This window comes from Streptomyces populi (genome assembly GCF_002911015.1).
In the GTDB taxonomy this organism is placed as follows: Bacteria; Actinomycetota; Actinomycetes; order Streptomycetales; family Streptomycetaceae; genus Streptomyces; species Streptomyces populi.
The window spans coordinates 1-43,472 of the sequence record NZ_KZ626912.1 but is presented as its reverse complement, the minus strand read 5'-3'; the positions used below and the strand labels follow the sequence as shown (position 1 = coordinate 43,472).

Below are 43,472 nucleotides of genomic sequence, written 5' to 3'. Positions count from 1 at the left end.
GTCCGGACCGGCTGACCGCGACGACCTGGTGTCCGCGCGCCGACGCCTCCGTGGCGATACGGCTGCCGACCATGCCGGTGGCACCGAAGAGTACGAGCTTCATGCACCTCAGCGAAGCACGCGACCATGATCACCGCATCCCGGAGAAGCGGCGCGAAGGGTGCCGTGAGGGGTGCCGCGGAGCGTGCCGTGAGGGGGTGCCGTCCCGACTTGCCAGGGGCCCCGGCGGGGTGTGACCTGGAAGGCGGGGGTGAGCAGAGAGGAGTCCTTCCATGGCTCAAGCCGCACCCGTGTCAGGGACACCACGTACATCCGGATCGACCGACGTCTTCGGGGAACAGACCCACACGATCGCGAAGTGGGCCGTGCCCGTCGCCGGCGGGCTCGTCTACGGCTACTGGGCCGCCGCCATCAACCGGGACGCGGGGGCCATCACGGGCTGGAACGTGCTGTTCGGCTTCGTGTGCGCCATCGCGTTCGCCGCGGCCTACGTGGGTGCCCGGACGGTGGCGCCGCTGATGCGGCGCGAGACGCACGCGCTGGTGTGGGCCGTGTTCGCGGGCTGCGCGTTCGGTTTCCTGTACAGCCAGACCGACGCGACGATCCTGCGGTCCGTGTTCATGTCGCTGCCGGTGGCGGCGGGCGTGTACGCGGTGGCCTTCTACCGCTACTACACGCACGAGGACGCGGAGGGAAAGTCGAGCTGATCCCGTGAGGCGCCGTTCCGCCGTGACCGGCGGAACGGCGCACACGGCACACGAGGCCCCGGCGCGATGCCAGGGCCTCATGCGTCTCCCTCACTCACCTACTCACCTGCCACCTGGGACCCAGTCCCAGGAGTTCGAGGAGGAGCCGGACACGGTCCAGCTCCACGCGCTGGAGACGGTGAAGGTCCAGGAGCCGGAGGCGGTCACGCTCCAGCCGGGGTCGTTCGCCGGGTTGCGCTCGTGGTCCCAGTGCGCGTTGTGCCACGTCCCGTCCTTCTGGTCGGGACACGGGTCCGAACAGCCCGGCACCGACCGGCCGCCGGTGTCGACGAAGGCGGCGCTGGCCCAGGCGTGGGCGCCGACGAGCCAGTACCAGACGCTGGTGCCGAGCACGCTCTGCCCGTTCACCGCGCACTGGACGCGGTCCTGACTGCCTGACGGAAGCGCTCCGACGACGGGCGAGTCCGTGCTGGGCTGCAGCCGCAGGTTCATCTCCCCACGGGAGATGACGGTGCCCCAGACGGGGCTGCCGGAGCCACCGTCACCGGTGTGCGCCGACTCGGTCGCCGCCACGGAGGGACCGGCGGCCACGGCGGTCAGTACACCGCCGCTGAGCAGGGCCGCGGCAAGAGTCCGCAGTGCTGGGGTGGTGCGCATATCGGCCTCCTTCTCCCCAGATCCAGGAAACACCCGTTCGGGTGAGGGCTCCACCCGAGCGGTCAGAACCCTTGGGGTTGTTGGGATGCGCGGGGCCGGCGGCCGGGCCGGGAGGCCCCCGGCGGGCGTGGACGGGAATCTGACGGGGTGGTGACGGGGCCGGACGGCTGCCGACGAGGTCCGGGCGGGGCCGGGACCGGCTTCACGGGACGGGTGGCCGGGGCCGGCTTCACGGGACGGGTGCGGCGGGGCCGGCTTCACGGGACGGGTGCGGCGGCTCCCCGTACGGCTTGTCGTATGCGCCCATTTGCAGTCGGTCCGCTCGCCCGCGGGGGCCGGAAGGTCTTGCCTGGAGTCGTGCCCCCTCGTGTCCGGAGCGCCCTGTCGGCCGTGCTGATCGCGCTCGCCTGCCTCCTCGCGCCGCTCGGCGCGCTGTCGGCGTGGGCGACGTACGGCCTCGGCGACTCCGAACGCTACGAGGCCACCATGGCGCCGCTCGCCGCCGACGACGACGTCCGGGACGCCATCGCGGCCGGCGTCACCGACGACATCCTGCGCGAAGTCCACGTCCGGCCAAGGCTCCAGGGGCCGGTGAACCACTTCGTGCGGGACGCCGTGCGCTCGTTCACCGAGACCGAGGCGTACCGCACGGCGTGGGAGGCCGCCAACCTGGCGGCGCACGAGGCCGTGATGCGGGCGCTGCGCGAGGACCGCGAGGGCGCGGTGACCGTCGATCTCGCGCCGGTCACCGAACAGGTGAAACGCCGTCTCGCCGACGACCACATGCCGTTGGCCGACCGGATCCCGGTCGAGCACACCGAGATCACCGTGCTCGAGGCCGAGGACCTGGCCCGGCTCCGGAAGGGGTTCCACGTGCTCGAAGTCGCCGGATTCTGGCTCCCGTCGGCGTCGGTCGTCTTCGCGGCGACCGGCATCGTCATCGCCGTGCGCCGCCGCCGGGCGGTCCTCGCGACGGGCCTCGGCACCGCGTTGGGCGCCGCGCTGCTCGGTGCCGCGATCACCGTCGGCCGCAGGCTCACCCTCGACGACCTGCCGCCCGACGTGTCCCGCACGGCCGCGGGCGCGGTGTACGACGCCCTCACCGAGACCCTGCGGTTCGTCAGCTGGCTGCTGCTGGCCATGGGTCTGACGGTGTCTCTGGCCGCGGCGCTCGCCCGCGCGTACGCGCGCCGGCGGCGGCCGGCCGAGGCACCCCTACAGGCTCCCTCGGAGCGGTCGACCCACGTGGGCGCCTGACCCCTCCCCGCCGAGCGGGCCTCCCGCCGGCCGGCGGCCGCGGCCACCGCGCCCCCGCCCACCCGCGGTCCCACCCTCCGTCAGCGGGGCCGGCCAGGCCCCTCGTCAGCGGGACCGAGCCGGGACCACCCCCGGGAAAACCGCCATACTCGGTACATGTCCCGCGAGTTCCCCATCGGCCTCACTCCTCCCGACTGGCTGGTCAGGAACCTCCGGCCCCAACGGGCCCCCGTCAACCGGGCCGCGGCCGCCCGCGCCGCCGTCGCCCTGTCGCTCCCCCTCGCCGTGGGCCTCGCCCGCGGACAGCCCGCGTACGGCGCCCTGGCCTCCATGGGCGCGCTGTTCGCGGTCATCAGCGACACCGCGGACGCGTACCGCATGCGGATCCTCAACATCGCCGTCCCGCAGCTCTTCGGCGCGATCGGCATCATGATCGGCGCCGCGGTCTTCGGGCACGGCTGGACCGCCGTCGTGACGGTGACCGTGGTCGCCCTGGTCTCCGGGATGATCTCCTCGATCGGCGCCGTCGCCTCCGTCACCGGACTGCTGCTGCTCATCAACTGCGTGATCGGCGCCGGGCTCCCGCTGCCCGGCGCCTGGTGGCTCGCCCCGCTGCTGATGTCCGGCGGCGGACTCCTCGTCCTCGCGCTGACCCTGCTCGCCTGGCCGCTGCGCTCGGGGGTGCCGGAGCGGTCCTCCGTCGCGGACACCTACCGCACGGTCGCGGACCTGCTCGCCGCCGGCGGCACCGACGACTACGAGCGGCTGCGCCTGACCGTCACGCAGTCCCTGAACGAGTCGTACGACCTCGTCCTCGCCCGGCGCGCGTTCCACCACGGCCGCAGCCCCGACCTCGTCCGGCTGCTCGCCCAGCTGAACGCCGTCACCCCCGTCGTCGAGGCCGCCCCCGCCGCCCACCAGCGGGGCGACCCGCTGCCCGCCGAGATCCCCGCCGCCGTACGCCTGCTCGCCGACACCGTCGAGACCGGCGGCACCGGGCCCCTCGAACTGCGGCTCCCGGACCCGGCCGACGAGACCGGGCGCGCCGTCGACCACGCCCTGCGGCACGCCGCCGCCGTCGTGACGGACCGGTCCCCCGACCCGGGCACCCTCGACGACCGCCTCGGCCGGCCCGCCGCGCTGCGCGTCCGCGCCGCCCGCGCCACCCACGACGTCCTGCTGTCGGCGGCCTCCTGGCGCTACGGCACCCGTCTCGCCCTGTGCATCGGCCTCGGCCAGGTGCTCGTCTCGACCGTCGAGGTGCCGCGCTCGTACTGGGTCGCGCTCACCATCACCTTCGTCATGAAGCCGGACTACGGTTCCGTCTTCTCCCGGGCCCTGCTGCGCGCCCTCGGCACGGTCGCGGGCCTCGTGGTCGCGGCGGCCGTCCTGACCGTGGTCCCGCGCGGCTGGTGGGACGTGCCCGTGCTGATGGTGCTCGGCGCGCTCGTCCCGGCCCTGACCCCGCGCGGCTACGGCTACCAGACCGCCGCCATCACCCCGGTGATCCTGCTGCTGTCCGACATCCTCAACCACCAGGGCACCGGGCTCGTCGTCCCCCGTCTCGTCGACTCCCTCATCGGCTGCGCCATCGCCCTGGTGGCCGGCTACCTCCTGTGGCCGGAGAGCTGGCACGCCAGGGTCGGGGACCGGCTCGCGGACGCGGTCGCCGACACCGCCGACCATGTCGAGCTGGCCTTCGGGGAGGCCGTCGAGCCGGGGGCCCGTGCCCGCAGCAGGCGGCGCCTGTACCGCGACCTCTCCTCCATCCGTACGGAGTTCCAGCGCGCCCTGACCGAGCCGCCGCCGAACGGGCGCCGCGCCGCGGCCTGGATGCCGCTCGTCGTCGCCGTCGAGCGGATCGTGGACGCGACGACCGCCGCCCGGGTCCGGGTCCGGCAGGGGGCGGCCGCGCCCTCCGCCGCGGAGATCTCCACCGTCGCGCGCCAGCTGCGGGAGCTGTCCGAGGGGCTGCGCCGGACGGACGTGCTCTTCGCCGTCCGCACCGACCTCACCGGACCCGCGGACAGCGTCCTCGAACCGGTGCGGCAGGAGGTCGCGGCGGCCAGGGCGATCGCCTCACCTCATTGACACGGGCGGCGTCGGCACCGACGATTCGGCCACGGCCCCGCTCCCCGCTCCCGCGCGGAACGGACGCGCTTTACTCTCCCCTGACAATCTCTTGACACAAGTGTGATGCCGGGGGAAGGTGCGTGGCGGAACTCCTAATTCCGACAAATCCCCGTGATAGGAAAGTGAATCCGTGGGCGCCGTAAGGGGGTTGACCTGACCTTTGTCCGGTCTGCCGCCCCTGCCGAAGATCACCGTCTATGGCCGCTAACCTTACGTGTCCGTCCTGGCCAGGGATTGACGGGATCAACTCACGCGAAGGGTTGCGCACATGGGCATTCTCACTCTCCTGCGGAATGCGTTCGGCCGCTCACGCAAGGGTCGTGACGCGGACGCGGAGACCTCGCGAGAGGCCGCGTCGACCGCGACGGTCCCGGCTCCTGCCGCGGAGCCGACGCTCTCCCCGGAGGCCGAGCCGGCCTCCGCCTCCGCTCCGGAGGCCGAGCCGAAGGTTCCGGCTCCCACCTCCGAGCCCGGGCCCTCCGTGGTCGACGAGCTGGTGTCGGCCGCCTTCGACAACGTGACGGTCCCGAAGCAGGCGCCTCCGGCTGAGCCCACCAGCGAAGAACCCCCGACCACCCCCGAGCCCGCGCCCACCGCCGAGCCGGAGCCCGTTGCCACCGAGGCGGAGGCTGCCGCCGAGGTCGAGGCGGAGCCCGTTGCTGCCGCGGAGCCCGAGCCGGCTGCCGAGGCCGAGCCCGCCGCCGAGCCGGAGCCCGCCGCCGTTGAGGCCGAGCCCGTCACCGCTGCCGCGGCCGAGGCCGAGGCCGAGGCCGAGGCCGAGGCTGTCGCCGAGGTCGAAGCCGCTTCTGAGGTCGAGGCGGAGCCCGAGGCGACCGCCGAGGTCGAGGCCGAGACCGTCGTCGAGGCAGAGCCCGTTGCCGAGGCCGCTCAGGTGGACGAGCCCGCGGTCGCCGACGGCGGCGAGGCCCCCCAGGCGGCACCCGCAGCCGACGACGAAAGCCGCACGGGTGGTGCGGGTGGGAACGACCACGCCGAAGGCGAAGCCGAGGCGGAAGCCGCAGCCGAGGTCGAGGCCGAGCCCGTCGCCGAGGCGGAGCCGGTTGCCGAGGCGGAAGCCGCCACGGAGCCCGAGGCTGAAGCCGCGGTCGAGGCCGAGGCGGAGCCTGAGGCCGAGGCCGAGGTCGAGGCCGAGCCGGTCACCGTGGCCGAGCCGGTCGTGGCCGAGCCGGCCGTGGCGGAGCCGGTCGTGGCGGAGCCGGTCGTGGCGGAGCCGGTCGCCGAGACCCCGGTCACGGGCGACTCCGCCGTACCGCTGAGCCGCGTCAAGGACGAGGCCCCGGCCCTGGTCACGGCGTACCAGGAGGCGGGTACCGCGCTCCAGAAGCGGGACCTCGCCGGCAAGCGCGCCAAGGTCTACCTCGTCCTCGACCGCTCGTCGTCCATGCGCGCCTACTACAAGGACGGCTCCGCCCAGGCCCTGGGCGAGCAGGCCCTCGCCCTCGCCGCCCACCTGGACCCGGAGGCGACCGTCCACGTCGTCTTCTTCTCCACCGAGCTGGACGGCACCGGCGCCCTCACCCTCGCCGAGCACGACAACAAGGTCGACGACCTGCACGCCGGCCTCGGCCGCATGGGCCGTACGAGCTACCACGTCGCCGTGGAGGAGGTCGTCACCCACCACCAGCGGTCGGGCGCGGGCGACCCCGCCCTGGTGATCTTCCAGACGGACGGCGCGCCGGACGCCAAGACCCCCGCCACCCAGTCCCTCACGGACGCGGCGAAGAACCACCCGGGCGTCTTCTTCTCGTTCGTCGCCTTCGGCGAGCACGACAACAAGGCCTTCGACTACCTGCGCAAGCTGAAGACCGGCAACACGGCCTTCTTCCACGCGGGCCCGGCCCCGCGCGAGCTGACGGACGTCGAGGTCTACGACGGCGTGCTGGAGAACTGGCGCCCGTAATCACCCGTCCGGGCAGTACCCAGGGCCGCCCCCTTCCCACGCCTCAAAACGGGAAGCGGGCGGCCCACCCGTGTCGGCTACGATTTCAAGGTTCACCGGCGACGAGACGCCCACCGGAAATCCGACGCGATCGTCGCCCCACGCAGCGACCTGGGAGCAGCCCGCGATGGCTCGACACCTCATCACCAGCGCCCTTCCGTACATCAACGGGATCAAGCACCTGGGCAACATGGTGGGGTCCATGCTCCCGGCGGACGTGTACTCCCGGTACCTCCGCCAGCGCGGCCACGACGTCCTGTACATCTGCGCGACGGACGAGCACGGCACCCCCGCCGAGCTCGCGGCCAAGGAGCGCGGCCTGCCGGTCGACGAGTTCTGCGCCCAGGCGCACGACGCCCAGAAGGCCGTGTACGACGGCTTCGAGCTGGCCTTCGACTACTTCGGCCGCAGCTCCAGCCCGGAGAACCGCGAGATCACGCAGCACTTCGCGCGCCGCCTGAACGAGAACGGCTTCATCGAGGAGCGCGCGATCCGGCAGGTGTACTCGCCCGCCGACGGCCGCTTCCTCCCGGACCGCTACGTCGAGGGCACCTGCCCGCACTGCGGTTACGACAAGGCCCGCGGCGACCAGTGCGAGAACTGCACGCGCGTCCTCGACCCCACGGACCTGATCGACCCGCGTTCGGCGATCTCCGGCTCGACGGACCTGGAGGTCCGCGAGACGAAGCACCTGTTCCTCCTCCAGTCGAGGCTCCAGCACGAGGTCGAGGAGTGGGTGGCCCGGCACGAGTCCGAGTGGCCGCAGCTCGCCTCCTCCATCGCCCGCAAGTGGCTGACCGAGGGCCTGCACGACCGCGCGATCACCCGTGACCTGGACTGGGGCGTCCCCGTCCCGGCCGACACCTGGCCGGAGCTGGCCGCCGAGGGCAAGGTCTTCTACGTCTGGTTCGACGCCCCGATCGAGTACATCGGCGCGACGAAGGAGTGGTCCGACCAGGACACGGACAACCGCGACTGGAAGTCCTGGTGGTACGACGCGGACTCCGGCGAGAACCCGGTCCGCTACACGCAGTTCATGGCGAAGGACAACGTGCCCTTCCACACCGTGATGTTCCCGGCCACCGAGCTGGGCGTGCGCGAGCCGTGGAAGAAGGTCGACTACGTCAAGGCCTTCAACTGGCTGACGTACTACGGCGGGAAGTTCTCCACGTCCCAGAAGCGCGGTGTCTTCACGGACCACGCCCTGGAGATCCTGCCCGCCGACTACTGGCGCTACTTCCTCATCGCCAACGCCCCCGAGTCGGACGACTCGTCGTTCACCTGGGAGCACTTCACGGCCACGGTCAACAAGGACCTGGCCGACACCCTCGGCAACTTCGTCAACCGCGTCCTGTCCTTCTCCAAGAAGCGCTTCGGCGAGGAGGTCCCGGCGGGTTCGGAGGCCGGCGAGGCCGAGGCGAAGCTGGGTGCCGAGATCGCGGGCCTGCTCGCGGAGTACGAGTCCCAGATGGAGGCCCTCCAGTTCCGCAAGGCGGCCGCCGCGCTGCGCGCCCTGTGGTCCGCGGGCAACTCCTACCTGGAGGAGAAGGCCCCCTGGCTGGAGATCAAGACCGACCCCGAGGGCGCGGCGCTGACCCTCCGTACGGCGATGAACCTGATCCACCTGTACTCGGTGGTCTCCGAGCCCTTCATCCCGGCGTCCGCCCGCGCGATGCGCTCGGCCTTCGCCCTCGCGGACGACACGGCGACCTGGGTGAGCGCGGACGAGGCCCGTGCCCTGGCCTTCCTCCCGGCCGGCACCCCCTTCACCGTTCCCCCGGTCCTCTTCGCCAAGATCACGGACGAGGACCTGGAGTCCTACAAGGAGCGCTTCGGCGGCGCGCCGGAGTAACGGCGACCGCTCGACAGGGCCCGGGAACGAACGGTTCCCGGGCCCTTCGCATGCCCCGATCACCCGACCGGCCGGGAAACGAGCCGCTCCACCAGCGGCTTTACCCGACCCTGACCATCGGACTGGTCGTCACCTCCTGTTAGCATCCGCGCACTTGTGCGAGGGCGGGGGCCCTCGCGGGGAGGGACACTTCACGTGGGCAGAAACGCCCCGAGACGACGCGGCACGTCCGCCGTCGTCTCCACGCTCGCGGTCGCCCTGGCGGCCGCGGCCATCGCCGTTCTGCCGCAGAACGGCGCCTCGGCGGACCCGGCCGGGTCCGCCTCCGAGATCACCCTGGCCGATCCCGCCGACACGCAGCCGCGCACGGACCGCCCGCTGGTGGCCGGTACGAGCGGCTTCCTGCACCGGCAGACCGGGATCACCGGTCTGCTGTGGACGGACTACGCCGACGGCACCAGCACGGTCGTCAAGAACGCCGCCGGGGTGTACACGCCCGAGGGTTCCTGCGCCAGTCTCGGCGGGCCGAACTGCGCGGTCGCCTGGTACGGCAGCGACAGCGACCTGGTCGCGCTGCCGTCGGCCGGATCCGTCGCCCTGTGGGACCCGGCGACCCGGACCACCACCTCCATCACCACGAAGGAGGCGTACCGGGGGCTCGCCGGACGGACGGTCCTCACCGAGTACGCGGTGCACGACCGCGTCGACGGCACCTGGCGCTCCCGCGCGATCAAGCCCGCCTCCGTGCGGATCACCTCGCTCGCCGTCAGGGCCGCCGACGCGCACGGCGTGCTGATCGACCGCGGTAGCACCGTGGACTACCTCGACCTGGCGACGGCCACCGCGACCCCGGCCTTCCCCAGCCCGGGTTCGCGGCAGTACGCCCTCCTCGACGACGACCGGATCGGCTGGTACGACTCGGCAAGCAGCGACCTGCACCTCAAGCCCCGCACGGACCCCGGAGCCGACGAGCAGGTGATCGACCTGCCCTCGCCCGGCACCCAGCTCGACGGCGCCCCCGTGCTCTCCGGCGACTGGCTGCTGCTCCCGCTGTACACCGGCACCGGCACCAGCGAGCTGCGGGCCGTCTCCCTGAAGGACGGCTCCTCGCACACCCTCGCGGCCGAAGCGGGCTCGTACCTGCTCGGCGCCTCCGGCGGCACCGCCCTCGTCACCGGCGGCACCGGCGCGGACGACTGGTGGGTGCGGCGCTTCACCGAGGCCGCGGACGGCACGCCCGGCCTGGAGCAGCTCGCGCGGATCCCGGCGAAGGAGAACGCCAAGACCGGCCTGGCCCTCAGCCGCGGCAGTCTGCGCGTCGCCGAGGACGACCCGAGCGGCACCGCGGACACCACCTCGCTGCGCACGCTCGCCGTGACCGGCGGGCAGCTCACCGCCTCCGCTCCCGAGGCCGGGGACGAGGTGCTCTCGCGCTGCCCGTACCCGGGCGTGACCTGCTCGGTGCTCTGGGGCAACCGCGGCGACGACCCGCGGGACGCCTTCCTCGGCACCACCGGCAGCGGTCTGACCGGCAAGGACCGGCTGTCCGCCATGACGGACGGCTCCTCGGACTGGACCCTGGAGTTCGGCACCACGGGCGGCCACATCGTCGACGTCTCGGACGACTACGCGGTCTACGAATCCGGGGGCACCGCCCCGGAGCAGTACATCGGTGAGTTCGGACAGGGCCAGAAGCTGAAGCGGTCGGTGCGCGCCGCCGCCCTCAACGGCTCCACCCTGTGGAGCGCCTCCACCACCGGCAAACTCACCCCGTACAGCCTGGCCGAGGACAAGACCCTCGCGACGGTGACCGTTCCGGGCATGTCCTGCGTGCCGAGCGAACTCCAGGCGGCGGGCCGCTGGGTCTACTGGGCCTGCGGTACGGACTCGGCCGGCGTGTACGACACCAAGGCCGCCACGTCCCGCGCGGTGAGCGGCGGCGACGTGCTCCTCGGCGACGGCTTCACCGTCCGCCACGACCACGCCGCGGGCACCCTGGTCCTGACCGAGGCGGCCACCGGCGCCACCCGTGTCCTCGCCTCCGACCTCCCCGAGAAGGGCACGGCCACCGACCGGCGCTACCGCTGGACCGTGGACGAGTACACGGGCCTGGTCGCCTGGTTCGACCTGTTCGAGCAGACGCACGTCGCCACGACCGGCGTCACCCCGTCCACCGTGACGGCCTTCAGGTCCGAAACCACGAGCTTCGTCGGCTCCGGCACGCCCTTCCAGGGCTCCTGGCTGCTGTCCCGCCCGGTCTCCTCCTGGTCGGTGACCTTCGCGTCCGTCCAGAGCGGCGCGCGGGGCAAGGCGACCCGCACGGTCACCGGGGGCGCGTCCACCGCCTGGGTGGCCACGGACTGGTCCGGCACGACGGTCGACAACGCCCGCTTCCCGAACGGGGGGTTCACCTGGACCCTGAAGGCCACCGGCACCGGCACCGCCTCGGCGGTCACCGTGGCGACCGGGGAGGGCTTCCTGCAGGGAGGCGCGCCGGTGCGGCACGACTTCGGCAGCGTGGACGGTGTGGACGGCCGCGGCGACCTCCTCACCCTGAACTCGTCCGGCGGCCTGACCTTCCAGTCGGGCACCGGCACCGGAAAGTTCGGCGAGAAGATCAGCGGCTCCGGCTGGGCCACCAGCATCAAGGCGGTCCCGTTCGGCGACCTCAACGGGGACCGCTGCAACGACGTCCTCGTCCGGCTGAGCAGTGGCGCCCTGCGCGCGTACAAGCCGCGCTGCGGCGCCGCGGTCACCCCGACGACGTCGTACACCACCCTCGCGAGCAGCGGCTGGACGCAGTACGACGTCCTGACCTCGCCCGGCGACGTGAGCGGCGACGGCCGGCCCGACCTGATCGCGCGCGTCGCGTCCACCGGGACCGTCTACCTCTACAAGGGGACGAGCACGGGAACGCTGTCCGCCCGCGTGAAGCTCTACGACAACTGGAAGAGCTACAAGAAGATCGTCGGGGCCGGTGACCTCAACGGCGACGGCATCGGCGACCTGCTCGCCCAGGACACGTCCAACACCCTTTACCGCTACACCGGCAAGGGCGACGGGACCTTCGCCGCCCGCGTGAAGGTGTTCGGCGACTGGGGCGGCTCCTACGACACCGTCGTCGTGGTCGGTGACATCACCGACGACGGCCGGGCCGACCTGGTCTCCCGGGACACCGGCGGCAACCTGTACCGCAACAACGGGGACGGCAAGGGATCGTTCGGCTCCCGCACGAAAATAGCCACCGGCTGGGGCGGATACCGGTCCGTCTCCTGACGGCTCCCCGACCGGGAAAGGGGGCACGGACGAACCGTCCTGTGCCCCCTTTCCCGTCGCCGAGGACCAGGCGGGAGCCCGGTGAAGGACCGGCGGAGGACCCGCGAAGAGCCGGGAGAACCACCCTCGCTCCAATGCCACCGATCCGTAATCGACCCCGGCACCACAAGGGGCCCGGCCACCCGTATGGTTTCCGCCATGGCAGTCCCCCAGGTCATCCCGATCGCCTACGAACCGAAGCACCGCACCGAGACCATAGGCCGGTACGCGGACGGTCAGTTCCTGGCGTCGATCACGTACGCCTTCCCCGAAGGGTTCCGTCCCGACGACGGCTGGGAAGAGCACAAACGTCTGTACGTGGTTCTCCACACCTTCGACGACGAGGGCCACTACAACGACTCGGAGATCTGGTGCGCCGGCACCTGGGCCGAACAGCAGGGGGCCCCGCACGGCGAGTTCTCGGTGCTCTCCCGCGCCCGCATCCACCTGGCGAAGCTGCTCCGCAGTCTGCCCCGGCGCTCGTACACGGACATCGCGATCCGGCCGTTCCGGCTCACCGTCGACGGTGTGCTGTTCGGGCTGGTGCCCCGCGAGGACGAGGGCGAGGCCTGGGCCGAGCTGTACCCCGACCGCCTCGGTTTCTCCGAGCCGTGGGACGGCACGTACGACACCTGAGCACGTCCCCCGTGACGGGCTGCCCTGCCGGGCACCCGTGTTCCGGGCCCTCCGCCTGTCAGGGGGCGGAGGGCCCGGAACCCGTTGCGCTCCGGGCCGCCGTGTGCCGGGAGATCAGGACGACGTGGCCGACGGGCTCGGACCGGTGTCGGTGCTGTCGTGGGTCTCGTCCGGGGCGACGCCCATCGTCAGACGGCCGTGGACGCCCCGGGCGATGTGCCTCTTGTCGTACGCGAGGTACAGCAGCCCGCCCTCGTGCCCGTTGCCCGGGTAGATCGTGTCCTCGTCCAGCGTCGTGCGGGTGACCGTGCTCGTGGAGTACGGCGCGACCTCGGCGGACGCCAGGACCGACTTCTCCGAGAAGAAGAGCTGGCCCGTGTGGCAGGTGTGCCCGCCCTCGTAACCCGCGTCGGTCCAGGTGCCGTCCACGTGGACCTTCACGTGGATGTGGACGCAGCGGCCCTGGTACCAGCCGGGGAAGACCGTCCTGAAGGTGACGTGGCCGTGCCGGTCGGTCTTCCAGGTGCCGCGCAGGTACCGCTTGTCGTCGGTGGGCTCGGCGTGCCCGCCACCGCCCCCGGGGGGAGGACCGGACGGGGGCTCACCGGTCGGGGTGCCGGTCGGGACGTCCGTGGGCCCGCCCGACGGACCGCCGCCGCCACCGCCGTTGCTCATGGCCTCGTAGCCGGAGTACACGCCCAGCGCCGAGCAGTGCCAGACGTCCACCGCGGCGTTCCTGACCGGCTTGCAGGTCTCGGCGTCGATCACCTTGAGCGTGAGGGTCAGGGGGATGCCCTCCTGGTCCTCGGTGATGTCCTGCCGGATCTTGTCCGCGTCGATGTAGTAGGGGCCCTCGGTGGTCTCCGAGGTCAGCGTGTAACAGGTCTCCGCACCGGACGCGGTCGTCGTGGTGCCGGCCGTGGCCTCCCCGGCGAACGCGTTCACGGCGGCCGCGCCGCCCACGCCCACGGCCGCCACGGCCACTCCGCCCGCCACGACGACCTTGCGCCGGGTCATGTTCCCTTGCTGCGCGGGTCCTTGGGTCTCAGTCATGCGCGGGACGGTAGGGAGCCGACCTGTCAGCAGCATGGGTGCGGGCTGTGGTTTCGGTCGCCACACGAGAATGGCTCGGAACCATCGCTGGTTCCGAGCCACTTCCGTGTGCGTCGCCCGTCCGCGCCGCGGTGCCGGCCTACTTCGGCTGCGGCTTGCGGACCGAGAGGTGCAGCTCGCGCAGCCGGCTCTCGTCCAGCTCCGTGGGCGCGCCCATCATCAGGTCCTGCGCGTTGCCGTTGAGCGGGAACGCGATCGTCTCGCGGATGTTCGGCTCGTCCGCGAGCAGCATGACGATGCGGTCGACGCCCGGGGCGATCCCGCCGTGCGGCGGGGCGCCGAAGCGGAAGGCGCGCAGCATGCCGGCGAACTGCTCCTCGACGGTCTCCCGGTCGTAGCCCGCGATCTCGAAGGCCTTGAGCATGATCTCGGGCTCGTGGTTGCGGATCGCGCCGGAGGACAGCTCGACGCCGTTGCAGACGATGTCGTACTGCCAGCCGAGGATGTCCAGCGGGTCCTGGGTCTCCAGGGCCTCCAGACCGCCCTGCGGCATCGAGAACGGGTTGTGCGAGAAGTCGATCTTCCCGGTGTCCTCGTCCTTCTCGTACATCGGGAAGTCGACGATCCAGCAGAAGCGGAAGACGTTCTCCTCGAAGTTGCCGGAGCGCTTGGCGGCCTCGACCCGCACCGCGCCCATGATCTTCGAGACCTCGTCGAACTCGCCCGCGCCGAAGAACACCGCGTGTCCGGCGGCCAGGGAGAGGCGCTTGGTCAGCTCGGCGACGTTCTCCTCGGTGAGGAACTTGGCGATCGGGCCGGTCAGCGAGCCGTCCTCGCCCACGCGCACCCAGGCCAGGCCCTTCGCGCCCTGCTCGACCGCGTAGTCACCGAGTCCGTCGAAGAACTTCCGCGTCTGGCCGGCCACGTCCGGCACCGGCAGCGCGCGCACGTGCTTGCCGGCGAAGGCCTTGAACTCGGAGCCCTCGAAGATGTCGGTGATGTCGACGAGCTCCAGCTGGGCCCGCAGGTCCGGCTTGTCGGAGCCGTACTTCAGCATCGACTCGCGGAACGGGATGCGCGGGAACGGCGAGGTGACGTGACGGCCACCGCCGAACTCCTCGAACAGCTCCGTCATGAGCTTCTCGATCGGCTGGAAGACGTCCTCCTGCTCGACGAAGGACATCTCCACGTCGAGCTGGTAGAACTCGCCCGGCGAACGGTCCGCGCGGGCGTCCTCGTCGCGGAAGCAGGGCGCGATCTGGAAGTAGCGGTCGAAGCCGGAGATCATCAGCAGCTGCTTGAACTGCTGCGGAGCCTGCGGCAGCGCGTAGAACTTGCCGGGGTTCAGCCGGGAGGGGACCACGAAGTCGCGCGCGCCCTCGGGGGAGGTGGCGCTGAGGATCGGGGTGGCCATCTCGTTGAAGCCCAGCGCCGTCATCTTGTGACGGATCGCGGAGATCACGGCCGTGCGCAGCAGGATGTTGCGGTGCATGCGCTCGCGGCGCAGGTCGAGGAAGCGGTACTCCAGGCGGCGCTCCTCGTTGACACCGTCCTCGGCGTTGATCGTGAACGGCAGCGGCTGGGCGGCGCCGAGCAGCTCGACCTCGCTCACCTCGACCTCGACCTCACCGGTCGGCAGCTCGGGGTTCACGTTCTCCGTGCCGCGCGAGACGACCTTGCCGTCGACGCGGACGGTCGACTCCTTGGAGACCTTGTCCAGGGCCTCGTAGGCGGGGGTGCCGGGGCGGGCGACGAGCTGCGTGATGCCGTAGTGGTCGCGCAGATCGATGAAGAGGATGCCGCCCAGGTCTCGGCGATTGTGCAGCCAGCCGCTCAGCCGGACGTCGGTGCCGACGTCAGAGGCGCGGAGCTCGCCGCAGGTGTGGGACCTGTACCGATGCATCGAGGTTCATCCAGTCTTCGCGGATTGGGGGGCTGTTTCACGTGAAACACCCCCAGGGTACCGGGCAGCCCAGGATCACCTCCCCATCATTAACCGCCCGGCCGCGGCTCGCCGCCCCGCACGGCATCGGTGGCAGGCACCGATCATCTGTTCCTACAGTGGGCGCATGCGCACTGGTGAGTCCCTGCCCGCCGTGGGGGACGTCCTGGCCATGCTCGCCACCGGCGTGTGGCGCTGGGACAACGCCTCGGGACTCGTCACCTTCGACGCGGAGGCCGCTCGGCTGATCGGCATGCCCGCGGAGCGGACGACCCTCTCCGCGGCGGGCGCGCGCTCCCACGTCCACCCCGTCGACTGGAACGAGATGGACGGGGTGGTGCAGCTCGCGGTGGCCGAGGGCACGCTCGCCGAGGCGCGGATGCGGATCATGGACGAACACGGCCGGGTGCTCCGCACGGTCCGCAGCCGCTCCAAGCCGCTCATCGACCCCGGGACCGGACGGTTCGAGCTGATCGGCACCCTCCAGGAGGTCAGCGAGCAGCCTCCGGACGCCGCCGCGCGCACCCCGGTCACCGGGGACTGGCGCCGCTCACGGGAGGCGTTCCTGCTGGACGCGGGACGGGCGCTGGCCGAGGCGCGGTCCACGACGGAGGTCCTGCGGGTGGCGGCGGGGCTGTCGATGCCCGGCTTCTCGCCGGACGGTCTCGCCGTCTTCGGCGCGGAGGGCGACCGGCTGACGGTCATCGGCCATCACGGGCACCAGCCGGGTGACGAGGGCCCCTTCTCGCACATGTCGCTGGCCACGGACTATCCGGCCGCCGAGGTCGTCCGTACGGGCCGGGCGGTCTACCTCTCCTCCCCCGAGGAGTACAAGGACCGCTACCCGGCGTCCTGGCCGCTCGCACGGCACTTCGGGCGGCAGTCGTGGGCGTTCCTGCCGCTCACGGTCTCCGGCAGCACCATGGGCGCGTGGATGGCGGCCTTCACCTATCCCGTCACCTTCACTCCCGACGAGCGCTCGGTTCTCACGACCGTCGCCCGCATGCTCGCGCAGGCGCTCTCCCGCGCCGGAGCCGCAGAGACCGCGCGGGAGCTGACCGACGGCCTCCAGCGCTCGATGATGCCGACGCTCGGCCCGCGGATGCCGGGCATGAGCGTCGCCGCACGCTATGTCCCGACCGGCGGCGGGCTCCAGGTCGGCGGCGACTGGTACGACGTGATCCCGCTGCCGGCCGGCCGCTACGCCCTGGTCATCGGTGACGTGCAGGGTCACGACGTCCGCGCGGCAGGCCTGATGGGCCAGCTCCGGATAGCCCTGCGCGCCTACGCCTCCGAGGGCCACCGCCCCGACGCGGTGCTGTCCCGGGCGGCGCGTTTCCTCTACGGGGTCACCGACTCGGTGACCTACGGATCGAGCGGTGGCGCCGACGAGAGCGAGGAACCGGCGGACCCCGCCGATGTGCGCTTCGCGACCTGTCTCTACGTCGAGGTCGACCCGGCGACCGGGACGCTGGACATCGCCCGCGCCGGGCATCCCGACCCCGCGATCCGCATGGCGGACGGGACCGTGCTGATGCGGCCCACGGCGGGCGGGCTGCCGCTCGGCATCGACCCGGACGCCGACTACCCCACCACCCGGCTCGTCCTGGAGCCGGGCGAGACCATGTTGATCTGCACCGACGGGCTCATCGAGACCGGCGGACACGACCTCGACACCGGCTGGCGCCGCATCCGCCGGACTCTCGAATCCCACGACGGCGACATGGAGACCCTCGCCGACGCGCTCGTCCAAGCGGTGCACGGGCCCTCCTCCCACCACACCACCGGTCCGCTGGCCGACCGGCGCGAGGACGACATAGCGGTGCTGCTGCTGTACCGGCTGCCCCTGGTGGGCGTCCGCGACGACACGGCCCGGCCCCCGCGGCCGCCGACGCGCCGCACGATGCTGACGGTGGCGCAGGACGAGCCCGAGCGGATCGCGGACGCCCGTCAGCAGCTGCGGGAGCTCCTGCACGACTGGGCCTCCGCCGACCAGCTCGACTCCGCGGTCCTCCTCGTCTCCGAGATGGTCACCAACGTCCTCGTGCACACCGACGCCGACGCCCTGCTCGTCGCCGAGGTGGCGGGCGAGCCGGGCGAGCGGTTCATGCGGGTCGAGGTCGCCGACGGCAGCGACGACCTGCCGCACCGGCGCCATCCCGGGGAGCTGGCGTCGTCCGGACGCGGACTGGTGCTCGTCGAGATGCTCGCGGACGCGTGGGGGGTGGACCCGCGGGGCGAGGGCAAGAGCATCTGGTTCGAGTTCTCCGAGGAACCGGACAAGGATTCCGACGGGCCCGGGACCCCGGACGGCCCCGCGCCGTCGGACGCGTGGGACGTGCTCGCCGAGGCGACGGACCTCGGCGGACCGGCCTCCGTGGGCCCCGCGGAGGCCACCGATACCGCGGAGACCGCGGAGGGCAAGGGGTCCTCCGGCGGCTACGCGTCCTCGGACGGCGCCGGTGCTCCCGGCCCCCCGGGGAATCCCGACGTCCCCGGTCCTGTCGGCCCCTCCGGTCCTTCCGGCGCGTAGAGCACGCGGAGTTCGTGCACGACGCCGAAGACCGCCGCCGTCAGGGGGACGGCGAGCAGCATGCCGAGGACGCCCGCCACGGACGCGCCCGCCGTGATGGCGAGCAGCACCACCGCCGGGTGCATCTGCACCTGCCGGCTCTGGATCATCGGCTGGAGTCCGTATCCCTCCAGCATCTGGATGGCGAGCACGACACCGAGCGTCCACAGGGCGATGACGAACCCCCGGTCCGCGAGGGCGACCAGGACGGCCACCGTTCCGGAGATGAACGCGCCGAGGTACGGGATGTACGCCCCCACGAAGACCAGCGCGCCGAGTCCGACCGCGCCCGGGACGCGCAGGACCAGGAGTCCGACGGTGATGCAGAGGGCGTCGATGAGCGCGATGATCGTCGTCCCGCGCATGAAGCCCTCGACGGCCCCGTAGGCGCGCCGGGCCATGGCCTCGACGACGTCGGCGGTCCCCCGGGGCGCGAGCGACCGCAGCGATCCGGCCACCCGGTGCGAGTCGCGCAGGAAGAAGAACACGAGCAGCAGCGCGAGGAAGGCTTCGGCGAGCGTCTCGGCCACGACACTGACACCGCTGACCACGTTGGACGCGGCCGTGCCGCCGAACTTGGCCAGCAGGTCCTGGGAGTTGGCCGCGATGTCGTCGAGCGAGGTGCCCGCCGCGCCGAAGTGCTCGGCGACGCTGCGCGAGGCCTCCCGGAGCGAGGACACGATCTGGGAGCCGGTGTGGATGAGCGCGGCGACGACGACGTAGACGGCACCGCCGACCACGACGGCCACCGCGACGCAGGTCAGGGCGGCGGCCAGCGAGCGGTTGATCCGCGCCTTGATCATCCGCCGGTGCAGCGGTCCGAGCAGGGCGGTCCCGAGGAGTGCGAGCAGTACCGGCACCACCGCCGTACGGAACTCCGCGCACAGCTGGATCCCCACCCATCCCACCCCGGCGGCCAGGAGGATCACGACACACCAGGCCGCCAGCCGCCGGGCGCCCTCGGGGAGTAGCTGCACCCTGCCAGCTGACCATGCGTCAGCCGCACCGGCTCCCGGGGAAGTCCGAACGGGGGAAGGTGCCCGCGAAGGTCCCGGCGGCCGCGCGGGCCGCCGCCGGCCCGGAGCACGGGAAGGCCCCGTCCGTGAGCCGGACGGGGCCTTCCCGGAGCGCTGCCGCCCGCGAGGTCCTAGGACCGCGGTCCGCCCTCCGACGACATCCCGTGCACCGCCGGGATCGTCCCCAGGCGGCCCTTCTGGAAGTCCTCGAAGGCCTGCTGGAGCTCGTCGCGGGTGTTCATCACGAACGGGCCGTAGTGGGCCATCGGCTCACGGATCGGCCGGCCGCCGAGCAGCACGACCTCCAGGTCGGGCGTGTTGGAGTCCTGCTTCTCGTCCGCCCGGACGGTCAGCGAGGAGCCCGCGCCGAAGACGGCGGTCTGGCCGGTGCGGACCGGTCGGCGGTCCGCACCCACGCCGCCGCGTCCGGCCAGCACGTAGGCGAGGCCGTTGAAGTCCTCGCGCCACGGCAGGGTGATCTCGGCGCCCGGCCGCAGCGTGGCGTGGACCATGGTGATCGGGGTGTGCGTGATGCCCGGTCCCTGGTGGCCGTCGAGCTCACCGGCGATGACGCGCAGGAGCGCGCCGCCGTCCGGGGTGCTGAGCAGCTGCACGGTGCCGCCCCGGATGTCCTGGTACCTGGGGGCCATCATCTTGTCCTTGGCCGGCAGGTTCACCCACAGCTGGAGCCCGTGGAAGAGCCCGCCCGACGTCACGAGGTGCTCCGGCGGCGCCTCGATGTGGAGCAGACCGGACCCCGCCGTCATCCACTGGGTGTCGCCGTTGGTGATGGTGCCGCCGCCACCGTTGGAGTCCTGGTGGTCGAATATCCCGTCGATGATGTAGGTCACGGTCTCGAAGCCGCGGTGCGGGTGCCAGGGGGTGCCCTTGGGCTCGCCCGGCGCGTACTCCACCTCACCCATCTGGTCCATCATGATGAACGGGTCGAGGTGACGGTAGTTGATCCCGGCGAACGCGCGGCGGACCGGAAAACCCTCGCCCTCGAAGCCCTGGGGCGCGGTCGTCACGGTCAGCACGGGACGCTCCACCGCACCGGCCGGCACGGCCACACGGGGCAGGGCCAGCGGGTTCTCGACAGTCACTGCGGGCATGTCGGTACCTCCTTGCGCTTCGAGTTTAGTTGAGAGTTGAACTTTCTGCTACCCGTAACGAACGACGCCCGGAGGGCATTCCCTCCGGGCGTCACAGGTTCGAGAAGCATCCGGCCGAGCGGACACCGGGGCGCCGGCAGCACCCGCGGCGGACCGTCAGCCGTACATACGGCGCATCGCGAAGTCCACCATCTGCTCCACGGCCTTCGCGTCGAAGACCATCCGGTGCTTGCCCTCCATGTCGATCACGAAGCCGTAGCCCGTGGGCAGCAGGTCGATCACCTCGGCCCCGGTAATCACGAAGTACTTGGACTCCTTGCCCGCGTACCGGCGCAGCTCCTTGAGCGAGCTGAACATCGGGATGACGGGCTGCTGCGTGTTGTGCAGCGCCAGGAATCCGGGGTTGTCGCCGCGCGGACAGTAGACCTTCGAGGTGGCGAAGACCTGCTGGAAGTCCTCGGCCGCCATGGCGCCCGTGGTGAAGGCGCGGACCGCGTCCGGCAGGGACGGCGGGGACGGCTCGGGATACAGGGGCGGCTGCTGGCCGTATCCACCGGGCATCTGCTGCCCGTCCGGCATCTGGCCGGGCATCTGCTGCTGCGGCGGGACGTACCCCTGCTGGGCGCCCGCGTTCTGCTCGTAGCCGTACATGCGTCAAAGAGTAGTGGGCCACATATGGCCCACCCGGGGTTGCTTCTTATTACTGGCGGGTAGCATCATCTTAGCTACTTGCTGGTACGTGTACATAGATGCGAGGAGTCAGTGCCTCGCCGATCTCTTACGGAGCCGTCGCCATGGGGCACTACAAGTCGAATCTCCGCGACATCGAGTTCAACCTCTTCGAGGTGCTCGGGCGCGACAAGCTGTACGGCACCGGCCCGTTCGCGGAGATGGACACGGACACCGCCAAGAGCATCCTGGAGGAGCTGACCCGCCTCTCGGAGAACGAGCTGGCCGAGTCCTTCACGGACGCCGACCGCAACCCGCCGGTCTTCGACCCCGAGACCAACACCGCGCCGGTCCCGGCCTCCTTCAAGAAGTCGTACAAGGCGTTCATGGACTCCGAGTACTGGCGCCTCGGCGTGCCCGAGGAGATCGGCGGCTCCACCTCGCCGCGCTCCCTGATCTGGGCCTACGCGGAGCTGATCCTCGGCGCGAACCCGGCCGTCTGGATGTACTCCTCCGGCCCCGCGTTCGCGGGCATCCTCTTCGAGGAGGGCAACGAGGTCCAGAAGCACATCGCCAAGGTCGCCGTGGAGAAGCAGTGGGGCTCCACCATGGTGCTCACCGAGCCGGACGCCGGCTCCGACGTGGGCGCCGGCCGCACCAAGGCGATCCAGCAGGAGGACGGCTCCTGGCACATCGAGGGCGTGAAGCGCTTCATCACCTCCGGTGAGCACGACATGGAGGAGAACATCCTCCACTACGTCCTCGCCCGCCCCGAGGGCCACGGCCCCGGCACCAAGGGCCTGTCCCTCTTCCTCGTCCCGAAGTACGAGTTCGACTTCGAGACCGGCGAGCTGGGCGAGCGCAACGGCGTGTACGCGACGAACGTCGAGCACAAGATGGGCCTCAAGGCCTCCAACACCTGCGAGATGACCTTCGGCGACCGCCACCCCGCCAAGGGCTGGCTGATCGGCGACAAGCACGACGGCATCCGCCAGATGTTCCGCATCATCGAGTTCGCCCGCATGATGGTCGGCACGAAGGCCATCTCCACGCTGTCGACGGGCTACCTGAACGCGCTGGAGTACGCCAAGGAGCGCGTCCAGGGCACCGACCTGGCGAACTTCATGGACAAGACCGCGCCCAAGGTCACCATCACGCACCACCCGGACGTGCGCCGCTCGCTCATGACGCAGAAGGCGTACGCCGAGGGCATGCGCGCCCTGGTCCTGCACACGGCCGCGGTCCAGGACGAGATCCAGCTCAAGGAGGCCGCCGGCGAGGACACCTCCGCCGCCGAGGCCCTGAACGACCTCCTCCTGCCGATCGTGAAGGGCTACGGCTCCGAGAAGGGCTACGAGCTGCTCGCCCAGTCGCTCCAGATCTTCGGCGGCTCCGGCTTCCTCCAGGAGTACCCGATCGAGCAGTACATCCGCGACGCCAAGATCGACACGCTGTACGAGGGCACCACCGCGATCCAGGGCCAGGACTTCTTCTTCCGGAAGATCGTCCGCAACCAGGGCGCGGCGCTGAACTCCCTGGCCGAGGACATCAAGAAGTTCCTGGCCATCGGCACGGGCGGCGAGGAGCTGTCCGCCGCCCGCGAGCAGCTCGCCAAGGCCGCCGTGGAGCTGGAGGCCATCGTCGGCCTGATGCTGACCGACCTCGCCGCCACCGAGCAGGACGTCAAGAACATCTACAAGGTGGGTCTCAACACCACCCGCCTCCTGATGGCCTCCGGTGACGTGGTCGTCGGCTACCTGCTGCTGCGCGGTGCCGCCGTCGCCGCGGAGAAGCTGGAGACCGCCTCCGCCAAGGACAAGGCGTTCTACACCGGCAAGATCGCGGCCGCGAAGTTCTTCGCCGCCAACGTGCTGCCGGGCGTCACCGGCGCCCGCAAGCTCGCCGAGGGCGTCGACCTGGACCTGATGGAGCTGGACGAGGCCGCCTTCTAAGACCTCTTCCGGTCCCGTCGGGCCGGTCGGGCACCGAACCGGAACCCGACGATCCGATCGGGTGTCCCGAGGTGTCCACCCTTCACATCCCCCTTACGAGGGCCCGTTCCCAACGCCGGGAGCGGGCTCTCGTGCGTCGTTAAGGTGAACCCATGAGTGCACCCACCCGCTTCGACCGCGGCCACACCGACGACCTCATGTCCTTCCTCGCCGCGAGCCCGACGCCGTACCACGCCGTGGCGACCGCCGCCGAGCGGCTGGAGAAGGCCGGGTTCCGTCAGGTCGCCGAGACCGACGCGTGGGAAGGGACCAGCGGCGGGAAGTACGTACTGCGCGGAGGGGCGATCATCGCCTGGTACGTGCCCGAGGGCGCCGAACCGCACACACCGTTCCGGATCATCGGCGCTCACACCGACTCCCCGAACCTGCGGGTCAAGCCGCTGCCGGACACCGGGGCGCACGGCTGGCGGCAGATCGCCGTGGAGATCTACGGCGGGCCGCTGCTGAACTCCTGGCTCGACCGGGACCTCGGCCTGGCCGGACGGCTGTCCCTGCGGGACGGCTCGACCCGCCTGGTCGACGTGGGCCGGCCGCTGCTGCGCGTGCCGCAGCTCGCCATCCACCTCGACCGTTCCGTCAACGACGGGCTCAAGCTCGACAAGCAGCGCCACCTCCAGCCCGTCTGGGGACTCGGCGACGCCCGCGAGGGCGACCTGATCTCCTTCCTGGAGGAGGAGTCCGGACTTCCCGCGGGCCAGGTCACCGGCTGGGACCTGATGACCCACTCCGTCGAGGCTCCCGCCTACCTGGGCCGCGACAACGAACTGCTCGCGGGGCCGCGCATGGACAACCTGCTGTCCGTGCACGCGGCCACGGCCGCGCTGGCGGCGGTCGCGGCGGCCGACTCCCACCTCTCGTACATCCCGGTCCTCGCCGCCTTCGACCACGAGGAGAACGGCTCGCAGAGCGACACCGGCGCCGACGGACCGCTGCTCGGCAGCGTGCTGGAACGTTCTGTCTTCGCCCGCGGCGGTTCCTACGAGGACCGGGCACGCGCCTTCGCCGGCACCGTCTGCCTCTCCTGCGACACCGGCCACGCCGTGCACCCCAACTACGCCGAGCGCCACGACCCGACGCACCACCCGCGCGTCAACGGCGGCCCCATCCTCAAGGTGAACGTCAACAACCGCTACGCCACCGACGGTTCGGGCCGGTCCGTGTTCGCCGCCGCCTGCGAGAAGGCCGGTGTGCCCTTCCAGTCCTTCGTCTCCAACAACTCCATGCCCTGCGGCACCACCATCGGCCCCATCACCGCGGCACGGCACGGCATCAGGACGGTCGACATCGGCGTGGCCATCCTGTCCATGCACAGCGCCCGTGAACTCTGCGGCTCCGACGACCCGTTCCTCCTGACGAACGCGCTGGTGGCGTTCCTGGAGGGACAGCCCTCCGCCGCGTGACGTGAACCGCCCTCCGCCACGGGGCGGAACGTGCGCCGCCTTCCGGAGAAGGCGGCGCACGGCGGTGCGAGGGATCGCCTCCGCATGGCCCGCGAGGTCCCGGGTACCCGGAACGGGTCCGGAACTACTCGGAGTTGCTATTCCAAGGAGACGACACCCATGGGCCTGGGCGGATGCATCATCCTGATCGGCGCGGGGGCGATCCTCACGTTCGCGACCGACTGGCACATGCAGGGGGTCAACCTTCACCTGGTCGGTGTGATCCTCATGATCGTCGGACTGATCGGCGTGACCACCTTCAGCAGCATCGCGCGGCGCAGGCGCGTCGTCGTACCGCCGGCGGCGACCGTCGTGGACGACGACCGGCACCGCCGGGACGGCTACTCCGACGGCTACGGCGTGTGAGCCCGGTCAGGCGTCCATGCCCGCGAGGACCAGGGGCAGCCGGTCCGCACCGCTCTTCGTGAGGCGGACCGGCACACCCCAGTCCTGCTGGTGGACATGGCAGGCGGGGTGCTGACCGGCCGGATCGTCGTCGCAGGACGCCGCCGTCGCCGACACGTGCAGCACGCCCCGCCCGACGGCGGGGTTCAGCTCCAGCGCCCGCGAGAGACCGGTTCCGGCGCCCTCCCCGGCGAGCAGCAGCTCGGGCGGCGTCGCGGAGACGAGCAGCCGGGTGGACGGGCCGTACCGCGTGTCCAGCTTCTGCCCGGCCGGCGCCTGGAAGATCACGTCCAGCCGGACCGTCCCGGGGGTCACGTCGGTGGCCGCGCGCTGCGTGCGACGGGCGACCGGCTCCACCCGCACGGCCTCCTCGGGCAGCCGCAGCCGGGTCAGCCGGTGCCGGGCGGACTCCACCACCACGATGTCGTCCCCGACGAGCACGGCGTCGCTCGGCTCCCTGAGATCCGTGGCCAGCGTGGTCACCTCGCCCGTCGCGGGGTCGTACCGGCGCAGCGCGTGGTTGTAGGTGTCGCCGACCGCGACCGAACCGTCCGGCAGCGCCGTGACGCCCAACGGGTGCTGGAGCAGGGCCTGTCCGGCGGCCCCGTCGCGGTGACCGAAGTCGAACAGCCCCGTGCCGACGGCCGTGTGCACCGACCCGTCCGGGTCGACCCAGCGCAGCGCCGAGGTCTCGGAGTCGGCCAGCCAGAGCCGGTCCGCGGTGGCGGCGAGACCCGACGGCTGCGCGAACCACGCCTCGGGCCCCGGTCCGTCGACCAGCCCCTCGTTCCTGGTGCCCGCGGTGACCTCGACGGTCCCGGTCGCCGGGTCGTACGCCCACAGCTGGTGCACCCCGGCCATGGCGATCCAGACCCTCCCGTCGAACAGGGCCACGTCCCACGGCGAGGACAGATCGACCTCGCGCGCCGGTCCCGACGTCGGCGACCCCTGCCACCACTGGCGGCCGGTGCCCGCGAGCGTGGTGACCGCGCCGGTCGCGAGATCGACCCGGCGCAGCGCGTGGTTCACCGTGTCCGCCACGACGACCGCCCCCTCGTCGAGCAGCGCGAGACCCTGCGGCTCGCTGAACCCCGCCTCCCCGGCGCCGCCGTCCACGAAGCCCCGGTCGCCGGACCCGATGCGCCGGACGACCGTCTCGCCGTCCTCCTCCAGCTCCACCAGCTGATGCCGGGTCGTGTCGCTGACCAGCAGGTTGCCGTTCGACAGGAGGAGCGCCTTGCCCGGGAAGCGCAGCGCGGTCGGCTCGGGTTCGGGCGCCACGTACGGTCCGTCGCCGCGGCGCAGGGTGCCCTTCGCCGCGTGCTCGGCCTCCAGCTCCTCCACCAGCCGCTCGATGGCGTGGACGTGCCCCTCACCGGCGTGCTGGGCGACGACGTACCCCTCGGGGTCGATCACCACGAGCGTCGGCCAGGCCCGCACGGCGTACTGCTTCCAGGTCGCGAGCTCCGGATCGTCGAGCACCGGGTGCTCCACCCCGTACCGCTCCACGGCGTCGACGACCGCCCGGTGCTCCGCCTCGTGCGCGAACTTCGGCGAGTGCACCCCGACGATGACGACGGTGTCCCGGTGCTTCTCCTCCAGCTCGCGCAACTCGTCGAGGACGTGCAGGCAGTTGATGCAGCAGAAGGTCCAGAAATCCACGACGACGCACTTGCCCCGCAGTTCCGCGAGGGTGAGTTCCTTCCCGCCGGTGTTCAGCCACCCGCCCTTGCCGACGAGCCGGGGAGCACGGACACGGACACGGCGCGGGGCGGGGGAGGCGGCGTTCATGCGGTCAAGGGTGTCACCACGGCGCTCGGACCCGGCACTCCCGGACCGGCGCGCGGCCGGGAGTCAGTCCAGGGCGTGGCCCGTCGTCGCGTCCACGTGGGCGGGGATCTCCTCGTGGCGGTCGCCGACCGTGAGGGTGCCGGTGGGTTCGAACATGAGGATCGACGCGCCGGCGGGGGCGGACGGCTTGTGCTCGGTTCCGCGCGGGACGGTGCAGACGGAACCCTTGGGAAGGACGACGGTCCGCTCCCCGGCCGGTTCGCGGAGCGCGATGGTCAGTTCGCCCTCCAGGACCAGGAAGAACTCGTCCGTGTGGTCGTGCACGTGCCAGACGTGTTCGCCCTCGACCTTCGCGACGCGCACGTCGTAGTCGTTGACGGCGGTCACGATGCGGGGGCTCCACAGCTCGTCGAAGGAGGCGAGGGCGGCGGAGAGGGAGACGGGTTCGCCGCGGCGGGCGGGTGTGCTGGTCATGCGTTCATCGTCCGCGGCCCCCGGCACCCCCGCGAGTGCTAGAAATCGCGTATGCCGCAAGGATCCTCGCACCGTCCCGTGGCCCCGGAGCCCGTCGGCGCACGCGAGCCCGCACGGCCCGCGCCGCACCGTCCCGTGGTCCCGGAGTCCTCCGGCGCGCGCGAGCCGGCACCGCCCGCGCCGCGTCGGCCCCACCGCGTCGCCGTGATCGTCGACGAGGGGACGAACCCCTTCGAAGTCGGCGTCGCCACGGAGCTGTTCGGACTTCCCCGGCCCGAACTGGGGCGGCCCGAGCCCCTCTACGAGCTGACCCTGTGCACCCCCACGCCCGGGGTCCGCATGAACCACGGGTTCTTCACGCTGAGCGGGGTCCCCGGCCTCGACGCGGTGGACGACGCCGACACCCTCGTCGTCCCCGGGCGTCCCGACAACGTCGTACCGCGCCGGCCCGCCGTCCTGGACGCCGTCCGGCACTGCCACGCGCGCGGGGCCCGGGTGGTGAGCTTCTGCACCGGATCCTTCGCGCTCGCCGAGGCGGGGCTGCTCGACGGGCGGCGCGCCACCACCCACTGGCGCTGGACGGACCTCTTCCGGGAGCTGCACCCGCGCGTGCTGCTCGACCCGGACGTGCTCTTCGTGGACGAGGGGGACGTGCTGACCGCGGCGGGCAGTGCGGCCGCGCTCGATCTCGGGCTGCACCTCGTGCGGCACGATCACGGCGCGGAGATCGCGAACGCGGTGTCGCGCCGGCTGGTCTTCGCCGCGCACCGCGACGGGGACCGGCGCCAGTTCGTGCAACGGCCGCTGCCCGACGTACGGGGCGAGTCGCTGGCGCCCCTGCTGGCCTGGGCGCAGGAGCGGCTCGGCGAACCGCTGACGGTCGGGGACCTCGCCGCGTACGCCGCCGTCAGCCCGGCGACGCTGCACCGCCGCTTCCGCGCCCAGCTCGGCACGACCCCGCTGGCCTGGCTGACGGCGGAGCGGGTCGCCCTCGCCTGCCGGCTCATCGAGCGCGGTGAGGTCCGGCTCGACGTGGTGGCCGACCGCAGCGGGCTCGGGACCGCCGCGAACCTGCGGGAGCGGGTGCGGCGGGCCACCGGACTCAGCCCGTCGGCCTACCGGCGGCGTTTCGGAGCGCCCGCCGGGGAACCGGTGACGGCATGAGATACCTCGTACGTGACCGGCTGCTCGGCCTCGGTGACGACTACTGGATCGAGGACGACCACGGCGACAAGGCCTTCCTCGTCGACGGCAAGGCCATGCGGCTGCGGGACACCTTCCAGCTGAAGGACACCGACGGACGCGTCCTGATCGACATCCACCAGAAGATGTTCGCGCTGCGCGACACGATGATCATCGAACGGGACGGCGACCCGCTCGCGACCATCAAGCGCAAGCGCTGGTCCCTGCTCCGCAACCACTATCGCGTGGCGCTGGTCGACGGCACCGAACTCGACGTCAGCGGCAAGATCCTCGACCGCGAGTTCGCCGTCGAATACGACGGCGAACTCCTCGCCCAGATCTCCCGGCGCTGGCTCCACCTCCGCGACACCTACGGCGTGGACGTCGTCCGGGAGGACGCCGATCCGGCGCTGCTGATCGCGGTCGCGGTGTGCGTGATCCATCTGGCGGAGAAGGAACGGGGGATCGACTGAGCCGACCGAGGGGTGCGGGGCGACCGCTCCGGGGACGTGCGGCGGCAGGTCCCCGGGCGGGCGCAGCCGGTCAGCGGGCGGGGGTGTCCAGGCCCAGCAGACGGTCCTTGAGGGCCGGGAACTGTTCCCGGGTCACCGCGACCTTCGCCGGGTCGAGGTCCACCGTGAGGACCTCCTCACCAGGGCCCGCCTCGGCGAGGACCTCTCCCCAGGGGTCGACCACGATCGAGTGACCGGCCTGGGGAACCCCCGCGTGCGTACCGGCCGTTCCGCAGGCGAGGACGTACGCCTGGTTCTCGACGGCGCGCGCCCGGGCGAGCAGGGTCCAGTGGGCGCGGCGCCGCTCGGGCCAGCCCGCCGGGAGGACGAAGGTCTGCGCCCCCGCGTCGACGAGTCCGCGGAACAGTTCGGGGAAGCGCAGGTCGTAGCAGGTGGCGACGCCGACGACGGTCTCCGGCAGCTCCACCGTCACCAGTTCCGTGCCCGCGCCCATCAGGACGGCCTCGCCCTGGTCGAAACCGAAGCGGTGGATCTTGCGGTAGGAGGCGACGAGCTCGCCGGCGGGGGAGTAGACGAGGGAGGTGTTGTAGAGCGCGCCCTCGGCCGCGGAGCCGGTCCCGCCCTCGGCCCCCTCGGGGATCGAGCCGGCGTGCAGCCACACGCCCGCGTCGCTCGCCGCCTTGCTCATCGCCTCGTGGGTCGGCCCCCGGAGCGGTTCGGCCTGCGCCGCGAACTCCTCGTAGGCGAAAGCGCCGGTGGTCCACAGCTCGGGGAGGACGACGAGATCGACTCCGGCTTGATCACGCACCAGGTCGGCCACGCGCCGTCTGCGGGACGCGACCGATTCGTCGTCGTTTACGTCGATCTGGAGGAGCGAGGCGCGCACACTACCACCGTCCTGGCATTCGAGCCGTCGATACGGGCCTACGATCGTCACACGAAAGCACTGCCGGGGTGCCTCACAGCAGCGTAACTTAGCGTCCCAAGACACCCGCTGCCTGTGAAATGCCCGCGTCCGACCGCCCGAGGGGTCCCGTTCCGTGAGTCTGCATCCGAGCCTTCAGTCCTACGCCGACGCCTGGACCCACTCGATCGAAGCGATATCCGAGCTGGTGCAGCCGCTTGTGGAGGGCGAGTGGAACCGGCGGACCCCGTGTCCCGCCTGGTCGGTCCGTGACGTCGTCTCGCACGTCATCGGGCTGGACTGCGAGATGCTCGGCGACCCCCGGCCGATCCACACCCTTCCCCGCGACCTCTACCACGTCACGACCGAACACCAGCGGTACATGGAGATGCAGGTCGACGTGCGCCGCCACCACACGGCGCCGGAGATGACCTCCGAGCTGGAGTACACGATCATCCGCCGCAACCGGCAGCTGCGGAACGAGTCGCGGCAGCCCGACGCCAAGGTGCGCGGTCCGCTCGGCACCGAGATCACCCTCGAACAGGCGATGCGCAACCGCGCCTTCGACGTGTGGGTGCACGAGCAGGACCTGCGGTGGACGCTGGGCCGGCCGGGGAACCTCGACTCCCCCGGTTCGGTGATCGTGCGGGACCAGCTCCTGGCCGCGCTGCCGAAGGTCGTCGCCAAGGACGCGGGGGCGCCGGCGAACTCCGCGGTCGTCTTCGACGTGCACGGCCCCGTCGAGTTCCTGCGCACCGTCCGTGTCGACGCCGACGGGCGCGGAACCATAGACGGTGCCCCGTCCCTCGGTCCCGCGGTGAGCCTCGGCCTCGACTGGGAGACCTTCGTCCGGCTCGCCTGCGGCCGCGTCCACCCCGACGCCGTGTCCGACCGCGTCAAGGCCGAGGGCGACCCCGAACTGGCCGCGGCGATCCTGCGCCGCCTCGCCGTCACGCCGTAGCGGACGGGCGGTCGCCCCCGTCGTGCCGGGCGGGGCGGTTCGCCGCGTCATGACCGGGCGGGACGGTTCCTCCCCGCCGTGACGTGCGGGCGGTCGCGCCCGTGACCTCGCGGGCGGACCCGGCCCCTCCGGCACCCGGGGACCCGGCGCCGCCGGGCGGGGCACCGGGCCGAACGGCAGGGGGACGGCGCGGCCCCCGCCGGCGGTCACGCCGGTACGTGCACCGTCTCCACCCGGCTGGCCACCAGCCGCTCCCGCTCCCGGCGGGCCGCCTGCTCCCGCAGCCGGAGGATCTGGCTCAGCCCGGCCGCCTGGAGCACGAACACGGCGGCGAAGGCGACCCGGTAGTCGTCGCCGGTGGCGTCGAGCAGGACGCCGATGGCCAGCAGCGTCGTCATCGAGGCGACGAAACCGCCCATGTTGGTTATCCCGGACGCGGTCCCCTGGCGCTCCGGCGGGTTCGCCGGCCGCGCGAAGTCGAAGCCCAGCATCGAGGCCGGCCCGCAGAACCCGAGCACCGCGCACAGCACGACCAGCAGCCACATCGGCGCGTGCTCGCCGGGGTACACCAGCACCCCCGCCCACACGACGGCCGTCGCCGCGACCGTGCCCAGCGCCAGCGGCAGCCGCGCGGTGTGGTGCCGGGCGACGATCTGTCCGTACACCAGTCCGGCGCCCATGTTGGACAGGACGACGAGCGTGAGCAGCTCACCGGCCGTGGCCCGGGTGAGGCCCTGCGCCTGGACGAGGAACGGCATCCCCCACAGCAGCAGGAACACCATCGCCGGGAACTGCGTGGTGAAGTGCACCCACAGACCGAGCCGGGTGCCGGGTTCCCGCCAGGCCGCGGCGATCTGGCGCCGGACGTAGGCGGCGCCCCGGTGCGGGAACGGCTCCGGCCGGTGGCCCTCGGGGTGGTCCTCCAGGAACAACAGCAGGAGGACGAGGACGAGCACGCCGGCGGCGGCGCTGCCGGCGAACGCGGCCGTCCAGCCCACCCCGTGCAGCAGCCGGGCGATCACGAGCGTCGACACGAGGTTGCCGGCCATACCGGCCAGGCCCGCGAGCTGGGCGACGAGCGGTCCGCGCCGGGCGGGGAACCAACGGGTACCGAGCCGCAGCACGCTGATGAACGTCATCGCGTCACCGCAGCCCAGCAGGGCGCGCGAGGCGAGCGCCGTGCCGTACGACGGGGAGAACGCGAAGCCGAGCTGCCCCGCGGTGAACAGCAGGACGCCGATGGTCAGCACCTTCTTGGTGCCGAGCCGGTCGACCAGCAGCCCGACCGGTATCTGCATGCCCGCGTACACGAGGAGCTGGAGGATGGAGAAGGTGGACAGGGCGGAGGCGCCCACGTGGAAGCGCTCCGCCGCGTCGAGCCCGGCCACCCCCAGGGACGTACGGAAGATGACCGCGACGAAGTAGACCGAGACGCCGATGGTCCAGACGGCGACCGCGCGCCGGCCTCCGGGCGGGTCGCCGGGCAGGGTGGCCGAGGAGCTCATCGGACCTCGCCCCGGGCCAGGTTGGAGAACCAGCTGACGTGTCCGTGGATGAGGCCGACGACCGCGTCGGCGTCGCCGGAGCGCAGTGCCCGGAGGATCTGTTCGTGCTCGACGAGCGTCTTGGTGATCCGGTCGGGGTGGGCGTGCATCACGGCGACCCCCATCCGCAACTGCCGGTCGCGGAGCTGGTCGTAGAGCCGGGACAGGATCTCGTTGCCGCCGCTGCGGACGATCTCGGCGTGGAAGCAGCGGTCGGTGACGGCCGCGCCGGCCAGGTCCCCGGCGGCGGCCTGCTCCTTCTGCCGCTCCAGCAGTTCCTCCAGCCGGGCCAGGAGCTGCGGCGACGCCGGTACGGCCTTGCGCGCGGCGTGCTCCTCCACGAGCTGGCGGGTCTCGACCACGTCCGCGATCTCCTGGGCGGAGACCGGCAGGACGAGCGCGCCCTTCTTCGGGTAGAGCTTGATCAGGCCCTCGGCCTCCAGGCGGAGCAGCGCCTCACGGACCGGGGTGCGCGAGACGCCCACCGCGTCGGCGAGCTCGCCCTCGGTGAGCAGGGCCCCGCCCTCGTAACGGCGCTCCAGGACCCCCTCTTTGACGTGCGCGTAGACACGGTCGGCTGCCGGCGGCTGCTTGACGGGAGGGCGCATCGGCGCGGGCGGTGCTGAAGCCATGAGCACATCATAGATACAACACGTACGCATGCCCGGCGGCGTTTCGGCATGTGGACCTCAACAGCCCCCGCGTGTAACCCAGGTCACGTGAATTTCATCCGTTTGCCGCACATCCCTTTGCGTCCTCCGCGAGTCTGAACGTGGGACGGCACTGCCATGTGCCTGTCTCTCAGGGGCATTTCGCGCATTCGGAGCGTTCATTTTGATTACCGGCATTAAGGGCACGCGTTTCCGCAGGGCCGCCGCTGTGACCCTCACCACCGGCGCCGTGCTGGCAGCCGGAGCCTTCGGCGCCGCGCCGGCGGGCGCCGTGGCCACGCCCACGATCTCCGCCAAGGGCGGATACACCATGAACAACGGGACCGGTGCGACCCTCTACAAGAAGGCCGCGGACACCAAGCTGTCCACCGGTTCCACCACGAAGATCATGACGGCCAAGGTGGTGCTGTCCCAGCCGAACCTGAACCTGGACGCCAAGGTCACGGTCTCGAGCGCGTACAGCAACTACATCGTCGACAGCGGTTACGTCTCCTCGGCCCACCTGATCGTCGGTGACAAGGTCACCGTCAAACAGCTCCTCTACGGTCTGATGCTGCCGTCCGGCTGTGACGCCGCCTACGCGCTCGCCGACAAGTTCGGCTCGGGCTCGACCCGCGCCGCCCGCGTGAAGTCGTTCATCGGCAAGATGAACACCACCGCGCGGAGCCTCGGCATGACGAACACCCACTTCGACTCGTTCGACGGCGTCGGCCACGGTGCCAACTACTCGACGCCTCGTGACCTGACGAAGCTCGCCAGCAGCGCCATGAAGAACTCGACGTTCAAGTCGGTCGTCAAGACCGTGACCACCAAGCAGAAGGTGACGACCTCGAGTGGCGGCTACCGCTACTACACGTGGGAGAACACCAACAAGCCGCTGCTGACCGGCTACTCCGGCACGATCGGCGTCAAGACCGGTTCGGGCCCCGAGGCGAAGTACTGCCTCGTCTTCGCCGCCACCCGCAACGGCAAGACGATCATCGGCACGGTGCTCGCCTCCAGCTCGGCCACGGTCCGTACGGACGACGCCAAGAAGCTGCTGAACTACAGCTTCGCCCGCTAAAGCCCGCGGACACAGCACCACAGACAGAAAGAGGGGCCCGCCGCGCGATGCGCGGCGGGCCCCTCCGGTGTTCCGGACGGCCGGCGGGGGTCAGGCCCGCGCGGCCGGTCGGCTCACGCCCAGGTGATCAGACGCTTCGGCTGCTCCAGGACGGCCGCGGTGTCGGCCAGGACCTTGGAGCCGAGCTCGCCGTCGACCAGGCGGTGGTCGAAGGACAGCGCCAGCGTGGTGACCTGACGGGGCTTCACCTTGCCCTTGTGGACCCAGGGCTGGAGCTTGATCGCGCCCACCGCGAGGATCGCGGACTCACCGGGGTTGAGGATCGGCGTGCCCGTGTCGACGCCGAAGACGCCGACGTTGGTGATCGTCACCGTGCCGCCCTGCATCGCGGCCGGCGAGGTCTTGCCCTCACGGGCCGTGGCCACCAGTTCGCCCAGCGACTCGGCCAGCTGCGGCAGGGTCTTGGAATGGGCGTCCTTGATGTTCGGCACGATCAGACCGCGGGGAGTGGCGGCGGCGATGCCCAGATTCACGTAGTGCTTCTGGACGATCTCCTGGTTGGCCTCGTCCCAGGACGCGTTGACGTCCGGGTTGCGCTTGATCGCGACGAGCAGGGCCTTGGCGACCAGCAGCAGCGGGTTGACCCGCAGCCCCTGCATGTCCTTGTCCTGCTTGAGCTCCTCGACCAGGCGCATGGTGCGCGTCACGTCGACCGTCACGAACTCGGTGACGTGCGGCGCGGTGAACGCCGAGCCCACCATCGCGTTGGCCGTCGCCTTGCGGACACCCTTGACCGGGATCCGGGTCTCGCGCGCGCCGTCGTACGACGCGACCGGGGCCGGAGCCTGCGGCTGGACGCGGGCCGGGGCCTGCGGAGCCGGAACCGCGGCCGGGACCGCGACCGGAGCGGGCGCCTGTGCCGGGGCGGCCGCGGCGTGCACGTCCTCACGCGTGATGATGCCGTCCGGGCCCGACGGGGTGACCGTCGCCAGGTCGACCCCGAGGTCCTTGGCGAGCTTGCGGACCGGGGGCTTGGCCAGGGGCCGCTGCTGCGGGGCGGACCCGTGGCCGTTGAGCTCGCCCTGGATGGCGGTGGCCGCGTACATCGTCCCGCCCTGCTGGGCCGGGGTCTCGACGCCCTTGCGGGGGCGCCGCTTGGTGGAGGACTCCGCCACGCCGTACCCGACGAGGACCGGCTTGCGGCCCTCGGGCTTGGCCTCCTCGGCGGGGACCTCCGCGGTGACGGCCGGGGCGGCGGGGGCCTGTTCGGCGGCCGGGGCCGCCTGAGCGGGCGCCGCGCCACCGGAGACGTCCACCGCGATGATCACCTGGCCGACGTCCACCGTCGTGCCCTCGGGGAAGCGGAGCTCGCTCACCACGCCGTCGTACGGGATCGGCAGTTCGACCGCGGCCTTGGCGGTCTCGACCTCGCACACGACCTGGCCGTCGGTGACCGTGTCACCGACCTGGACGTACCACTTGAGGATCTCCGCCTCGGTGAGCCCCTCGCCCACGTCGGGCATCTTGAACTCGCGGAGTCCCGACGCGTTCTCAGTCATCGTCGTCACGACTCTCTCCTAGTACGCCAGCGAGCGGTCGACGGCGTCGAGCACCCGGTCCAGGCCCGGAAGGTACTCCTCCTCCAGGCGGGCCGGCGGGTACGGGGCGTGATAGCCGCCGACCCGCAGGACGGGCGCCTCCAGGTGGTAGAAGCACCGCTCGGTGATGCGGGCCGCGATCTCCGCGCCCGTGCCGAGGAACACCGGCGCCTCGTGCACCACGACCAGGCGGCGGGTCTTCTCGACCGAGGCCTGGATCGAGTCGAAGTCGATCGGCGACATCGAGCGCAGGTCCAGGACCTCGATCGACTTGCCCTCCTCCTGGGCGGCCGCGGCGGCCTCCAGGCAGACCTTCACCATCGGGCCGTACGCGGCCAGGGTCAGGTCGGCGCCCTCGCGGGCCACCCGCGCCTTGTGCAGCGGACCGGGGATGGCGTCCTTGTCGACCTCGCCCTTGTCCCAGTAGCGCCGCTTGGGCTCGAAGAAGATCACCGGGTCGTCGCTCTGGATGGCCTGCTGCATCATCCAGTAGGCGTCGCCGGCGTTCGAGGGAGAGACCACCTTCAGGCCCGCCACGTGCGCGAAGAGCGCCTCGGGGGACTCCGAGTGGTGCTCGACCGCGCCGATGCCGCCGCCATAGGGGATGCGGATGACGACGGGGAGCTTGATCTTGCCGAGCGCCCGCGCGTGCATCTTCGCGAGCTGGGTGACGATCTGGTCGTACGCCGGGAAGACGAACCCGTCGAACTGGATCTCCACGACCGGGCGGTAGCCGCGCAGGGCCAGGCCGATCGCGGTGCCCACGATGCCCGACTCGGCGAGCGGGGTGTCGATGACCCGCTCCTCGCCGAAGTCCTTCTGGAGCCCGTCGGTGACCCGGAAGACACCGCCGAGCTTGCCGACGTCCTCGCCCATGACGAGGACCTTGGGGTCGGCGTCGAGGGCCGTGCGCAGCGATTCGTTGATCGCCTTGGCCAGCGCCATCTTTTCCGTCGTCATGGCTACTTGCCCTCCACCGCGTCCGCGAACGACGCCTGGTAGGCGGCGAACTGGGCGCGCTCCTCGTCGACGAGCGCGTGCCCGTCCGCGTACACGTTCTCGAAGATGGCGAAGTGGTCCGGGTCAGGCATGGCCCGCACCACGTCGCGCACCCGCTTGCCCAACGCCTCGCTCTCGGCCTCGAGTTCCGCGAAGAACGACTCGTCCGCGTGGTTCGCGGCCTCCAGGTGGGCGCGCAGGCGCAGGATCGGGTCCTTCGCCTCCCAGGCCGCACGCTCGTCGTCGCCCCGGTAGCGGGTGGGGTCGTCGGAGGTGGTGTGCGCGCCCATGCGGTAGGTGTACGCCTCGACCAGGGTGGGGCCCTCGCCGTTGCGGGCCCGCTCCAGCGCCCACTTGGTGACCGCCAGGCAGGCGAGGACGTCGTTGCCGTCGACGCGGATGCCGGGGAAGCCGAAGCCCTGCGCGCGCTGGTAGAGCGGCACGCGCATCTGGCGCTCGGTCGGCTCGGAGATCGCCCACTGGTTGTTCTGGCAGAAGAACACGACGGGCGCGTTGTAGACCGCGCCGAAGTTGAAGGCCTCCATGACGTCGCCCTGGCTGGAGGCGCCGTCACCGAAGTACGCGATCACGGCCGAGTCGGCGCCGTCCTTGGTGACGCCCATGGCGTAACCGGTGGCGTGCAGCGCCTGCGAGCCGATGACGATCGTGTACAGGTGGAAGTTGTTGCCGTTGGGGTCCCAGCCGCCGTTGTTCACACCCCGGAACATGCCGAGCAGGTTGGTCGGGTCGACCCCGCGGCACCAGGCGACGCCGTGCTCGCGGTAGGTCGGGAAGACGTAGTCGTCGGCGCGGGTGGCGCGGCCGGAACCGATCTGGGCGGCCTCCTGGCCGAGCATCGAGGCCCACAGGCCCAGCTCGCCCTGGCGCTGCAGGGAGGTGGCCTCCGCGTCGAAGCGGCGGCTCAGGACCATGTCCCGGTACAGCCCGCGCAGCTCGTCGGGGGTGATGTCGGCGACGTACGGGTCGTACGTGGCGTCCTTGACCCGCTTGCCTTCCGGGGTCAGCAGCTGAACGAGCTGCGGCTCACCGCCCGTCGCCCCGGGCGACTTACCGGCGGCCGCGCCGGCGCGCCTGCTCGCGGCGCTCTTGGTCCCGGTCGTACTGGCGCTCGCGGCGCTCTTCGTACCGGCGCTGCGTCGCGGCTTGCGCGCGGCAGTGCTCTCCACGGTCACGTGTGCTCCTCCGTCGGTCCGGCCCCCGGGGTTGCCGGAAGGCTGGGGTCCCCCTCGCTCGCGGTTCGAGCTCGGGAGAGCGGCTCGCCTGTTCCGGCACCCGTGCACGGGGTGGGTGCCACTCGGCCGGGAACAGACGTGACAGGTGCCCCGGCGAGCGCCCTGCAACTGCCACGTTACCCAGTGCTCCACATTTCTGTGAAACCCCTTCTGACCTGCGATTTTGATAGGAAATCCAAGTACTTGGAAACGTGAATTTCCTACTAGATCGAACGGGTCGGAACAGGCGCTGGTCACAGCACTGGTCACAGCCTTGCAGGGGGCCGGAACACCGGCACGTTATCCCGGCCACCCCGCGCTCGGGAAGAGTTCACCTGGGGCAATGCCCATGATCGTGTGTGACACTGACAGGGTGCGTGAAATCGGGAAAATCACCGTATTCCTCCTCGATGACCACGAAGTCGTCCGCCGCGGTGTCCACGAGTTGCTCTCGGTCGAGGACGACATCGAAGTGGTGGGAGAGGCGGGTACGGCGGCCGACGCGCTGGTACGGATCCCGGCCACCCGTCCGGACGTGGCCGTCCTGGACGTGCGCCTCCCGGACGGCAGCGGCGTGGAGGTCTGCCGGGAGATCCGCTCCGCGGACGAGAACGTCAAATGCCTGATGCTGACCTCGTACGCCGACGACGAGGCCCTGTTCGACGCGATCATGGCGGGCGCCTCGGGCTACGTCCTCAAGGCCATCCGCGGCCGTGAGCTGCTCGCGGCCGTACGGGACGTCGCGGCCGGGAAGTCCCTGCTCGACCCGGTGGCCACCGCGCGCGTCCTGGAGCGGCTGCGGGACGGCGGCACCGCCAAGGACGACGACCGGCTCGCCCGCCTCAGCGACCAGGAACGCAGAATTCTCGACCTGATCGGCGAAGGGCTCACCAACCGCCAGATCGGGGAGCGACTGCACCTCGCCGAGAAAACGATCAAGAATTACGTGTCGAGCCTGCTGTCCAAACTGGGAATGCAGCGCAGGTCGCAGGCGGCGGCCTACGTGGCGCGCAGACAGGCGGAACAGCAGCACCACTGAATGATCCGGAAGGGCCGGATGATTCGGGGCGGCCGAATGATTTCAGGACGACCGGACGATCCGCCAGGACGACCGGATGGCCCGGATACGACGCACGCGCGCGTGAAGCCCCTCGTGGGCTCCCCGCGCGCGTGGGACGTGCGCTCTCACGGGTCCGCGCGGACCCGTCCGGACCGGGTCAGCCCAGGTCCCCCGCGGCGGGGGACTCGGTGCCGCCGTCGCCCGGATCCTCGGTCGTCGGCTCCGTCGTCGGCGTGGTCGGCTCGCTCGTCGGGGTCGTGGCGCTCGGCGTCGGCTTCGTCGGCTCGCTGGTCGGCTGGTACGTCGGCTGCTGGGTGTCGACGTTCCGGGTCGGCTCGTACGACGGGGGGTAGTCCGTGTCGTCGCCGGTGTCGGTCGAGCCGTCCGAGGTGTCGTCGCCCGTGGAGTCGTCCGTGGTGTCGTCGCTGGGCTGCTCGCTGGAGTCGTCGGTCTTGCTGGAGTGCGAGACGGTCGGCGACGGCGAGGTGCCGGTCTTCCCGTGGCCGCCGTTGCCGGCGTGATTGATCGCGAACGCGACGCCCGCGGCGATGGCGATCAGCGCGAAGACCGCGAGGAGCAGCAGCTTGCCGCGGCCGCTGCCCCGGTTGCCGTGACCCTCGAAGCCGCCGTCGTCGCCGTTCCCGTAGGACGGGATGAGCGGGGCCGGGATCTGCGTGGTGCCGTAGTCACCGGGGTGCGGCAGCGTGGCCGTGCCGGCGAAACCGGCCGCCTGGCCGTGCGAGGCCTCGGGCATGGCGACCGGGCCGGTGTTCCAGGTGCCGGTGTGGCTGCCCTGGTCGTACAGCATCTGCAACGCGTACTGGACGAGTCCGCGCATCTCCTCGGCGGTCTGGAACCGGTCGTCCGGGTCCTTCGCGAGGGCGCGCATGACGAGCCCGTCGAGCTCCGGCGGCACATCGCGGTCGACCTCCGAGGGAGGCAGCGGGATGTCCTGGACGTGCTGGTAGACCACCGACAGCGGCGTCTCCCCGGTGAACGGGGGCCGCAGCGCGAGGAGTTCGTAGAGCAGACAGCCGGTCGCGTACAGGTCGGAGCGGTGGTCGACGGCCTTGCCGAGCGCCTGCTCGGGGGAGAGGTACTGCGGGGTGCCCATGACCATGCCGGTCTGGGTCATCGTGGCCTGGCCGCCGTGCAGGGCGCGCGCGATGCCGAAGTCCATCACCTTGACCGCGCCGGTCTCCGTGATGATCACGTTCGCCGGCTTGATGTCGCGGTGCACGATGCCGTGCTGGTGCGAGTAGGCCAGCGCCTCCAGGACGCCGGAGACGATGATCAGCGCCTGCTCGGGCCCGGGGGCCTCGGCGTTGATCAGCAGGTCGCGGATCGTGTGGCCCTCGACGATCTCCATGACGATGTACGGGACGACCCCGTGCCCGACGACGTCCTCGCCGGAGTCGTACACGGCGACGACCGCGTGGTGGTTGAGCCCCGCGACCGACTGCGCCTCACGCGTGAAGCGCGCCTTGGACACGGGGTCCTCGGCCAGATCGGCGCGCAGCAGCTTGACCGCCACGGTCCGCCCCAGGCGCACGTCCTCGGCGGCGAACACCTCGGCCATGCCGCCCCGGCCGAGCCTGTGTGTCAATCGATATCGGCCATCGCCGACCAGCCCGCCGTTACCCCACATCTCGGGCGCATCTGACATACCGCCGCCAGTCGCCTCGGGGTCGGACGGGCCCTGAGCGCGCTGCTGCTGTGCCATCAGTCCTCGCCGTCGTTTCTGCCCGCGGTCCGCGCGGTGGTTGTTACGGTCTCCGTCGGGCCACGCTACAGGTTCCGCGCGTGACGCCGGTCCGGGATGAGCGTGAGTGGACCGGACGTCCAGCCCGTCCGAAGGCCGTGGGTGCAATTTCCGTGTACCGGCCGTACGTCACCTGTAACGCTTCCGCGACGCTTCTTTCTCAGACGGTCACGGAACGGGCATCGAGCTTGACGTGTCCGTGCCCTGGGGCAGACTTGGCCGGGAATAAGCCAATCGATCACCGATGCCTCGGGGGACGCAGAAGATGAGCCAGGACGGCGCACAGGGCCGGTACGCGGGGCGTGCGGTCGCCGGCGGCCGCTATCAGCTGCGCGATCTGCTCGGCGAGGGCGGCATGGCCTCGGTGCACCTCGCCTACGACTCGGTGCTCGACCGCCAGGTCGCCATCAAGACGCTGCACACCGAACTCGGCCGCGAGCAGGCCTTCCGCGAGCGCTTCCGCCGCGAGGCCCAGTCGGTGGCCAAACTCACGCACACGAACATCGTCTCGGTCTTCGACACCGGCGAGGACGAGCTCGACGGCATGACGACGCCGTACATCGTCATGGAGTACATCGAGGGCAAGCCGCTCGGCTCGGTCCTCGACGCGGACATCCAGCAGTACGGCGCCATGCCCGCCGACAAGGCCCTGAAGATCACCGCGGACGTGCTGGCGGCCCTGGAGATCAGCCACGAGATGGGCCTGGTCCACCGGGACATCAAGCCGGGCAACGTGATGATGACCAAGCGCAACGTCGTCAAGGTCATGGACTTCGGCATCGCCCGCGCCATGCAGTCCGGCGTCACCTCCATGACCCAGACCGGCATGGTCGTCGGCACCCCGCAGTACCTCTCCCCCGAGCAGGCCCTCGGCCGGGGCGTCGACGCCCGGTCCGACCTGTACTCGGTCGGCATCATGCTGTTCCAACTGGTCACCGGACGGCTGCCGTTCGAGGCGGACTCCCCGCTGGCCATCGCCTACGCGCACGTCCAGGAGGAGCCGGTCGCGGCCTCCTCGGTCAACCGCTCGCTGCCCCCGGCCGTGGACGCGCTGATCGCCCGCGCGCTGAAGAAGAACCCGAACGAACGTTTCCCGAGCGCCGAGACGATGCGGGACGAGTGCCTCCGGGTCGCCCAGTCGTTCCAGGCCGTGGCGCCGAACATCGTGCCGGGCGCCCAGACGCCGAGCGGTTCCGGCGTCGGCTCCGCCGTGTTCCCGCCGGTCGACCAGGGCACCCCGGCCCCCGGCCCCGTGCAGATGCCGTACCAGCCGGGCCCGTACGGCACGCCGACGCCCGCCCCGGCGTACGGCTACCCGCAGCAGGGCGGCTACCAGACCCCGCCGCAGACCGCCGCGTACGCCGGGCAGCACGGCCCCTCCACGCCTCCCCCGTACAACCTGTCCCCCCAGCCCGCCGCCGGCGGCCCGGGCGGCGCCAGGAGCAACAAGCCGGTCGTGATCGGCTCGGTCCTCGTCGCGCTCATCGCGGTCGGCGGCCTGATCACGGCACTCGTCATGAACGGCGGGAGCGGCGACGACGACAAGGGCGGCCACAGCACCACCAGTCCGTCGTCCAGCGCGGTCGCGGGGCACAAGGGCCCGGACACGTCGAAGACGATCGACACCGAGAAGTGCACGGACCCGACGGAGTCGTACAACGACCCGGACAAGATCGAGGTCCCGGACTTCCAGTTCAAGAACCTCAGCTCGGTGAAGTCCTGCTTCCAGGCCGCCGGTTGGCAGATGAAGGTCACGCGCGTGGACGAGAACACGTACGGCGAGGACACGATCATGGGCCAGTTCCCCTCCGCCGGTGACGACGTCGACCCCAAGAAGATGCCCGAGATCGAGCTCAAGGTCTCCACGGGCGACCCCTCCTAGCCTCCCGGGGCACTCCCCGGACGGCCGGGGTGCCGCAGACGCTCCGGCGACGGACACGGGAACGGGCCCGGCACCTGGGTGCCGGGCCCGTCACGGTCGGGGTGACCCGGGATCACCGGGACGGCGGCGGCTCGGCCGCCCGCGTGGTCACAGGTACGGTCCGCCCGAGCGGCCTCCCGTACGAGGGTCCTCGTCGCCCTCCAGACCGCCGACGCCCGGAGGAAGGGCACGGCGCATCTGTTCCAACTGCGCCCTGGCCGCCATCTGCTGGGCGAACAGGGTCGTCTGGATCCCGTGGAAGAGCCCTTCCAGCCAGCCCACCAACTGGGCCTGCGCGATCCGCAGTTCGGCGTCGCTGGGGGTCCCCTCGTCCGTGAAGGGCAGGGAGAGCCGCTCCAGTTCCTCCACGAGCTCCGGGGCGAGACCGTCCTCCAGCTCCTTGACGGAGCTCGCGTGGATCTCCTTGAGCCTGACCCGGCTGGCCTCGTCCAGGGGCGCGGCGCGCACTTCCTCCAGCAGCTGCTTGATCATGCTGCCGATGCGCATCACCTTGGCGGGCTGCTCCACCATCTCCGTCACCGGGATCTCTCGGGAGTCCTCGTCCCCGGTGCCGCCGAGAGCCATTCCGTCCTGGCCGACGACCAGGATCTGAGGGTTCTCCGGCGACCGTTCGTTCCTCGGCATCTCCATGCCGCCATTCTCTCGCACCCGTGTACTCCATCACGGTGGTGCCCCCCGTACACGGTGATCCACCGTGCAGGAGGGCCCAGTTGGTGAAAAGACGGGGTTCCACGGCCTCTGAAGTGCACGAATGACGTCACTTTCTGTCGAGATGCCGGGATCACGACGTCATGTGACGCTGGTTGCGTCGATCACGGCACCCGTCTTGGCGAACCGTTCCGGGAGGGGGTCACCGACGTGACTCCATGGCTGCGCACCCTGCCCACGGCCGGACTCCTCACGGTCGTCCTGCTGAACGGCGCCGGACCCCTCGCGAACGCCGCCCCGACGGGCCCCGGGGTCCCCTCCTCCACCGCCCCGGCCCTCTCCCGGAGCCTCTCGCACACCGCCCTCACCGGCTCCGGCGCTCCTACCGCTCCAGCGGACCCCGGTGGGTCCGGTGGGTCCGGTGGGTCCGG

34 protein-coding genes and 1 pseudogene are annotated in these 43,472 nt (G+C 71.4%); 18 read left to right on the top strand and 17 right to left on the bottom strand.

Going from position 1 to position 43,472, the window contains the following annotated elements; genetic code table 11:
* On the bottom strand, nucleotides 1-103 hold a 103-nt coding region (locus tag CW362_RS44850; protein WP_162684260.1), incomplete at its 3' end, for an NAD-dependent epimerase/dehydratase family protein.
* A 169-nt stretch (nucleotides 104-272) separates the two neighbouring features.
* On the opposite strand from CW362_RS44850, the gene CW362_RS29380 reads away from it, so the two are divergent.
* Nucleotides 273-707, top strand: coding sequence for a hypothetical protein (locus CW362_RS29380; RefSeq protein ID WP_103552638.1), 435 nt, complete (start codon nucleotides 273-275; stop codon nucleotides 705-707).
* A gap of 102 nt (nucleotides 708-809) precedes the next feature.
* On the opposite strand, the gene CW362_RS29375 is transcribed toward CW362_RS29380, so the two are convergent.
* Nucleotides 810-1,364: an SH3 domain-containing protein gene (locus tag CW362_RS29375; RefSeq protein ID WP_206301087.1), complete on the bottom strand. Its 555-nt coding sequence runs from the start codon at nucleotides 1,362-1,364 to the stop codon at nucleotides 810-812.
* Between the two features lie 357 nt (nucleotides 1,365-1,721).
* On the opposite strand from CW362_RS29375, the gene CW362_RS29370 reads away from it, so the two are divergent.
* The 6 genes from CW362_RS29370 to CW362_RS29345 all read left to right on the top strand — a co-directional run bounded on the left by CW362_RS29370 (nucleotide 1,722) and on the right by CW362_RS29345 (nucleotide 12,517).
* On the top strand, nucleotides 1,722-2,621 hold the full coding sequence (locus tag CW362_RS29370; protein WP_103552637.1) for a hypothetical protein: 900 nt from the start codon (nucleotides 1,722-1,724) through the stop codon (nucleotides 2,619-2,621).
* A gap of 156 nt (nucleotides 2,622-2,777) precedes the next feature.
* Complete coding sequence (locus tag CW362_RS29365) at nucleotides 2,778-4,712, top strand: FUSC family protein (RefSeq protein ID WP_103552636.1); 1,935 nt, start codon at nucleotides 2,778-2,780, stop codon at nucleotides 4,710-4,712.
* A gap of 310 nt (nucleotides 4,713-5,022) precedes the next feature.
* Entirely contained in the window at nucleotides 5,023-6,675 is a 1,653-nt protein-coding gene (locus tag CW362_RS29360; protein WP_103552635.1) for a VWA domain-containing protein, read from the top strand.
* Between the two features lie 166 nt (nucleotides 6,676-6,841).
* Nucleotides 6,842-8,566 (top strand): methionine--tRNA ligase, encoded by a 1,725-nt coding sequence (metG, locus tag CW362_RS29355; RefSeq protein WP_103552634.1) that lies wholly within the window; start codon nucleotides 6,842-6,844, stop codon nucleotides 8,564-8,566.
* Nucleotides 8,567-8,761: 195 nt separating this feature from the next.
* Nucleotides 8,762-11,842: an FG-GAP repeat domain-containing protein gene (locus tag CW362_RS45365; RefSeq protein ID WP_103552633.1), complete on the top strand. Its 3,081-nt coding sequence runs from the start codon at nucleotides 8,762-8,764 to the stop codon at nucleotides 11,840-11,842.
* Between the two features lie 198 nt (nucleotides 11,843-12,040).
* Nucleotides 12,041-12,517 (top strand): hypothetical protein, encoded by a 477-nt coding sequence (locus tag CW362_RS29345; RefSeq protein ID WP_103552632.1) that lies wholly within the window; start codon nucleotides 12,041-12,043, stop codon nucleotides 12,515-12,517.
* 114 nt (nucleotides 12,518-12,631) lie between these two features.
* Here the strand turns inward: CW362_RS29345 and CW362_RS29340 are convergent, their stop codons facing one another.
* Both CW362_RS29340 and aspS read right to left on the bottom strand, forming a co-directional pair.
* Entirely contained in the window at nucleotides 12,632-13,570 is a 939-nt protein-coding gene (locus tag CW362_RS29340) for an intradiol ring-cleavage dioxygenase (protein ID WP_240658097.1), read from the bottom strand.
* Nucleotides 13,571-13,709: 139 nt separating this feature from the next.
* Nucleotides 13,710-15,473, bottom strand: coding sequence for an aspartate--tRNA ligase (gene aspS, locus CW362_RS29335; RefSeq protein ID WP_103552630.1), 1,764 nt, complete (start codon nucleotides 15,471-15,473; stop codon nucleotides 13,710-13,712).
* A 166-nt stretch (nucleotides 15,474-15,639) separates the two neighbouring features.
* On the opposite strand from aspS, the gene CW362_RS29330 reads away from it, so the two are divergent.
* The gene (locus CW362_RS29330) at nucleotides 15,640-18,045 is read left to right on the top strand and encodes a SpoIIE family protein phosphatase (protein WP_103552629.1); all 2,406 of its coding nucleotides are present in this window, start codon (nucleotides 15,640-15,642) and stop codon (nucleotides 18,043-18,045) included.
* Here CW362_RS29330 and CW362_RS29325 read toward each other — a convergent pair.
* From CW362_RS29325 to CW362_RS29315, 3 genes are all read right to left on the bottom strand, one after another.
* Nucleotides 17,952-19,061 carry an AI-2E family transporter gene (locus CW362_RS29325; protein WP_103552628.1) on the bottom strand — a complete coding sequence of 370 codons (1,110 nt, stop codon included), beginning with the start codon at nucleotides 19,059-19,061 and terminating at the stop codon, nucleotides 17,952-17,954. The genes CW362_RS29330 and CW362_RS29325 overlap by 94 nt on opposite strands.
* Nucleotides 19,062-19,231: 170 nt before the next feature.
* Nucleotides 19,232-20,212: a pirin family protein gene (locus CW362_RS29320; RefSeq protein WP_103552627.1), complete on the bottom strand. Its 981-nt coding sequence runs from the start codon at nucleotides 20,210-20,212 to the stop codon at nucleotides 19,232-19,234.
* Nucleotides 20,213-20,368: 156 nt separating this feature from the next.
* Complete coding sequence (locus CW362_RS29315) at nucleotides 20,369-20,863, bottom strand: SseB family protein (RefSeq protein ID WP_103552626.1); 495 nt, start codon at nucleotides 20,861-20,863, stop codon at nucleotides 20,369-20,371.
* A 143-nt stretch (nucleotides 20,864-21,006) separates the two neighbouring features.
* Between CW362_RS29315 and CW362_RS29310 the strand changes: the two genes are divergently transcribed.
* From CW362_RS29310 to CW362_RS29300, 3 genes are all read left to right on the top strand, one after another.
* Nucleotides 21,007-22,833 (top strand): acyl-CoA dehydrogenase, encoded by a 1,827-nt coding sequence (locus CW362_RS29310; protein WP_103552625.1) that lies wholly within the window; start codon nucleotides 21,007-21,009, stop codon nucleotides 22,831-22,833.
* 152 nt (nucleotides 22,834-22,985) lie between these two features.
* Complete coding sequence (locus CW362_RS29305; protein ID WP_103552624.1) at nucleotides 22,986-24,293, top strand: M18 family aminopeptidase; 1,308 nt, start codon at nucleotides 22,986-22,988, stop codon at nucleotides 24,291-24,293.
* 159 nt (nucleotides 24,294-24,452) lie between these two features.
* Entirely contained in the window at nucleotides 24,453-24,698 is a 246-nt protein-coding gene (locus CW362_RS29300) for a DUF6458 family protein (protein WP_103552623.1), read from the top strand.
* Nucleotides 24,699-24,704: 6 nt separating this feature from the next.
* On the opposite strand, the gene CW362_RS29295 is transcribed toward CW362_RS29300, so the two are convergent.
* Nucleotides 24,705-26,528 carry an NHL domain-containing thioredoxin family protein gene (locus CW362_RS29295; protein ID WP_103552622.1) on the bottom strand — a complete coding sequence of 608 codons (1,824 nt, stop codon included), beginning with the start codon at nucleotides 26,526-26,528 and terminating at the stop codon, nucleotides 24,705-24,707.
* Between the two features lie 63 nt (nucleotides 26,529-26,591).
* Nucleotides 26,592-27,002 carry a cupin domain-containing protein gene (locus CW362_RS29290; RefSeq protein WP_103552621.1) on the bottom strand — a complete coding sequence of 137 codons (411 nt, stop codon included), beginning with the start codon at nucleotides 27,000-27,002 and terminating at the stop codon, nucleotides 26,592-26,594.
* A 204-nt stretch (nucleotides 27,003-27,206) separates the two neighbouring features.
* Here CW362_RS29290 and CW362_RS29285 point away from each other — a divergent pair, with 204 nt between their 5' ends.
* Both CW362_RS29285 and CW362_RS29280 read left to right on the top strand, forming a co-directional pair.
* Nucleotides 27,207-28,166, top strand: coding sequence for a GlxA family transcriptional regulator (locus CW362_RS29285; protein ID WP_240658098.1), 960 nt, complete (start codon nucleotides 27,207-27,209; stop codon nucleotides 28,164-28,166).
* The gene (locus CW362_RS29280; RefSeq protein ID WP_103552619.1) at nucleotides 28,163-28,657 is read left to right on the top strand and encodes an LURP-one-related/scramblase family protein; all 495 of its coding nucleotides are present in this window, start codon (nucleotides 28,163-28,165) and stop codon (nucleotides 28,655-28,657) included. The genes CW362_RS29285 and CW362_RS29280 overlap by 4 nt, the downstream gene beginning before the upstream one ends.
* Nucleotides 28,658-28,727: 70 nt before the next feature.
* Here the strand turns inward: CW362_RS29280 and CW362_RS29275 are convergent, their stop codons facing one another.
* A complete protein-coding gene (locus CW362_RS29275) occupies nucleotides 28,728-29,543 on the bottom strand; it encodes a carbon-nitrogen family hydrolase (protein ID WP_103552618.1) in 816 nt (271 codons plus the stop codon).
* 154 nt (nucleotides 29,544-29,697) lie between these two features.
* Between CW362_RS29275 and CW362_RS29270 the strand changes: the two genes are divergently transcribed.
* Nucleotides 29,698-30,522 (top strand): maleylpyruvate isomerase family mycothiol-dependent enzyme, encoded by an 825-nt coding sequence (locus tag CW362_RS29270; RefSeq protein ID WP_103552617.1) that lies wholly within the window; start codon nucleotides 29,698-29,700, stop codon nucleotides 30,520-30,522.
* A 206-nt stretch (nucleotides 30,523-30,728) separates the two neighbouring features.
* Here the strand turns inward: CW362_RS29270 and CW362_RS29265 are convergent, their stop codons facing one another.
* Both CW362_RS29265 and CW362_RS29260 read right to left on the bottom strand, forming a co-directional pair.
* Nucleotides 30,729-32,027, bottom strand: a complete 1,299-nt coding sequence (locus tag CW362_RS29265) for an MFS transporter (RefSeq protein ID WP_103552616.1) — start codon at nucleotides 32,025-32,027, stop codon at nucleotides 30,729-30,731.
* Nucleotides 32,024-32,698, bottom strand: a complete 675-nt coding sequence (locus CW362_RS29260) for a GntR family transcriptional regulator (RefSeq protein WP_240658096.1) — start codon at nucleotides 32,696-32,698, stop codon at nucleotides 32,024-32,026. The genes CW362_RS29265 and CW362_RS29260 overlap by 4 nt, the downstream gene beginning before the upstream one ends.
* Before the next feature lie 202 nt (nucleotides 32,699-32,900).
* On the opposite strand from CW362_RS29260, the gene CW362_RS29255 reads away from it, so the two are divergent.
* A complete protein-coding gene (locus tag CW362_RS29255; RefSeq protein WP_103552614.1) occupies nucleotides 32,901-33,800 on the top strand; it encodes a D-alanyl-D-alanine carboxypeptidase family protein in 900 nt (299 codons plus the stop codon).
* A gap of 113 nt (nucleotides 33,801-33,913) precedes the next feature.
* Here the strand turns inward: CW362_RS29255 and CW362_RS29250 are convergent, their stop codons facing one another.
* From CW362_RS29250 to pdhA, 3 genes are read right to left on the bottom strand one after another with little or no spacing between them, the layout of a single operon-like run.
* A complete protein-coding gene (locus tag CW362_RS29250; RefSeq protein ID WP_103552613.1) occupies nucleotides 33,914-35,368 on the bottom strand; it encodes a dihydrolipoamide acetyltransferase family protein in 1,455 nt (484 codons plus the stop codon).
* 9 nt (nucleotides 35,369-35,377) lie between these two features.
* Complete coding sequence (locus tag CW362_RS29245; RefSeq protein ID WP_103552612.1) at nucleotides 35,378-36,358, bottom strand: alpha-ketoacid dehydrogenase subunit beta; 981 nt, start codon at nucleotides 36,356-36,358, stop codon at nucleotides 35,378-35,380.
* A gap of 2 nt (nucleotides 36,359-36,360) precedes the next feature.
* Nucleotides 36,361-37,590 (bottom strand): pyruvate dehydrogenase (acetyl-transferring) E1 component subunit alpha, encoded by a 1,230-nt coding sequence (gene pdhA, locus CW362_RS29240; protein WP_103552611.1) that lies wholly within the window; start codon nucleotides 37,588-37,590, stop codon nucleotides 36,361-36,363.
* A gap of 412 nt (nucleotides 37,591-38,002) precedes the next feature.
* Between pdhA and CW362_RS29235 the strand changes: the two genes are divergently transcribed.
* Complete coding sequence (locus tag CW362_RS29235) at nucleotides 38,003-38,668, top strand: response regulator (RefSeq protein ID WP_103552639.1); 666 nt, start codon at nucleotides 38,003-38,005, stop codon at nucleotides 38,666-38,668.
* Between the two features lie 178 nt (nucleotides 38,669-38,846).
* Here the strand turns inward: CW362_RS29235 and CW362_RS29230 are convergent, their stop codons facing one another.
* Nucleotides 38,847-40,412, bottom strand: a complete 1,566-nt coding sequence (locus CW362_RS29230) for a protein kinase domain-containing protein (RefSeq protein WP_103552610.1) — start codon at nucleotides 40,410-40,412, stop codon at nucleotides 38,847-38,849.
* A gap of 304 nt (nucleotides 40,413-40,716) precedes the next feature.
* Here CW362_RS29230 and CW362_RS29225 point away from each other — a divergent pair, with 304 nt between their 5' ends.
* Nucleotides 40,717-42,333 (top strand): protein kinase domain-containing protein, encoded by a 1,617-nt coding sequence (locus CW362_RS29225; RefSeq protein WP_103552609.1) that lies wholly within the window; start codon nucleotides 40,717-40,719, stop codon nucleotides 42,331-42,333.
* 147 nt (nucleotides 42,334-42,480) lie between these two features.
* Here the strand turns inward: CW362_RS29225 and CW362_RS29220 are convergent, their stop codons facing one another.
* Entirely contained in the window at nucleotides 42,481-43,023 is a 543-nt protein-coding gene (locus tag CW362_RS29220; RefSeq protein ID WP_037614800.1) for a bacterial proteasome activator family protein, read from the bottom strand.
* A gap of 228 nt (nucleotides 43,024-43,251) precedes the next feature.
* Here CW362_RS29220 and CW362_RS44120 point away from each other — a divergent pair.
* Nucleotides 43,252-43,472, top strand: a pseudogene (locus CW362_RS44120) (hypothetical protein); the annotation flags it as partial.

Coding starts and splice junctions, on each gene's coding strand:
- CW362_RS29305 (WP_103552624.1), top strand. CDS start 22,986: ATGAGTGCACCCACCCGCTTCGACCGCGGCCACACCGACGACCTCATG.
- CW362_RS29315 (WP_103552626.1), bottom strand. CDS start 20,863: ATGTACGGCTACGAGCAGAACGCGGGCGCCCAGCAGGGGTACGTCCCG.
- CW362_RS29245 (WP_103552612.1), bottom strand. CDS start 36,358: ATGACGACGGAAAAGATGGCGCTGGCCAAGGCGATCAACGAATCGCTG.
- CW362_RS29265 (WP_103552616.1), bottom strand. CDS start 32,027: ATGAGCTCCTCGGCCACCCTGCCCGGCGACCCGCCCGGAGGCCGGCGC.
- CW362_RS29225 (WP_103552609.1), top strand. CDS start 40,717: ATGAGCCAGGACGGCGCACAGGGCCGGTACGCGGGGCGTGCGGTCGCC.
- CW362_RS29360 (WP_103552635.1), top strand. CDS start 5,023: ATGGGCATTCTCACTCTCCTGCGGAATGCGTTCGGCCGCTCACGCAAG.
- CW362_RS29365 (WP_103552636.1), top strand. CDS start 2,778: ATGTCCCGCGAGTTCCCCATCGGCCTCACTCCTCCCGACTGGCTGGTC.
- CW362_RS29220 (WP_037614800.1), bottom strand. CDS start 43,023: ATGGAGATGCCGAGGAACGAACGGTCGCCGGAGAACCCTCAGATCCTG.
- CW362_RS29380 (WP_103552638.1), top strand. CDS start 273: ATGGCTCAAGCCGCACCCGTGTCAGGGACACCACGTACATCCGGATCG.
- CW362_RS29300 (WP_103552623.1), top strand. CDS start 24,453: ATGGGCCTGGGCGGATGCATCATCCTGATCGGCGCGGGGGCGATCCTC.
- CW362_RS29320 (WP_103552627.1), bottom strand. CDS start 20,212: ATGCCCGCAGTGACTGTCGAGAACCCGCTGGCCCTGCCCCGTGTGGCC.
- aspS (WP_103552630.1), bottom strand. CDS start 15,473: ATGCATCGGTACAGGTCCCACACCTGCGGCGAGCTCCGCGCCTCTGAC.
- CW362_RS29280 (WP_103552619.1), top strand. CDS start 28,163: ATGAGATACCTCGTACGTGACCGGCTGCTCGGCCTCGGTGACGACTAC.
- CW362_RS29330 (WP_103552629.1), top strand. CDS start 15,640: ATGCGCACTGGTGAGTCCCTGCCCGCCGTGGGGGACGTCCTGGCCATG.
- metG (WP_103552634.1), top strand. CDS start 6,842: ATGGCTCGACACCTCATCACCAGCGCCCTTCCGTACATCAACGGGATC.
- CW362_RS29295 (WP_103552622.1), bottom strand. CDS start 26,528: ATGAACGCCGCCTCCCCCGCCCCGCGCCGTGTCCGTGTCCGTGCTCCC.
- CW362_RS29375 (WP_206301087.1), bottom strand. CDS start 1,364: ATGCGCACCACCCCAGCACTGCGGACTCTTGCCGCGGCCCTGCTCAGC.
- CW362_RS29260 (WP_240658096.1), bottom strand. CDS start 32,698: ATGGCTTCAGCACCGCCCGCGCCGATGCGCCCTCCCGTCAAGCAGCCG.
- CW362_RS29310 (WP_103552625.1), top strand. CDS start 21,007: ATGGGGCACTACAAGTCGAATCTCCGCGACATCGAGTTCAACCTCTTC.
- CW362_RS29340 (WP_240658097.1), bottom strand. CDS start 13,570: ATGACTGAGACCCAAGGACCCGCGCAGCAAGGGAACATGACCCGGCGC.
- CW362_RS29230 (WP_103552610.1), bottom strand. CDS start 40,412: ATGGCACAGCAGCAGCGCGCTCAGGGCCCGTCCGACCCCGAGGCGACT.
- CW362_RS29290 (WP_103552621.1), bottom strand. CDS start 27,002: ATGACCAGCACACCCGCCCGCCGCGGCGAACCCGTCTCCCTCTCCGCC.
- CW362_RS29345 (WP_103552632.1), top strand. CDS start 12,041: ATGGCAGTCCCCCAGGTCATCCCGATCGCCTACGAACCGAAGCACCGC.